Genomic DNA, 56393 nt, shown 5'->3' with positions numbered 1-56393 from the left:
CGGATGGTTCCGGTGTCCCGCTCGATGGCCACGTTGATGGCCAGGCCGGAGAACGCGGTGCTCATGACGCCCGCCGCGATGACCCCGGCCATGAAGACCTGCCGGAAGTCCGTGTCGGTGCCCTCGACCTTCCCCTCGAAGATCGAGCCGAAGACGACGAGCAGGATCACCGGGAAGAAGAGGGTGAACACCAGGGACTGCTTGTTGCGGAAGAACGCCCTCAGTTCGACGGACGAACGTGCCGCGCAGGCCCGCGCGTAGCCGCGCGCACCGCGCGCGGCAGGGCGTGCGGGCATGGAGGCAGCCGCGGATGCAGCTGCGGATGCAGCCGCGGAAGCGGGCCCGGAAGCCGCCGCGGATGCGGGCCCGGATGCGGCCGGGCGGGCCGCCGCGTCGCCGGGGGACTCCGGTAACGAGGTGCTGGTTTCGGGCACGGGCACGGTCGCGGTCATGCGGCGGTCTCCCTGCTCTCCCTGTCGATCAGATTCAGGTAGATCTCTTCGAGGGTGGGCCGGTGCACGCGCAGGTCCGCGAGTTCCAGCGAGCCCGCCTCGCGGGCCCAGGGCAGCAGCAGGGCCAGCGCGTGCGAGGGCGCGGCGGTGCGCAGCGTCACGGTCCCCGGACCGGACGGCATGACCTCCGTGCCCGGCGGCAGCGCGGGCAGTGCGACGCCGGCCAGGGCTTCGCCCCGGCGGAACGAGATGGTGGAGGGGGTCTGGTCGCGGCCGCCGAAGGAGGCCAGCGGCCCGTACTCGACGAGCCGGCCGCCCACCACGACGCCGGCCCGCTGGGCCAGTTCCTCCGCCTCGTCGAGGTAGTGCGTGGTCAGGACGGTCGTACGGCCGCGGTCGGCGAAGTACCGGACGAGTTCCCACGCCTCGCGGCGGGCCACCGGGTCCAGTCCGGTGGTCGGCTCGTCCAGGAAGATCAGTTCGGGATCGCCGACGACGCCGACCGCGACGTCCAGCCGGCGCTGCTGGCCGCCGGACAGCGCGGAGGCCTGGCGGGACTGGAGCGAGCCGAGCCCCACCATGCCCAGCACCTCGCCGACCGGCAGCGGGGCCGGGTACATGGCGGCGAAATGCGTGACGACTTCTTTTACGGTCAGATCGGAATAGGCGCCCGCCGTCTGCGGTACCACGCCTATTCTCGCCCGCCATTCCCGCGGGTCCTCGGCCGGATCACGGCCGAGGACCCGCACGTCTCCACCGGTGCGTCTCTGTACTCCCGTCAGAATGTCGACGGTCGTGGTCTTGCCGGCGCCATTGGGTCCGAGCAGTGCGAAGACTTCGCCGCGATGAATATCGAGGCTGAGGTCGCGAACGGCTTGGACGTCACCGTAGCGCTTGGAAAGTCCGCGTACGGAAACGGGATGTGCCGGCGGCGCAGAGGGCATGTGACGCTCCAGCGAAGGGGGAATGGATGCGAGCGCCCGTGCTGCTCAGGTGCAGCAGCAGCAGGGGCAGCAGCAGTAGTTGCAGGCGTCGAGCACACCGGCGGCGACGTCGGACAGGTCGCCCTCGCTGAGCTCGACAGCGTCGACCGTCGGGGTCGCGGGGATGTGGAACTCGTAGCGACCGGTCGCCAGACCCGTCTCCCACAGGTCGACCTGCACGTCCAGGTTGCCCTGCTCGTGGCCGTCGGGGGCCTGGGTGACGATGACGACCTCGGCATCGGCGGGGAGTTCGAGGCCGGCTTCGGCGAGCGCGGTCCGCGGCTCGTTGGCGAGCTTGGCGGAGAACGCCTCGTCGGACCAGGCGCTGATGAGAACCCGGGTGTAGGAGTTCACGAACTCAGCGCGCTGCTGCGGGTCGAGTGCCATGTGGACTCTCCATTCCATGCGATTGCTGCGGATTCGAAGCGGTCTTTGTGTCGGCGACAACACAAGATTCACACGGTGGAACCGCCCGGCCAAGACGCAATGCAACGTAATCCGAAGGCCCCCGGCCGATGAGTATCCGGCCGCTCTCAATAAGCATTGAGCCTATTCTTCCGGGGAGTTACTGTGACCCAACCACCCGCGCATGCAGGCCCGTTGCCCTACGTGCGTAGGCATGCTCTCACGCGGGACGCCGTACGGCGCCTGCCGGGAGCGGAACCGGGGTAATGACCACGGTGATTACGGAATTGCCGACAGTCGGTACGTAGCGCGGGACCGGATTGCGTAGAGGGCGTACGTACATCGGATCAAGCCATCCACGGAGGTTCACGTGACAGCCACCACCGCACCGGCGGGCACCGTCCCACCGGGGCCGGACACCCCTGTGGACATGGCACTCATGCGTGCCGACCCACTGGCCTTCGTGACCGGAATGAACCGTCGCTACGGCGACATCACCAGCCACGTCGGAGACGGCGAGCGGGTGGTCATGCTGCACCGGCCCGAGCTGGCCAGGCACGTACTGAAGGACAACACCGCCAACTACACCAAGGCCGGCACCCCCGACGACGCGATGCTCCGCCCCCTCCTCGGCAACGGGCTGCTGACCAGCAACGGAGCCGACTGGGCCCGCCAGCGCAAGCAGTGCGCCCCCGCCTTCCGGCGCACCGAGGTCGCCACCTTCGACCGCATCATCACCGAGGAGACCGAAGCCCTCCTGGCGCGCTGGGAGCCGGCCGTGCGCGACGGCAGCGCCCTCCCCGTCGAACACCACCTGACCTCGCTGACCCTGGCGATCCTCACCCGCGCCGTACTCGGCGTGGACCTGGGCGCGGCCGGCGAGGGCTTCGGGCGCGCCGTCGACGCCGCCAACCGCTTCATGGGGCACTACGTACCGACCCCCGACCCGGACCCCGCGGACACGGCGCTGCGCCGCAAGGGATACGTACAGGCCCGCATGTTCCTCCAGATGGTCTCCCGCACCGTCATCGCCTCCCGGCGGTCGCTCGCCGGCGCACAGCCCGCGGCCCACGGGTCCGCGTCCCTGCTCGACGCGATGATCGGCGAGCTGGACGACGAGGAACTGCGCGACCAGGTGCTCACCCTGGTCATGGCGGGCCACGAGACCACGGCCAAGGCCCTGACGTGGACCCTGTACCTGCTCGACCGGCATCCGCAGGAGGCGCGGAAGGTCCGGGCGGAGCTCGACGCGGTCCTCGGGGACCGCACGCCCACCGCGGCGGACCTGCCCGACCTGGTGCACTGCCGGCGCGCCATCGAGGAGGCCATGCGCCTCTACCCGCCGGTGTGGCTGATCTCCCGGCGCGCCAAGGGCCCCGACACCGTGGGCGGTTACGAGATCCCCGCCGGGACGCTGGTGTGCGTCAGCCAGTGGGTGCTGCACCGGCACCCCGACTACTGGGACCGGCCCGATGCGTACGTACCCGACCGCTTCGCGGACGCCGACCTGCCCAGCCACCTCTACCTGCCCTTCGGCGGGGGCGAGCGCATCTGCATCGGCCAGCACCTGGCCCTGATCGAGGCCACGCTGGTGCTGGCCGTCCTGATGCGCGCGACCCGCCTCGAACTGGAGCCGGGCTTCCCGGTGGAGCCGGAGGCCCTGGTGACCCTGCGCCCCAAGCACGGCATGCGGATGACGGCGAGGCCCCGATGACCACGACCCCTGTGACCGGCACGACCCCTGTGACCGGTACCCGCCCCGTCGGCGGCTCCTACGATCCCGCCGCCACCACGGCCGGCGGGCTCACCGGCGAACTGGCCCGGCTGGAGGCCCAGGCCGAGCTGTCGTTCGACGCCGAGCTGCGCATCCTGCGCGAGGCGGGCCTGGACGCGCACGCCGGCCCGTTCGTCGAGATCGGCGCCGGCTCCGGGGCGGTCACCCGCAGGCTGCGCGCCGCGCTGCCCGGGCTCGCCCACACCGCCGTGGACATCGACGGCGACCTGCTGGCCCATGCCGCCGGCTGCGGAGCCGAACTCCTCGTCGCCGACGGCGCGGCCCTGCCGCTCCCCGACGACTCGGCCGGCTTCGTGCTGCTGCGCTACGTACTCCAGCACCTGGCCGACCCGCAGGCCGTACTGGCCGAGGCGCTGCGCGTGCTGCGGCCCGGGGGGCGGATCGCCGTGACCGAGGTCGACGCCTCCTGCTGGGGCCTGGCCGAGCCCTCGTACCCCGAACTGGCCGGGATCCACGGCAAGCTGGCCCGGGCCCAGACGCTGGCGGGCGGCGACCGGACGCTGGGCCGCCGCCTGACCCGGCTGCTGCGCGGCGCGGGCTGCGAGGACGTGGCCCTGCGTCCGTTCGCCACCACCAACGACGACCACCCCGTCGAGGCCTTCGCCCCGCACCTGGGACCCGGCCGCCTTCAGCCCCTCGTGGCCTCCGGGGTGGTGAGCCTGGGCGAGTTCGCGCTGGCCGCCGACCGCTGGAACCGCTTCCGCACCGACCCGGACGCCTACGTGATGCTGCTCGGCTTCACCGCCACGGGAACCGCCCCCCACTGACCCGGCCCGCCCGCCCGGCCGGCCCGATCCGATCCGATTGGACCCACCCCCCATGAACCCGAGCCTCAAGATCTTCCTGACGATCTTCTGCTACATCAGCGGCGTGATGGGCGTCGTGACGGCCGTCATGCACGCCAGCGACCAGCCCGCCCAGACCACCGCGGCCGTCATCGCCGGCACCCTCGGCGTCGTCTTCCTGTTCGCCGGCATCGCCCTGGGCCGCCGCCCGCGGCACTGACCGACCTGGCCCAACGGCACAACTTGAGAACGGCACAACGGCAGAACGGAAGAACCGCATGTTTCCTCTCGACACCGTCGGCCACTTCTTCCTCGCCGCGGCCGCCGTCCTCGCCCTGGCCCGGGCCGCCGGCGGTCTGGCCGTCCGGGTGGGCCAGCCGCGCGTGATGGGCGAGGTGGCCGCCGGCATCGCGCTGGGACCCTCGCTCCTGGGCGCGCTCGCCCCCGAGGCGGCGGCATGGCTGTTCCCGGCGGCCGTGCTGCCCATGTTCTCCGGGCTCGCGCAGATCGGCCTGGCGGTGTTCATGTTCTTCGCCGGGCAGGAGCTCTGCTCGATGCGGGTGCGGGGCACGGCCCGGGAAGGCCTGCTGGTCAGCCAGGCCTCCCTGTTCGTCCCGTTCGCCCTCGGCGCCCTGGCCGCCCTGCCGCTGGCGGACCGCTACACGCCCGCGGGCATGCCGCAGTCCGTCTTCGTCCTGTTCATCGGATGCGCGATCAGCATCACGGCGTTCCCGGTGCTGGCCCGCATGCTGGAGGACCTGGACCTCTCCCGCACCCGACCCGGCCGGCTCAGCCTGTTCGCCGCCGCCGTCGGTGACGGCGGCAGCTGGCTGGCGCTTTCGGCGGTCCTCGCGCTGTCCCAGGGCTCGGACGACCGGGACGCGGCCGTACGCGCGCTGATCGTGGTGGCCGTCGTCGCCGTCTACCTGGGGCCGGTGCGCCGGGCGGCGGCCCGGTGGTTCGCGCGCAGGGGCGAGAGCACCGACCTCGCCACCCTCCGGGTCCTGCTCGTCATCGCGATCGCCGCCTCCGCGGCGCTGACCGCCGCCCTGGGCGTGCACCAGCTCATCGGCGCGTTCCTCGTGGGCCTGGTCTGGCCGGCCGGCAACCCGTTCGCCACCGCCGCCGCCGAGCCGCTGGCCACCACCTCCAAGACCGTCCTGCTGCCCTTCTTCTTCCTGGGCTTCGGCCTCGGTGTCGACCTGTCGGCCCTGGACCTCTCCTCGGGCGGCGGGCTGGTCCTGCCGGCCCTGCTGGCCGTGGCCGTCCTCGGAAAGATCGGCGGCGCGGGTCTGGCCGCGCGCTACGCGGGCCTGCCCTGGCGCGAGTCGTTCACCCTGGGCATCCTGCTCAACACCCGCGGACTGACCGAGCTGGTCGTCCTGCAGATCGGCCACGAGGCGGGCATCATCGACGGCCCGCTGCTCGCTGCCCTTACCGCGGTCGCCCTGATCACCACCCTGATGACGGCCCCCCTGCTCAAGCTCGCGGCCCCGTCGGCCCCGGCAGCGGACACCCCGCACCCCGCGACCGCCACCCGCTGAACCGCCACCGCCTCAGCGGTGCGGGTGGACGGCTCCACTGAGGCGGGGTTCCTGCTCGGGGTGTTGCGGTCGCGGGATCACCGTCGCGGACGATGCCTTCGCCTCAGGCCGAGTCCGTCGGTGTGGACGCTTCCGCGGCGCGGCGGTACTCGGCATGGATGCGCTGGGCTTCTTCGAGCTGGTCCTCGAGGATGACGATGCGGCAGGCCGACTCGATGGGTGTGCCCTGGTCGACGAGTTCGCGGGCTCGGGCGGCGATGCGCAGCTGGTAGCGGGAGTAGCGCCGGTGGCCGCCGGCGGAGCGGAGCGGGGTGATGAGGCGGGCTTCGCCGATGGCGCGGAGGAAGCCCTGCGTGGTGCCGAGCATTTCGGCGGCCCGGCCCATGGTGTAGGCGGGGTAGTCGTCGTCGTCGAGACGGCCGAACGAGTCGTCTGCTGTCATTGAACCTCTCTCGTGGAACGCGTGGAGGGGCCCTGGTGCCTATGGCACCAGGGCCCCGAAGGAACTACTACACCATCTGTCGGCCCTGTTACTGCGCCGACCCTGTGATTCCGCCGACCCGGCCCAGATGCTGCCGGGAGTGCGGGGATCGCGGTTGCTTGACCGGAGACCACCTCACTATCGATGTCCTGCGGTACCCGGACTCGGACTTCCGCCCGGGCGATCCTGATGGTGCTCTGCCCCTCCGTTCTTCCCTCGGCGATCACTTTCCTTCGGCAGCCAGCCCCGTTGCCCGTCGTGCGTCTGCTCTGGCTTGGAACCCCACTGCCGAACCTCCCGGTGCGCGCGTCCGCAGCCGACGCCTTCACCGAGGTGCTGCTCTCACTGACTTCACTGCTGGGGTACTGCGCACTGCATTCACGGGTACTGCTCCCGCGTCAACGCGGTACTGCTCCCGGCCGCCCCTGATCACTGCGGGCCGCCCGGTCCGGTCGTCAGTCCCGTCGCCGTCCTGCACCTGCTCTGGCTTCGACACTCCACGGCCGCACCGCCCTGCCGAACTGCAACTACTCGTACTGCATCTGCTCGTACTGCATCTATTCGTACTTGCACTGCTGCCCGGCAGTTCGTCTCTGCCAGGCCCTGCTGTCTCTCTGGGCTACGAGAGAAACCATAGCCACACCACCACCCAATGTCTACTCCGACCGCAATAGATTTTCGTGCGGTCGAGGAGCAGGTAATCGGCGCGCCACGCCCGACCCCAAGCCCCGGGGTGCCGTAACAACGGACAAACCAGGGCGAATCGTATGGTTGCGCGGTCGGGGGGCAATGGTGCTGCTGACCTGGGAGAGACATGACCGAGCCCGATACCGACCGCGCGCCGACGTCCCCGGGGCGGGTGACGGCAGGGCGGGTACTGCGCAATCCGCGGATCTGGACGTTCCCCACGATCCTGGTCTCGCTGGTGGTCGTGGGCCTCTCGCTGCTCTACATGGGAGGCGTGGCCAACCCCAACGGACACCTCCGCGACGTGCCCATCGGCCTCGTCAACGCCGACCGCGGAGCGGACGTGGCCGGCAAGCACCAGAACCTGGGCGCCTCGATCACCGAAGGCATCGCGGACCCCCGCGCCGCCGTACCGCAGGCGTCCTGGCGGCTGCTGGACGCGGCCGCCGCGCGCGAGCAGATGGCCTCGGGCAAGCTCTACGGCACCCTGGTCGTCCCCGAGGGATTCACGGCCGCCGTCCTCAGCCTCGGTACCGCCGCCGGAAGCGATCCGGTCCGGCCGACCCTGGAGGTGCTGACCAACCCGGGCGTGGGCAGCCTGGCCTCCGGGTTCGCCTCCACCCTCGCCCAGGGCGCCGCCCACCGGGCTTCCACCCAGGTGGGCAAGGACCTCACCGCGGCCGCCGCGGCCAAGCCGCAAGGCTCCGCCACCACGGCCGAGCAGCTGATGCTCTCCGACCCGCTGCACGTCGACGTGCGGCCGGGCCGCCCGCTCGGCGCCCACAGCGGACTGGGCCTGACGGCCTTCTACTACTCGCTCCTGCTGGTCATGGCCGGCTTCCTGGGCGGGAACATCATCGGCAACGGCGTGGACGTGGCCCTCGGCTACGCGGACGGCGAGATCGGCCCCTGGCACAGCCGCCGGCCCACCGTACCCATCGACCGCCGGCGCACCCTGCTGGTGAAATCCGCGATGTCGGTGGCGCTGGCCGCGCTCACCTCCACGCTGATCATGTTCACGTGCATCACGCTGATCGGCATGGACGCCTCGCACCTGTGGCTGCTGTGGGTGTTCTCCTTCGCCACCAGCGCCACGGTCGGCCTCGGAGTCCAGGCGATCAACGCCACCTTCGGCAGCCTCGGCCAGCTGGTCAGCATGTTCGTCTTCATCGTCATGGCCCTGCCCTCCTCCGGCGCCACCGTCCCCCTGGAGGCCCTGCCCGGCTTCTACCGCTGGCTCGCCGTCTTCGAACCCATGCGGCAACTCAGCGGCGGCGTCCGCTCGATCCTCTACTTCGACGCCCGCGCCGACGCCGGCCTCACCCGCGCCTGGCTCATGATCGCCCTGGGCATCGCGGTAGCCGTCCTCCTGGGCTGGGCCGCCACCACCTACTACGACCGCAAGGGACTGCGCCGCATGGTCCCCACCCCGGCCCCGGGCCCGACCCCGGCTCCCTGACCCTTCCGCCGGCTGCGCAGGCGGCCCTTCACGGTGTCCGCCGTGGCCGCAAGGAGTCCGTCATTGCGTGTACGGCAGCCAGGCGTTGCCGTTCTCGTTGTACCAGTAGCCGTGGCCGGGGTTCAGGGCGACCGTGCGGAACGGGCGGCCGTGGTCGTCGATGCGGGTGGTGCCCTTGCGGTCACCGCTGCTCCAGGCCAGCTCCAGGTACCAGCTGACGTCCTGACCGAGCGTGGCGGCGTCGACGTTCAGCACCTGGGGGTCGGTGGTGGAGACCTTGTACGGGAAGTCGGTCGAGGCCGTCGGACGCTCGCCCTCCTTGCCGGGTACGGGCCTGGCCCTCGGGGAGGCCTTGTCCAGGTCCACGGCGAAGGACGCCGGCACCAGCGCGCCGCCGCACCCGGAGCCCATGGTGTAGGCGTTCCAGCCGGGAGCCTTGCGGCCGCTCACGACATGGACGTACAGCGCGTGCAGGACCGCGGCCTTGGCCTCGGTGCCCTGGACGGTCAGCTGCATGCGCAAGTGCCCCGCCGGGACGGCGTTCAGGGCGCGGGCCCACCCTTCGGTCGCCTGCCCGGCCGGGGGCGGGGGGACCGTGCCGGGTGCCTTGTCCAGGGCGAACCACTGGTCGCAGGGGCTGTCCCAGTTGTCGGGCAGGACGTTGACCGTGAACGGGGCGGCGGCGGAGCCCCCCTCCTTGGCGGTGGCCGGCGAGGAGGACGCGGACGCCGCCGAGGGGGACGACGGTCCGGGGCCGGACGGCGGTACGGAACCGGCGCCGGGCGTGGGCGACGGCGACCCGCCGGACGGGAGGGCCGGGCCCGCCGCCACCGGCTCGCGCGAGGACTGCCGGGCGGCGGCGCGGTGCGTGTCCCCGTGACCGGTGTCTCCCATGGCGGAGACGGCGGCGGCGGTCCCCGCCACCGCGGCGGTGGCCACGGCGGCCGCGACGGCGAGCAGCAGCCGACGACGCCGGGCCCCCGGTACGGAGTCCCCGGCGCGGCCCGGCCCGACCAGCGCGGCGGGGGCATCGGCGGGTACCTCCGCCGCCGGCGCCGACGCGGAGGTGGGCACCGGGGCGGACCCGGCCTCCGGCTGCGGCTCCCCGTCCGCCACCCCCACCAACCCGGCCGGTGCAGCCGGTGCTGCCGGTGCAGGCGGCACCTCCGGCGCGGCATCACCGCTCCGCGGCGCCGCGGGGTCCGCCGCCCCCGTCCCCGGGGCCTGCCCCTCCGCCGCTCCCCGCCGCCGTTCCACCAGCGCCAGCAGCCACTGCCGGTGCAGCGCGACCAGTTCGTCGGCCGAGGCACCGCAGACCCGGGCGAACCGCTCCACCGGGGCGTACTCCGTCGGCACCGCCGCGCCGCTGCAATAGCGGTGCAGCGTCGAGTTGCTGGAGTGCAGACGCTTCGCGAGCGTGCCGTAGCTGCGCCCCGAGCGCTCCTTGAACCCGCGCATCAGCTCCGCGAACCGCTCGGTCTCCGTCTCCGTGGCCATTCCACCCTCCCCCTCATCCCGGAAGCACGTTCCAGGCTCGCCCGATCGCCCAGGTCAGAGGGGCCGGGAGCGTTACAGGGTTCCTACTATCCCGGCCCGGCCGCCACTGGAACGAAACCGCCCCCACAGTTGCGCCATCAGCCCGCCGAATCCGCCCACCGGACCGGCGGCCGCAACGGGAGGGTCCCCACCCACCCACACCCACAGGGAGAGTTCCATGCGCACCTACCGACTCCGCACCACCGCCCTGGCCACCGCCACCGTCACCGCCGGCCTCGCCCTGGCCCTGACCGCCTGCGGCGGCTCGGACAGCGCCGGCGGACCGACCGCGAACCCCGCCGCGGCCAAGAGCGCCGACCAGCAGGTCCCGCCCGGGACCGCGACGCCGTCCGGGGAGACCGCCGCCGCCCCGTCCGCCGGCAAGGCCACCGGAACCGGCACGGCCACGGCCGTCCCCGCGAAGGCCGGTTCGGGCACCAAGGGCACGGGGGACACCACCGGCGACTCCTACGCCTACACCCACCCCTGCTCGGCACGGAACCTGACCGTCAAGGCCACGTCCCCGACGGGCACCCCGGCCACCGTCCGCATCATCACCGTGACCAACAACGGCTCCACCTCCTGCGGCCTGGACTACTTCCCCACCGTCGGCTTCAGCGCCAAGGGCACCGCCCTCGGCGTCCAGGCCACTCCCCCCGGCGGTCTGGGCGGCGCCCCGGCCTACCCGGTGCGCCCCGGCGCCACCGCGTACGCGGCCGTCAACCTCGACCCGACGGGCGCCAACGGCCCCGTAGCCGACGAGATCAACATCCTGGCCGACCAGGAGCACATGCCGAACGCGGACGGCGTCAGCCTCAAGCTGGCCAAGCCGGGCAGCGTCACCCACCCGAAGGTCGGCCTGTACCGCACCAACACCCACGACGCCCTGACCGCCTTCTGAACCGCCCCCTCGGCGGTCCGGAGGCCGGCGGTCCACCGGGAATCCCCACCGTGCCGGTCACGGGACTCTCGCGGCGGTTCGGGCGACGGGGTGCAGGGCCGCGTACTCCAGCGGGGCCGACGGATCGATGGAGACGTCGAGCTGCGCCGGAGCCGAGCCCGCCCGGACCAGGAGGTCGCCGACGGCGGCGATCATCGCCCCGTTGTCGGTGCACAGGGTCAGTGGCGGCACCCGCAACTCCACGCCCGCGGCCGCGCACCGCTCTTCGGCCAGGGCCCGCACCCGGGAGTTGGCGGCCACTCCGCCCACCACGACGAGGGTGCGCACCTCGTACTCCTTGCAGGCGGCCAGGGCCTTGCGGGTCAGTACGTCGGCCACGGCCTCCTGGAGGGAGGCGGCGCCGTCGGCGAGGGGGATCTCCTCGCCGCGGATGCGGTGCTGCTCGGCCCAGCGGGCGGCGGCGGTCTTGAGGCCGGAGAAGGAGAAGGCGTACGGCGCATCACCGGGACGGGTGAGGGGGCGGGGGAACGCCACCGCACAGCCGTTGCCCGTGCGCGCGGCCCGGTCGATGGCGGGCCCGCCGGGATAGGGCAGGCCGAAGACGCGGGCCACCTTGTCGAAGCACTCCCCGGCGGCGTCGTCGACGGTGTCGCCGAGGTGCAGGATCGGGTCGCGCACGAGGTCCCGTACGAAGAGCAGCGAGGTGTGGCCGCCCGAGACGATCAGCACCATGCAGGGATCGGGCAGCGGCCCGTGCTCCAGGGTGTCGGCGGCGACGTGCCCGGCGAGGTGGTGCACCCCGTACAGCGGGACGCCGGCCGCGTAGGCCAGGGTCTTCGCCCCGGCCAGGCCCACCTGGAGCGCGCCCGACAGACCCGGTCCGGTGGTGACCGCGACGGCATCGAGGTCCGAGATCCGCAGCCCCGCCTGGTCCAGGGCCTCGCGCACGACCGGGTTGAAGGCCTGGAGGTGGGCGCGGGCGGCGATCTCCGGCACGACCCCGCCGAACCGCGCGTGCTCGTCCATGCTCGACGCCACCACGTGCGCGAGCAGCCGCCCACCGGACACGATCCCGGCACCGGTCTCGTCACACGACGACTCGATGCCCAGCACCACAGGAGAGCCCACAGGAGCCCCTTTCGCACACGCCCACTAGTTGCAACCTATGTGCAATAAGGTACGCCGCACCGAGCCCGCTACGGCCACCGGTCCCGATGAGCCGGGCGCGACCGTCGACACGGCGGCCCCGAACGCACGCAGCGTCGTGGAGCATCAACACCGTTCCTGCGACGCACTGCCCACCGAGCAGTACGACCTGCTCCGCGCCACCGCCGGCCACCCGAAGTGACGGGCATCCTTCCTTGCTGAGCATCAACGACCAAGGAGACAGCCCAACATGATCGAACGAGTCCGAGCCGTCCTCGTCACCGCGGACGACACGATGCTGGTCATCCGCCGCACCAAGCCCGGGATCCCCGAGTACTGGGTGCTGCCCGGCGGCGGGGTCGAGGAGGGCGACGCCTCCCGGGAGGCCGCCCTCCACCGGGAGATCCACGAGGAGATCGCGGGAAAGGCGGACATCGTCCGCCTCCTGCACACGATGGAGTCCGACGACGAACGCCAGCTCTTCTACCTCGCCCGCATCACGACGTGGTTCTTCGACGACCGCACCGGCCCCGAGTTCAGCGCCGAGGGCCGCGGCGAATACGCCCTGGAGGAGATCCCCCTGACAGCGCAGGCGCTCGACCGCATCAACCTCAGGCCCAAGGAGATCGCCCACGCCCTACGGCGATCCATCGCCTCCGGCACGCTCGGGTCCGGAGGCGCGGCCTCAATCTGACGCCCTGTGAGGGGACTCATGGCACGCGAACGGCACGCGAGCCCTGAGAGGCCAAGACAACGACGAAGCCCCAGGTCGCTGACCTGGTGCTTCGTGTCTGAGCGGATGACAGGAATCGAACCCGCGCCACAAGCTTGGGAATCTACTGCGCGGAACGCCTCCGCATGGGTCCTGACCTGCACAAACGCGCCCTGCCGTGCGCCCTCCGGGGTCGCCTCCCGAACCGGTCCTGACCGCTGTTGACCGTCCTTAAGGGCACGGTTGGGGCACGCCCTTCGCTTTGGCGCCCCACAGGGCCGCGAGTCGCCCGGAGCTCCTGCGAGTTGTCGTTGTGGGCAGACGTCCGAGTCGGGGCTTGCGCCCGCAACCGATCAGACAGACGGGGCGGGCGATCTCCGCGATGAAGCCCCCGACCACAGGCCGGTGGCGACGAGCTCATGCGTGCGGCTGTGGTCCGGAGCTCCCGCCGAGTCTGCCGGCGGTACGGGGGCCGCACCCCGGTCCCGGGTCCGGTCGGGGATGCGGCCGCGGTCGGCGTTGTTCAGGAGGGGATGTTGATGCCGACCCTGATGGCCCAGAGGTCCATCTCGGCGGAAGCTCGGGCGGTGCCGTCGCCTTGGCGCTGTCGGGCCCAGTAGCCGCCGTTCTTGCGGCCTCGGGAGAGGGTGACCTCGTAGTAGCCGGGTCCCAGATCCGGCCAGACGACGGTGGACTCGTGGAGGCCGTGGAGGTCGGTGGTGCCGACGGATTCGGAGCGGATGACTTCGGCGCTGCCGTTCTTGCGCAGGCGCAGTTCGCCGGTGAGCATGCCGTCGTCGTAGTACCAGAAGGCTCCCCAGTAGTACTGGACGTCGGCCGACCAGCGGGCGACGAGTCCCTTGGAGCCGTTGTCGAAGGTGGCCCTGGTCAGCTTGATCTGGTGGCCGGTCCAGGTCCAGCCGCCACCCGCGTAGTCCGAGCCCTTGCTGCTGTACGCGCTCTCGTGCAGTGCCTTGACCTTCGGTGGCACGTACGGGACCGGGACGGGGGCGACGTAGGTGTCGATGCCGCGGTGGACCAGGATCAGGCTCTCGCCGGCGCCGCCCGCCTCACGGTAGGTGAGGAGGGCGGGGGTGTTGTTGCTCTCGTGCCCGGCGATGGTCTGCCCGGTGCCCCACTTGCCGTCCTCGTAGACGGCGTGGCGCAGCAGGAGGTCGTCCGGTGAGGGGTAGACGGCGTGGAGCTTGCCGTCGTACACGGCGAGGGCCGCGCCGAAGCGGCTGGTGAGGCCCTCCAGAGCGGTGCCCTTCGACCACTTGGTGCCGTCGTAGGTGGAGTGCCACAGCCGCTGGTCGCTCTTGCTCTGGCGGTACAGCAGGTGCAGCAGGCCGCCGTACTCGGCCAGCGCGAGGTTCGCCGGGTACCCGTCCAGGCTCAGGAAGTTGTTCTCGTCAGCCTTCACCCGCTCGACGCCGGGTCCGAAGACAGGATGGCCCTCGGCATCCTTGACGGCTTCCCAGCGGACGTCGGTCTGGGCGTTCTCCAGGTGGTAGCCGTTCCAGTCCGCTTGGGTCCAGTCCTCCCTGTTCGCCGGCCGTGCGCCGCCGGCCTCCCGGGCCAGGTGCACGAGCATTCCGGAGTCCGCGAGGACGAACACGAGGTGCAGCTTGCCCTCGTAGACGGCGAACGCGGGCGCGCTCGCCGACTCCTGGCCGTACCGGAACACCCTGCTGAGGTCGAGTTCACGGGGCTCGGACCACGCCCCACCCGTCGCCAGCGAGGTCGAGTACAGGCGCGGCAGCCCCCGTTCCGGGAAGGTCCTGTACACGCAGTCCAGGGTGCCTCCGAGGTATCCGAGCGCGGGGGTCTCCCACGCCGTCTGCCCGCCGATGCCCGCGTCCGGCGTCCACTTGCGGGCCGCGTCGACCAGGCCCGTAGCGGCCTCGATCTCCTTCTCCAGCGCCTCCAGCTCCGCCCCGGCCAGCTCCTCGGTCCGGCGCGCCTTCAGATCGGTGACCTTGTCGAGCAGCGGCTGGATGTCCTTGGGCTTGTACGAGGTCCAGCGCAGCGGCAGGACTTCCTTGTCGCCCTTGCGCGCCCCGCGGTGCGCGCAGACCAGGGTGCCGTCCTCCAGCGCGGCCAGCGCCGGGGCGGCGGCGCTCTTGTGGGCGGCGAACTTGCCGTCCGCGCCCCAGCCGCCCGCGGTCGTGTACGCCGAGCGCCACAGGTTCTGGTCGTCGGAGCGGGGCACGCCGCTCACCGTGTCGATGGCACCCTGCCCGGTGGACGACTGCCAGCCGGCGATGTCGCCGGAGCCACCGCCCGGGAACGTCGCCGTGTACCCCCGCGCGAGCACGGCCAGGCGCTCATCGCGCTCGTCACCGGCGGGCGGCAAGGCTGGGCCGTCGCAGACGGCCTTGCCGTTCGGCCCCGTGTATCCGCGGGCGAGCTCCAGTCCGTCCGAGTCGGTGAAGACGACCAGTGCGAAGTTGACCGGCTTGCCGTCCCACTTCACCTCGGCGGTCAGACCACGCACCGACAGGGGGCTGCCCGAGACCTGTGCGCCGCCCGCGGTGAGCGTGGTCTCCTGCCAGCCGGCGACCTCGGCGTAGTCCCAGCGCGACCGCATGGGGTCCGGGCCGCTGTTCGCGACGTAGAGGAAGGGGATCCCGTCGGGGCCCAGGGGGATCGGGAAGCTGTAGGCGTGCTGCTGCGCGACGCAGGCGATGTAGTGCGTGTCGGAGTTGGGGTCGGGGTAGTTGCCGTCCTCCGACTCACTCGCGTCGAAGTGGCGTTCCACATTGGAGGGGTCGTACGCGGCCCTGGCCACGAGGATCCCCGTGTAGTCGATCTGATCTGCGCTCTCGGTCATGTAAAGGTCCCTGGGGGTGAGCCGAATCCGGGTCGCGTGACGCCGGCGTCCAAACGCCCCGGATGACGCACTGAACAGCGCGCATGACGGACGGTAGTGATCGAGTCGCTGCCCGCGATACACGGTTCCAGGACAGCCCGCAGCGGCGCGGCCTGAACACGACTCGAACAGCCGGCCCAGCGCGGCGCGAATTGCCGTGGTGAGTGGGGCACGCCACCCACCACGGCGTCGAAATCCCTACCTATCCGGCAAGGACGCTGACCGTGGCCCCGATGGGATGGAATTCGATGGCCGACCAGATGCCCGGCTGGTCCCGGTCGTCGCGGGTGCCGAACCAGTAGCCCCCCACCTTGCGGGTGCCGGCGCCGATCCAGACCTCGTACGTTCCCGGTTCCAAACCGGTCCACTGGAGGGTGACGTCGCAGCTTCCGCTGCTCAGATCGGCCTCGAAGCCCTGCTCGTGGATGTGGCCGTTGGCCTTGCGGATCTTCAGCCGACCGGTGAGGGTGCCGCTGGTCTCCCAGTAGTAGAAGCGGCCCCAGAAGTAGAAGAAGTCGGCGGACAGGCGCGCGGTGACACCCCGCGTGCCGTCCTCGAAGGTGACCGAGCTGACGGTGAGCTGGTGGTTCGCCTTGCTGGAGGCATTGGTCGCGTAGTCGGTCATCCGGCTGCAGCCGGTCTCGTGGGTGGACGTCACCTTCTGCGGCACGTACGGCTTCGGCACGGGCGGCACGTAGCGGTCGATGCCGCGGTGCACCATCAGCAGTGCCTCGGAGCCGTCGGGGCCGTCCCTGAAGGTGAGCAGCGCCGGGGTGTTCTTGCTGTCGTGGCCCTCGATCAACGTCGCCGTGCCCCAGCTGCCGTTCGCCAGGGTGGTGTGCGCGAGGTGGGTGCTGCTGCCGTCGGGGTAGACGGCGTGGAGCTTGCCGTCGTACGAGGCCAGGGCGGCTCCGCGGCGGCTGTCGTGCCCCGTACTGGTCGCTTTGGACCATGAAGTGCCGTCGTAGACGGAGTGCCAGAGCCGGCCGCTCGTGTCCGTTCCCGTGTCGCCGCGGTAGACGAGGTGCAGGGCGCCCTCGTGGACGGCGACAGCCAGGTTCGCCGGGTACTTCAGATCCGTCCACTGCTTGCTCGTGTCGGGCCTGAGCGCGGGCGTGGCCGAGGGCCTGCCGTCTTTCCCGAGCGGTACCTCCCAGCTGCTGCCGGAGCCCTTGCCGCGGACCAGGTGGATGATCTGCTTGTGCGTGGTGTCCGCCCACAGCAGGTGCAGCCTGTCCGCGTACTCGATGAGTGCGGGGCCGGCCAGGAACATGTACTGGGGCTGGAAGTCCTTCCCCAGGTGGGAGAAGTCGAGGGGATCCTCCTCGTCGAGGACGGGCTCGGGGCTCGACCACTGGCCCTTGACGCTGTCCAGCTCGATCTCCATCAGGTACCTCTTCAAGGAGATCAGGGGGTTGTCCGGGTCCGGAGCCAGGTAGACGGAGCGGAGCTTGCCGTCGAAGACGGCCAGCGCCGGCGTCTCCACGCTCACCTGGTCGGGGATCTTCGCGTCAGCAGTCCACTTGCGGGACTGCTCGTAGGCCGCAGCAGCCTTCTCCAGCTGAGCCGCCACCTCCCCGGACAACGCGGTCCCGTCCGCGTCCGCGCCATCGGCGGGCCGGGCGGCGGCGGTCAGCCGGGCCAGCTCCTGGGCGTACGGCTTGCTGCTCGCCGGATCGTGCGAGGTCCAGCGCAGCGGGGTCCGTGCCTGCCAGCCCGACGTCTCCTCGCGGGAGCCCCGGTGCGCGCACACGAAGACATCGCCGAACCGTGCGAGCGCGGGCGCCGCGATGCTCTTGTGGTCCGCGAACGGCTCGTCGGGACCCCAGCCGCCGTCGGTGGTGTAGACGGACCGCCACAGGTTCTGGTCGTCCTCAGGTGCGGGGGTTGTCGTATCAGCCATGGGCACTCCCTCTGAAACAGTCCACAACGAGGAGAGCCGCCATGACGTCGGCGTTCACAGGGCCCGAACTCGGCACGCCGATCAGCGCACATGACGGAAAGTAGTGATCAGCGCGCCCTGCGCGATACAGGGTTCCCGGCCAGGACGGAGCGTCGGACGGCGTGAAAGCGATTCGAACGCAATCCGGCCGGAGTAAACGTCAGAGGCGTACGGGGCGCGTCCCGCCTCTCGGCAGTGGTTCAGTCCGCGACGCGGGCTGCACGCTGGCGGAGCTTCTGGGCCTCCGGGACTCCGCTGCACCGGCGGAGGCGGACGCGCATGTCCTGGAGGGCGGCTTGGACGATGAAGTTCCGACGGTCCACCTCGTTCCTCCCTAGGTGCCTGATGGGGACGGGTACGGTGCCCCCATGGCTGACTTCTTGATCGTGATCACGACCGTGGACAATCAGGACGCCGCGCGGAAGCTGTCGCGCTCTGCAGTGGAGGCCCATCTGGCCGCTTCCGGGCAGGTGACCGGGCCCGTCGAGACGACGTACCGGCACCTCGGAAAGGTCTCCGAGGGGACCGAGTTCCAGGTGACCTTCCGTACGGCCGGTGATCGGCGCGAAGCGCTGGAGAAGCATCTGGTGGACAACCATCCCTACGACTCGCCTGAGGTCATCGCCTTCACCATCGACGCCGGCCGAGCCGAGTACCTGGACTGGATCACGAGGGCCACCCGCTAGCCCTTGGCCCGTTCCAGCAGCGCTCCGACCGGGGCGAGGGACCGGTGGGGCTCCAGTCGCTTGACCATCAGGCGGGCCCGCCCCATCGGTCTGATCGATGCGAGTCCCTCGGAGAGGTCGAACACCCGGGTCGTGATCGCGGTCGCGTGCTCGATCTCGCCGGCGTCCAGGTAGGCCGCCGCCAGCCACGACAGGTAGAGCGCCTTGTCGCGGGACCGGGAGTCGTCGTACCGGCCCAGGGCGTCCTCCAGGGCCGGGATCGCCCGCAGGGGCCGGTGCAGCTCCGACCAGCACCTGCCCGTCATGATCGCGATCTCGTCGCGGTCCACCCAGTACGCCCAGTCGGGGCCCGGCTCGTCGCGGGGCTCGTGGATCGCCTCCTCGGCGAGGCCCAGCGCGTAGTCCGCTTCCCGGGCGTTCCCCGAGGTCGCGTGCTGCCAGGCCAGTCGGTCGGCCAGCAGTGCCCGTACGACGGGTGCCGTTCCCGAACCGAGCGCCTCGTACGCGGCCGTGGCGAAGCGGATCCCGGAGTCGCCGCCCACGGTCCATTCCAGGTAGGCGAGGAAGGCCAGCGAGTTGCCTTCCAGGGAGTTGTCCTCGGCCGTGCGTGATGCGGCCAAGGCGGTCATGTAGTGCCCGCGGGCCTCCTCGTACTGGCCTGCGTCGTACGCCGCCCAGCCCGCGAGTTGGGCCTGTTCGGCGATGATTCCCCGCAGCCCCCTGCCGGTCGCCTCGCTGTAGACCCCCTCGTCGGCCAGACGGGTCGTGGTCGCCAGCTCGCGGACGTACATCTGGTAGGTGTCGCCACCGCCCACGAAGTCGTCGAGGCGCCGGAGCCGGGCAGTGCGCTGACTCAACTGCCTTGGAACGTCTGCTCCGATCCTCCGCCCTGACGAGAGCAGAGAAGACGGCTGTATGACGGCGATCCCGGCGCCGGCCGAAGCCGTCATGAATCCGCGGCGGTCGAACACTTCGTTCTCCTGGTCGGTCTGGTCCTTCTGTTCCTGTCGGCGAAGGCGCCGGGCGAGAGCGACGGCCCGGCGGAGCTCCTCCTCCGGTACGCCGAACTCCGCGGCCAGCAGCGCCCGTGAAGCCGGGTCCGGCAGCCGCTCGTGGGTCTCCCACCTGGAGACCGCGCCCTGCTCCAGCGGATACCCCCGCCGTGCGGAGAGATCGGCCGCCAGACCCTCCTGTGTGCGTCCGCCGGCCATGCGCAGGCGCCGCAGCAGCGGCCCGATCGGCTCCACGCCGTCGCCCTCGTTCGTGGTCATCATCGCCATCCCCCGACCGTCGGCAGAGCCCTGATCCCAGCCTGGCCATAAATCCTGGCCATGTCCCCGGAATGGCCATGCCTTCTGGCCCATCCATCCAAACGCGTACGGCAGTTGACTGGTCACAGCCGCCCGGGAAAGGCGGCCTCCCCCTCGCAGCGGGCCGCAAAGCCGTACCCCATGTCGCACCTGCGGCCCGCTGCGTCCCCCGGAGCGAAGAGCCAGCCCGAGCCCAAGGAGAGAGCCGTGGCCCCTCAGATCCGTCCGCGCCAGCGTCAGACCGTGCCCGGCTGGGTCAGCGAAGGAACGCCGGTCTTCGACCCGCTGGAGAACCGGCGGGGCATCGTCCAGTTCATCGGCGAGTACGAAGACCCGGCCACCCGTGTCTCGTACGCGAACGCGGTCTTCGCCCGGCCCGAGGGTGGAGGCTCGGAGTGGATCGTCAAGGACCCCTCCAGCCTGGAGCGAGGCTGAACCGCAGGGCCCTGCGGGGATGGCGCCAGCAGCTCGCGGTCCTGCTCTACATCGCAGCCACCTGCGTCCTGGTGGTCGCTCTCGCCCTCGCCGGCGATACCGGGCCCTGACCCCGCGGGTGCACGCGCAGCACCATCCCCCCAGATTTCCCGCAGGAACCCCTGCGGGCCACATCAAGGATCAGGAAGGAGTACGGGATGAACGAGAACGCTCCCACCGAGCAGGCCAGCGGTCTGCTGATCGGTGTCCGCCGGATCAACGCGGCGCGGTCGCGCGCCGAAGAGGCTTCGGACAACACCGGTGGCAAGTCGGACATGAACGACACCTGATCGACCGAGGAGACCCACGGTGATTGATTCCGCATCGTGGGCGCAGCGTCTGGGCGGGGACACGTTCCTCGCCCAGACGTGTTTCCGCGTCCACGCAGTGATCCGCTCAGCTGACACGGCCGTCCCCGCCCTGCTGACCTGGGACGACATCAACGAGATCGTTGCCACACACCGGTTGGAGCCGCCCCGCATGAGGCTCTCCCGCGCCGGGGAGACCGTACCCGCGACCGCGTACTCCGCCTTGCGCACGAACCGGCGCGGGGTGTCCTGGTACCAGCCCCAGCCCACCGAGTTCCACGCACGCCTCGCCGAGGGCGCCTCCCTCGTCATCGATGCGATCGACCAGATCCACCCGTCCGTCCGGGAAGCCGCCGCCGGCCTCGAACGGTTCCTTCGGACGCCTGTCCAGGCCAACGCGTACGCCTCCTGGACGGCCGAGGAAGGGTTCGGTACCCACTGGGACGACCACGACGTCGTGGTCCTCCAGCTCGAAGGCTCCAAGCGGTGGAAGATCTACGGCCCCACCCGGCAGGCCCCGGCCTGGCGGGACGTCGAAGCCCCCGAGGCCCCGACGGGCGAGCCGATCGAGGACGTCGTCCTGACGGCCGGCGATGCGCTCTATCTGCCGCGCGGCTGGTGGCACGCGGTGAGCGCCGACCAGGGCACCGCATCGCTCCACCTCACCTTCGGGCTGGCCACGCAGACCGGTGCCGAGTTCCTCGGGTGGCTGTGCGACGACCTCCGGGCCAGCGCAACCGTCCGCTCCGACGTCCCCCGCTTCAGCACCCCCGAGGAGCGTTCGGACTACCTGGGCGCCGTACGCAAGGAGGTGCTGGCCGCCCTGGAGGATCCGGCGGTTCTGGACAGGTGGGAGAGGTCGCTGGACTCCACGCACCCGGGCTGGCCGCGCCTTTCCCTGCCATACCTGACGACCGTTCCGCCCGAGCCCGGGATCACCGTGCAGAGCACTGTGCCCCGGTCCCGGGTGGACCAGGACGCCGAGGCGGTGACCTTCTCCGGCGCCGGCCGCGAGTGGACCTTCGCACTACCGGCCGCGCCTTTGCTGCGACGCCTGGCCGACGGGCAGCCGGTCAGGCTCGGGGACCTGGCCGCCGAATCCGGACTCACCGTCGGCCAGTGTGCCGAGGTCGTCACGGCCTTGGTCGGCGGGCAGGCCGCCGCCGTCATCGGGACGACCAGGTGACCGCCGCACTCGGGCTAGGGACGTACCGGGTGCGCGGTGTCGAGGAGTCGGCGCGCACCGCGTGCTCCGACGGATTGGTGTGGCTGGACACCGCACCCAACTACGCCACGGCTCACCAGGCACTCGGCCCGGTCATCACCGACCACCCCCGCGCGATGGTCGCGACGAAGACCGGGTTCTTCACCCGGCAGGAAGGCGAGGCCGCGGTGGCGGCCGGAGTCCTCACACCCGCCGAAGCCGCCGCCGGCCACAGCCTCCACCCCGGCTTCACCAGATGGCAGACCGACCGCTCCCTCGGGGTCCTGGGCCGCGCCGACATCGTGTTCGTCCACAACCCCGAGCAAGCTCACGACGACCGTGCGGTGCTGCACGCACGGTTGCGTGCCGTGTTCTCCGTACTGGAGGAGTACGCCACCGCGGGCCGCATCGCCGGATACGGAGTGGCCACCTGGTCCGGCTTCCAGCACGAGGCATTCACCGTCCCCGAACTCCTCGTCCTGGCCAGGGAGGCAGCCGAATCGAGTGAACACCACCTCGGTGCCATCCAACAGCCGGTCAGTCTCGTCATGGCCCGCCCGATCGCGCTCGCCCTCGACGGGCGGGGCCAGTTGGTCCAGGCCCGCGCTGCCGGCCTGCTCACCTTCGGCTCCTCGCCCCTGCACGGCGGCGAACTCCTGGACCTGGCCACACCCGAACTCGCCGACTTCATTCGCCCCGGCAGCAGCCCGGCCGCCGTGTGCCTGCTGGCTGCGGCGTCCTGCCCGAGCCTCGACGTGGTACTGCTGTCCGCCAGTACGCCGCAGCACTGGAAGGCCGCCAAGGAGGCCATCGCCTCCCCGCTCGAACCGGACCAGCTCAGGAGGGTCACCGATGTACTCGCCCAAGGATGAGACCACCAGGGCCCGCATGGAGGACGCCCTCGCCACCGCCTCCTCACACCTGGCCACCGCGCCGAGGGGGCCGCTGTCCTGGGGGTGGCTCGGACGGACCATCGGCTCCCGTACTGAGAGCGGCCACTGGCTACGGGTCCACTGCGGCGAGGCCGCCAAGACCCCCACCACCCGGAACGAGGGGATCGCGCTCGCCGAGGAACGGGTCTCGGACAAGGTGTCCCGCCCCCACCTCCACGAGCTGTACCGGTGGAAGGACGGGGACTACGTCTTCGAGGCCGAGCTGATCGACTACATCGACCAGCCCGTCATCTCCCCCGAAACCCCCGACCTGACACAGGACCCGGAGCTCCCGGACTCCTGGTGGAACACGCTGCGGGAGAGCCTGGACGCCCTCAGCAGCGCCGAGCCGCCCCGCGAGACCATCCGCCAGTCCTGGGCGGACCGTGTGTTCCCCGAATTCCTCGGCATTCCCGCGCCGGCCCTCACCGAGCGCGTCACCGGCCACGCCGACCTCCAGTGGGCCAACCTCACCCACCATCCGCTCGTCATCCTCGACTGGGAACGCTGGGGCGCCGTCCCCGTCGGCTACGACCCGGCGATGCTCTACGTCAACAGCCTCCGCGTCCCCGAAGTCGCCGAACGCATCCGCACCGAGTTTGCTGACGTCCTCGACACCCCCGCCGGCCGGATCGGCGAACAGGTCGCCCTCGCCGAAATGCTCCAGGCCGTCGGCCGTGGTTGGTACGTGGAGCTGGCTCCACTCCTGCGCCGACGCGCGGAGGAACTGACGGGGGTTCGTCCCCCGACCTCCGCGGCAGGCCCGACCGCCTCCTGATGCACCCCTGCACGCCGCAGGTGCAAGACAGCCAACGAGCAGGAAGGCAATGGGGAATGATCGAACGAGTCCGCGCCGTACTCGTCACCAAGGACGACACGATGCTGGTCATCCGCCGCACCAAGCCCGGAGTCCCCGTGTACTGGGTGCTCCCCGGCGGAGGTGTCGAGGCGAGCGACGAGTCCCGCGAGGCCGCTCTCCACCGTGAGATCCACGAGGAGATCGCGGGGAAGGCCGACATCGTCCGGCTCCTGCACACGATGGAGTCCGACGACGAGCGCCAACTCTTCTACCTTGCCCGGATCGAGACGTGGAACTTCGCCGACCGCACGGGACCCGAGTTCAGCGCCGAGGGGCGAGGTGAGTACGCGCTGGAGGAGATCCCGATCACCCTGGACGGGCTGGACGGCATCGACCTCAAGCCCGAAGAGATCACCGACGTCCTGCGGGGGGCTATCGGCGCCGGCACCCTCGGGGCCGGTGTCGGGGGCTAGCCGTATGGCATGCGGGCATGCCACCGGGGGCCAACGCTGAAATGCGTTGGCCCCCGGTGGAATTGGTCAGAAGGTGTACGGGGTGAACGGGCGGGGGTGCTCGATGATGAGGCCCAGCAGTCGATCGAGTTCGGTCCTTTCGTCCTCGCTCATGTACTCGACGGCATTTCCGAGGGTCTTCGTGGTGAGCTGCTCCATGAACGGGGCGAGGAACTGCTGGAGTGCTTCAGGGGCTTCCTCCAGGGTCCGCCGGTACTCCATGTAGCGAGTGTGCTGTGCCGCGAACTCCTCGAACTCGTAGCGGGTGGCGTCCAGGGCGGTGGACTGCTCCTCCTTGGTGAAGGGGCGCCCGTCTACGTGGGACCAGGTCTTGGTGTCGTGTCGGTATCGGAAGTCCGAGTCGCAGAGGAGAGCGATGACGTGGGGTCGGATGACGGTTTCGGGCATGCGAGTGATCCTCGGGAGAGTGTGGAAGGGCGATGTTTTAAGTGTCTGGAGAATCCCCGGTTTGGCTGACCGGGGATCGTCGGCTATGTTGCGCCGCGATCTCCCCGGTCAGCGGTGACAGGAGTGGCGCCGGACCGGGCAGCGATACGTCTAATTCTCCGGAGGAAACGGGACTTCGATAATCCGGGATCGTCGGATATAAGGGCGCCCTGGCTGGTCAGTTCAGAGGCGACGGACGTCGCCGTTGGCGGCCTTGGCGTCCGTATGAGTGGGGATGCGCGGGGCAGGGGCACCCTGGGCTCGTGCGGTTCGTCCCTGCACGGCCGTCGGGGCGGCGGGCAGCTGCGCGAGGCGGTGGAGCCGCCAGACGAGGACGTCGCTGACGGAGGCGGCACTGCCCAGTTCCCTGCGGCGGGTGGCCTCGGTCAGCAGGGCGGCGGGGCCGTGGCCGGCGGCCTTGGCGTCGGCGAGGGTGGCGGCCAGGGCCGGCCAGCCGGGCTCGGCCAGGATCCGGTCCGCGAGGTCGGGGACCGCGAGGCGTACGGCTGCCATGTGCTCGTGCTCCACGGCGCGGGGGATGAGGTGTCCGCGCTGCTGCAGGATCGCCATGGGCTGGGCGGCAGCGGCTTCGTAGGCGGCGCGCAGATGCTCTGCGGCTTGGAGCGCGGCCACCGCCTGCTGGGCGTGGCTCTTCTTGGCATGCCAGGTGGCGGCTGCCGTGGCTAGGAAGAACACCATGTCGATCAGCATCGCGGTGGTGGCGCCGTCTTCGCCCCGACCGAGGGCCGGACCGCTGTGGACCAGGTCGCGGGCGGCCTGGCGTAGGGCCTGGTCCTGTCCGCGTTCGGTGCGGACGTGGGAGCGGGCCACCCGCTCGAAGGCCGTTGCCGCATCTCGGAGCTGGCGGCGGGTGTGGGCGGCCGAGGTCTTCGCGAGGGCGTCGAGGACTTCGCCGGCGGCGGCGAGCTGGGCGGCCACGGTCCCGTCGTCGGCGTGGTCGACGAGGAGGACGGCTTGCCAGACGGCCGTGGTGGCACGACGGCGGGCCGACGCGGGACGGCTCGCTTGGACGGGTGTGGGCCGGGTTGGTGAGCCGGTCCAGCGTTCGCGGAGCCGGGGCAGGGAGAGGTCGGGCGCGAGCTTCGACCCGGAGTAGTGGACGGGAGCCCCGTCCTTGTTGCGGTCCTCGGGCAGGGCGACGGTGTAGCCGAGGGTGTCGCCGGAGGGGGCGGTGCGGAGCTTGATGAGGAGGCCGGCGGTGGCGAGGCGGTCGAAGAACTCCGTCTCCGAGGCGGTGCCGGCGGCGGCTCGCCGGACCGTCTCGCGCAGTTCCTCGCGGGCGGTACGGTCCCGGCCCCGGCGCTTGGCCTTGTGCTGTTCGGCGCTGGTGGGGCGCTTGGCGGCGGTGCCGTCGCCGGGAGCCACGCGGTAGAGGTCGTAGTCGACCTCGATGCGACGGCATTCCGCCTGGGCGCGCTTCCCGGAGCGGTGATGGTCAGGCTTGCGGCCGTCTTCGCGTACGAGAGTGGCGATGAGGTGGATGTGGTCGTCGGCATGGCGGACGGCCGCCCAGCGGCACCCCGCGCCGTCGCCCGGGTCGATGCCGGTGGCGACGATGACCCGGCGGGCAATGTCGGCCCACTCGGTGTCGGTGAGGGTGCGGTCGCCGGGGGCGGCGCGGACGGAGGCGTGCCAGACGTGCTTGTCCGGGCGGGTGCCGGCGGGGAGGAGGTGGAGGGGTTCGTCGAGGAGCTGCTGGAGATCAGCCTCGGTGGCGCCCGGATCGCGGCCGGGGTCGGGGGCGAGGCCGTCGAAGGAGGCGACCAGGTGCGGGTCGATGTGCTCTTCGCTCCGGCCGGCGCCGAAGAGGTAGGCGATCAGACCGGCGGTGTCGCCGCCCTGTTTGTGGATGGAGGGGATCAAGCGGCTTGGATTCCTTCGGGGTTGATCATGCGGGCGGTGACGTGGCGGATGTCCTCGACGGCGCGGAGGACGGCGGCGATGGTGTCGTCGAGTCCTTCGGGGGCGATGCCCAGGTGCAGGGCTTTGGCCGTCTGGTTGAGGTTGTTGTTCGCAATGCCGAGCTGGCGGCGCAGGGCGAACAGGGTGGTGAGGACCTCCTGCTCGGTGGCGATGACGGCAGCGGTGCGGTTCAGGTCGCGGGCGGCGGCGAGTGCGCTGTGCGCGAGGAAGCCGGCCAGGCTCATGCCGACGGCCTCCGCGCCCGCGGAGACGAGCGCGAGCTCCGGCTCACTGAGGCGGACGCTTCGTGCGATGCGCTGCTCGTCGGCTCGGCTTCGGGGCTTGCCCCGGCGCCTGGCAGGCTGAGGTCCGCCCTCGGCCGCAGCCTCCCCGTCCCGTGCCCCCTGGCGCGGGACGGGACCCGCCACCCCCGGGGCGGGCTCCGGTTCGGATGCGCCCCCGACGGGGGAGTGTCCGAACCTCCAACTTGCTGCGCTGTTTGCTGGGGTGGGGGTCGGCTGCTGGCCGATGAGTGGGGGCTTCTCGTAGTCGTGCATGTGCGGGTGCTGCTCCAGTGGTGGAGGTGGTCGGACCGGCTGGTTCGGGGCCAGTCGGGTATGCCTCAGGTGGTGCTGGTTGCCTCGTCGAGCTCGGCCTGTACCTGAAGGGTGAGTTCGTCTCGGCGGTCCCGGCCGATGGGCAGTCCGTGTGCGCGTACGGCTTTCTCGATGTGGCGGCTGGAGGCGCGGCCATTGCGTCCGGTCGGGGCGTTGCGCGCGATGACGAGGAGCTCGTCGAGCGGGACGGTGGCTTTGCGACCGGCGCGCTTCTTCGGCGGGGTCCGGGATTCCGCCACTTGCTCGACGCCTTGCGCCACTGTGTCGACGGGCGCTTGTTTCGCGGGTGCGTCCTCGCCGTGGCGGAGGCCGTCGGGAGTGACCGAGGGGTACTCCGGTAGGGGTGCGGTTCCGGAGTCCACCACGGGGTTGTCGCGGTTGACCACAGAGCTTGTGGCGTCGGGGAGGGAGACCTCGGGCGGGCTGCTGGCACCCGGATCCGGCATTGCGACGAGGCGGTGCACCTGACGCATCAGGACGCCGAAGGCGAGTAGCGCAGCAGTCGGTGGGACGGCGGCGACCACGTAGTCGAGGACGGGGACCGGGGTGTCCCCGCTGCCGCTGACCCCGGCCACGTTGAGCGCGATGGAGCCCACCGACCCGGCAGCGGTCAGCGCGATCGCCCAGCCGTCCGGCTCCCGGCGAAGGCCGGCATGGAGCATGAGCAGCTCGCCGATGACGATGAAGGTGTCCAGGGTCGCCGGCCAGGCCCACTGGCGTATGGGGGAGACCGCCAGGCCGTGGCGTCCGGCGACCTCGGCCAGGTGCGCGTACGAGAGCCAGAACGCGGCAGCGGTCAGCACGAGGATGAATGCTCCCGCTACGACGAGGACGTACTTCCCGGCAGCCTGGGTGCTGGAGCGGGGGTGGGAGACGGGTGTGGTGTTGGTGCTCAGAAGGGTGCTCCGTGTGGGTTTCTGCGGAGGCGATCACGGCGTTCACGGAGGGGGCGTACACGCGAGCCCCCTTCTAAAGGGGGGGCTCGCGCGTGAACGCTCTGGCACGTGTACGGCGTGTACGCGTGCGTGATCGTCTGACCTGCGGGTTTGTGTGAATCGTGTACGTCGGCGAAACCGTGTGGGCGGGGGCGTGCCCCGGGGGCGCGTGTACGCCCCCGTGCACGGTTCGCAGGCCCCGACCGCGGAGCTAGGAGACGGCGCCGATGTGCCTGACGGAGGCGCGGTAGCGGGCCTGCTGGCCGCCTCCGCTGCCGCCTGCGGCGCCTTCGGCCTTGACCGCGAGTCCGGTCTTTACGAGGCGGTCCAGGGTGCGACGGGCCTTCTCGGTGGCGGCGCGGTCGGGGTTGTTCTCGCCGCTCTGGATGAGGGCGAGTTCGCGGACGGTCAGTCCGTCGGGCCGCTTGCGGAGGATCTCGACGGGGTCCAGCGCGGGGTCGACCCTGGTGGTGCCGCGCTCGTGGTCGTGGATGACCTGGAGCGGGCCGATCTCTCCGGTGGGGGTCTTCAGATGGTGGAGCGTGACGGCGAGGTCGCCGGCCTCTCCGCCCACGTACAGGACGCTGCCCGCGCCGGAGACGATGTGCGTGGAGCCGTACACCCGGTCCAGGGTGGGTTTCTGGGCGCGCGGTGTGCCCTCGCCGGCCTTGCGCTGGTGGTGCAGTTCCAGGACCTCGACCCCTTCGCGCATGGCCCGTTGGCGGGCGTTGTTGTACGCGACTCCGAGGGCGTCGTCGACCAGGGTGCTCACCGCGTCCTTCAGGCTGTCGATCACGATCGTGTCGGCCCCGTGGGCATTGGCGAGGTCGGCCAAGAGGTCGGGCTCCTTGTCGAGCGTCGCGGGCAGCGGGCCCTGCCAGACGGCCAGCCCGTCGCGCAACCGCGTCTCGTGTTCGGGCTGGATGCGGCGGGCCAGGGCGCGGGCGATCTGCTTGTACCGGTCCAGCGCCAGGTACAGCACCCGCTTGCCCGGTGCGACCGGCATGTCCAGGACGCTGTCGGCCAGGCCCAGGCGGGCGAAGATCACCTGGTGCGCGAGGGTCGTTTTGCCGACGCCGGGAGCGCCGACGATCATCAGGCTCTCCCCGGAGGACCAGGCGGTCTGCTCGCGGGTGCCCCACAGCGGGTCGGTGTCGGCACCGGATTCGGTGACGAAGCTCCACCCGTCGGTTATGAACCGGGATAGCCGTCCCTGTCCGGACGCCAGGGCGCGCTCGCCCTCGGCGCGGACCTCGGCCGCGACCTCGCTGCGGATCGAGTCGGGGTCGGCGCCCGGCTCCATGGTCCGCTGCACGGTGCGCATGCCGGAGGCGCGCAGGCGCCGCAGGTCCGCCTTCCTCCGCACGATCCCGGCGTAGTGGATCGCGCCGCCGATCGAAGGTGTGGCCTGCGCGAGTTGGTGGAGGTAGGGCGCGCCTCCGATGCGATTCAGGTCGTCCTGCTCCCGCAGCCGGTCGGCGAGCACGATCGGGTCGGTCGGCTTGTCCTCGCTGCGCAAGGCCAGGATCGCCCGCCACACAGTCTCGTGCGCGGGGCGGTAGAAGTCCGGCCCCTCAAGGAGGTTGCGGACCGCGTCGATGCTGTCGGCGCTGAACATGCAGGCGCCCAAGACCGCGGCCTCCGCGTCCGAGTCGTACGGCGGCACGGCGGTCATGTCGGTCGCGGCGAGGTGTGGCGGGTTCGGCGCGGGGTCGTCCATACTGGACAAGAAGCTCCTCTACGTGCGGGCCACATGGGACGGCAATCCCGGCCTCGCAGGTCAGTCGTTCAGGGATGGGCGGCGTGAGGTTTGCGCTTTGGGCCCCTCGGTGTTGGACCACCGGGGGGCTTTTTGCATGTCTGGCTACGGGATGGCGGGCTCCAGGGGATCGCTGCGGTCTTCTGGGGATGATCGAATCGTACCACAGATTATGCGGTTCGCAGAGATCTATGCGAACCGCAGAAGATGATGTATGGTTTTGGCATGCCGCGAAACTGTGGCCGCCGCAGCAACAGGAAGGAGGGGTGATGCCGGACGACGAGAGCGACACCCCCGAGGGGGTGCTGCTCAGCGGCGAGGAGAACGCCGCCGTGCGGATCAAGCTGGAGCGGGAGAAGCGCGGTTGGAGCACTACCGCACTGTCCGATCTGCTGAACGAGGCGGGCTTCGACATGAACCCGTCCGCGGTCTGGCGCATCGAGAACCGCAAGCGCCGGATCAACCTCGACGAGGCCATCGGCTTCGCCGAGATCTTCGGCGTCCCGCTCAGCAACTTCGTCGGTCCACCGAGCCTGGCCGCGATGGGCTGGGCCATGGAGCTCATCGACAACGTGGTCGCCACCTACCGCGCCTCCGCGCGCGCCAGCTCCGAAGCCACCCAGGCGCGGGACGAACTCTCCGCCTACCTGAAGGACCATCCGGAGATCAGCACTGAGGCCGACGCGATGGTCTCCAACGCCATCGCCGCCGAGGTGATGAAGATCAACGCGGAGCGGTACGGGCCGCCCGCCGGCGGATAGCCGCCTTCTCCACCCCGCTGCCCTGGGCTCGCAAACCCCCAGGTCGCAGCTGTAGTACCGCCCATCCCATCCCTGAACGACACGCCGGCCCGGCTCTGGGGGTTGCCGCCCCCGCTCCAGCCCGCGGCCAGAATCCGGAGCACTGCTTGCGCCACCAGGCGATACCCCACACCTCCACCCAGCGCCCCGGCACCGCGAAGGAGGTGACCACCCCCGACATCTTCCTCACCGTGGAGCAGGCCGCCGAACGCCTCGGCACCGGCGTGCGCTTCATCCGGCGCCTCATCCAGGAACGCCGCATCGGCTACGCAAAGTTCGGCAAGCACGTCCGTATTGCCGAAAGCGTCCTCGCCGCGTACATCGACGCGAGTACCGTCCCCACCCTCCGCGATGCCCGCTCCCGCTTCGGGAAGGCGGCCTGATGGCCGCCCGCAGGCCGCAGCGGCGGCGCGAATTCGGCACCACCCGCCAGCTCCCGTCCGGCCGTTGGCAGGCCCGGTACTGGGCTCCCGACGGCAGCCGGCGCACGGCCCCGGAGACCTTCGCGACGAAGACCGACGCGCAGGACTGGCTTAATCTCACCAAGGCGGACATCCAGCGCAACCACTGGACCGACCCCGACGTGGGCAAGGTCAACTTCGAGGAGTACGCGCTCAAGTGGGTCGACGAGCGGGGCCTCGCCGCCACCACGGACGAGCTGTACCGCCGACTCCTGCGCCTGCACGTCCTCCCCGGCTTCGGCGACCTCGACCTGGACGAGATCACCCCGCCGACCGTGCGGACCTGGCGGGCCGAGCGCCTGACCGCAACCGGCGCCACGACGGTCGCCAAGTCCTACCGGCTGCTGAAGGCCATCATGGAGACGGCGGCCGACGACGAGCTGATCCGCCGCAACCCGTGCCGCATCAGGGGCGCGGGAAGCGAGCAGGCCAAGGAGCGCCCGACCGCGACCGTAGCCCAGGTCGACGCCCTCGCCGAAGCCATGGGCCCGCGCTGGCGGCTGATGGTCTACTTCTGCGCCTACGGCCCGATGCGCCCGGAGGAGCAGGCGGCCCTGCGCCGGACCTCGGTCACCCTGGACCCTCTGGCCGTACGTATCACGGAGGCAGCCCCGGAGCTGAACACCGGCCACCGCGTCGAGGGCGACACCAAGTCGGCGGCGGGCGTCCGCACCATCCACCTGCCGGCCTTCCTCTACATGGAGGTCAAGCGGCACCTGGACTGGTTCGCGGAGAAGGAGCCCGGCGGGCTGCTGTTCGTGGGGGAGAAGGGGGCGCCGTTCCGACGCACGTCCTTCGGCCGTAAGTGGGCCAAGGCCCGCGCGAAGGTCGGCCTGCCGAAGGACTTCCGCTTCTACGACCTGCGCCACACGGGCCATACTCTGTCGACGCAGTCGGGCGCGACGCTGAAGGACACGATGGTCCGCGCCGGCCAGTCCTCGGAGAAGGCCGCGATGATCTACCAGCACTCCGACGACGAACGTCAGCAGGAGGTCGCCGGGGGCATCGACGCGAGGGTCCGGGCTGCTCGGGGGAGGACGCCCACAGCACCGGCCCCGAAGTTGGTACGGGAAGGCTGACCCGAGCCTGCCGAACGCAATGCTGTGCCCCGGTCGTGAGAGGCGGCCGGGGCACAGTTCGTCGGCCACTGGGATCGGTCAGACGCCTGCTCCGGCCTCCGGGCTGTTCCGGGCGAGCCGGTTCACGGTGGCGATGACTTCCTCGGCGAGGGATTCCGTGTCGCCGATGGTGAGGTAGGTGACGTCGGCGACGGTGTGGAGGCCGCGGACGAGGAAGGCGTAGTCCACTCCCTCTTCGAGGAGGAGCACGATGGGCTTGCCGAGGGCGGAGGCCCAGCCGATCTCGATGTGGGTGCCGGGGGAGGCGGGGTGGCCGGGGAAGGCGACGAAGACGGTGCTCGCGGAGATCTCGTCGTAGTCGAGGCGGGTGCACTCGTCGGGGGTGAGGAACTTCGCGCCCCAGGACTCGCGGCGGTGGGCGTTGTAGACGTGGTAGTCCTCGGCCTCCAGGCGCTCGATGAGCGTTTCGAAGCGGGTGCGGGCCTCGGTGTTCATGGCGCCGTCCGCGTCGACGAGGGCCTTGAAGGGGCCGCCGAGGAAGACGCTGCGGGTCCGCTGGACGGTGGCGGTGGCGGTGGGGGCTGCGGTCGTGGTGGTCACTGCTTGACTCCCGTGACGATGTGGAACGGCGGGTGGGCGGTCTCGGCCGGGTTCGGTCCGGGCAGGGCCGAGGGGTCGGTGAGGAGGGGTTCCTCGACGGTGAGGTCGGTGAAGCCGGCCTCGGTCAGTACGTCGAGGTAGGTCTGGCGGGGCCAGTGGTGGTCGATGAGTTCCAGCGGTTCGCCGCCGCCGGGCTGGTCCAGGAGGACTTGCCGGCGCTCGCCGGGAGCGTAGGTACGGCCGGGTTCTCCGCTGCGGAAGGTGGAGAAGCGGACACCCGTGGTGGCGGGGTTGGTGTCGAGGACCGCGTAGCGCCCGCCGGGACGCAGGACGCGGTGAACCTCGGCGGCGATCTCGCGCAGGACCGGGACTTCGCCGACGTTGATGAAGACGTAGCAGGACATGGCCGCGTCGATCGAGTCGTCGGCGAGGAAGGTCAGTTTGCCGCTGTCGATCTGCCGGTAGTCGATCCGCGGGTGCGGACGCAGGGACCGGGCGATCTCCAGCATCCGGGGGGAGACGTCGGCGGCCACGACCCGGACCTCGTCGCAGGCCCCGGTGAGCCGGGCGGCCACCTTGCCGGGACCGCAGCCGTAGTCCAGGACCGTCCGTACGGTGGGGGCGCCGATACCGAGGGCGCGGAAGACGGCCGGGTAGCCGATGAGGCGCTCGGGGAGGTCGTCGTAGGCGTCGAAGCCGTCGGCGATCGACGGGGTGGACTGCCAGTGGGTGCTGGTCGTCATGGCGGGGCCTTTCAGCCGGCGACGGGGACGGGAGCGGGTGCGGGGCAGATGCGCGGCCAGCGCTCTTCGACCAGGCGGCGGTAGAGCGGCCACAGGAGCGTCAGCTGGTCCTCGCCGACGTGTTCCTTGCTGCGGATGCGGCGGTGGATCTCGAAGAGGACCAGGACCTGGGTCCAGTACTCGGGCAGCCCGTGGGTGCGCGGATCGGCGGCGAGCCGGTGGCGGCCGGTGCGCAGCTGCTCCTCCACGGCCAGGACCTCGCGCACGTAAGGCCAGTTGTCGCCCTCCGGCATGGAGGGGAAGTCTCGGGCCGGAGGTTCGTCGGCGGCCGGATCGGCGAGGACTTCCAGGGCCCGGGCGTGGTCGGGGTCGTAGAGGTGCAGGGAGCCGACTTGGTGGACGTAGGAGCCGAGGGGGACGCCGAGTTCTCGGGCGAGCATCTCCTGGAGGAAGGTGAAGGAGAAGACGTCGCTGGTCATGCCGCGGTAGACGTCGTTGGCCCGCATGAACCCGACGCCGTGCAGCGCGCCTTCGCGCAGCAGGAACTGCAGGCCGAGGGTGCAGGAGACGTCCGGGTTGCCGGGGACCTGGAGTTCCTCGCCGCGGAAGATCTGGATGACGGCCCGCTTGGAGTCCGGGTCGTCCCGGAGCGTCTGCACGACGGCTGGCCACTGGTCCGGCCTGCCCTCGGAAGCCCCGAACAGGGCTCGTCCGTAGGCGGTTCCCGTCAACCGGCTTCCGTCGGCGGAGTACTTGCGGATGCTGGGGGCGTAGTACGCGATGAAGTCCAGGTCGTCGCGGCCGGCCAAGTACCACAGGGCCTCGGCGAAGTTGAAGACGATGTTCAGCCGCCGGGCCGGGACGAGGGGCACCCGCTGGTCCGCCCGCGCGAGCCGGAACCGGACGCCGAGCTGCTCGCGGCTGGAGTAGCCGCGCGGAGCGTTGCGGTAGGCGGGCTCCTCGATCAGCGACCGCAGCATGTGCGGGTAGGCATGGTGAAAGGTTTCGAAGTCCACGGGGTCGCTCTCTGCCGACGACGATGATCCACTCCGTCGGAACGTAGCGGCCGCGGGCCCAGGCCCCTTCCGTCCGGCAGGATCCGAATCGCCACGGACGACTGGGCATAACTGCAGTTCAGAGGCAATCAGCTAACCCGGATGGCAGAACCGGTCCTCAACCCGGCGGTTCGGATGCCGTCCGTCCATCGGGTGAACTGCTGATCCAGACGCACGGCATCACCGCAGGTCACCGTCGAGAGAAACGTCAATTCAGCTACGCGGAGCCGCTATCCGGCATTGACGGCACTGTGGCTATGTGACGATCTTGCGCCGGATGCCGTCGAACCCTCGGCGGACGGTTCTGGAGGTCTCGATGGCCAGTGGTGAGATGTCGGCAGCGGTGCTCCGAGCCCTGGGCAAGCCCCTCGAAATCGAAGCCAGGCCCCGGCCGGTCCCCGGCCCGGGCCAGGTCCTGATCCGGGTCAGGGCGGCCGGCCTGTGCCACACCGATCTCCACCTGGCCGACGGCTCCGCCGTAACCCCGCCGCTGCCCATCGTCCTGGGGCACGAGATCGCGGGCGAGGTCGCCGAGATCGGACCAGGTGTCACGGCGGCTCGGGGCGACCGGGTCCTCGCCTACTACTACGAGGGCTGTGGCCACTGCACTTGGTGCGTGGAAGGCTCGGAGAACCTCTGCCCGGCCCCCGCCGCCAAGGTCGGCTTCGACTCCGACGGCGGACTCTGCGAGTACTACCTGGCGGGCGCCCGCTCCCTCGTCCCGATCGCGGACACGGTCTCCTTCGCCGAGGCCGCCGTCCTCGGCTGCTCGGGAACCACCGCCGTACGCGTCGTCCGCTCCGTCGCCCGCACCGCCCCCGGCGAGACCCTCGTGGTCATCGGCGCGGGCGGGGTCGGCCTCGCCGTCGTCCAGGTGGCCGTCGCCGACGGAGCCCGCGTCATCGCCGTCGACCCCCACGCCCCGAGCAGGGAACAGGCCCGCCGCTACGGGGCCCATACCGTGATCGACCCGCTGGCGGGCGACCCGGTCGCCGCGGTCCACGCGGTGACGGCGGGGGCGGGCTGCGACGTGGTGGTCGACACGGTCGGCAACACGCACACCCCCGGCCAGTCCGTCCGGATGACCGGAACCCGGGGCCGCGTCGTCCTCGTTGGCTACACCGGCAGGCCCGCGACCCTCGACGTCCTCGACGTGGTCGTACGGGAAACCGAGATCCGCGGCTCCGTCGGCGCCACCCTCGCCGACGCCCACACCGTGATGCGGATGGCCGAGGCAGGCCTCATCCGCGGCCACGTGGAAGCCGAGTACCCCCTGGGGCAGGTCAATGAGGCCCTGGCCCGACTCGCCGCCGGCGAGGTCACGGGACGCCTGGTCGTCACTCCCTGAGGGGCAGCCACCCTGGTTCGGCTTCCGATCGCCCGTGGGGCTGCCTGGGGACCCCGGGCAGCCGAGCCGTCGCGTGCGCGAATTCACCCCTCCACGGCGGAGTGTGGCCCAGTTCACACCGCATGGGGCCTCGTCATGTGAGATCACCCTGCGCCTACGTGGTGCAAAAGGCGCACGAAAGGGCCTCCGGCCAGGGCGTTCCTGCGAGTTGGGGCACGCGGAGGGCACGGCAAGGCCGGATAGGTCTAGACAACGAAGAAGGCCCAGGTCGCTGACCTGGGCCTTCTTGCAAGAGCGGATGACGAGAATCGAACTCGCGCTATAAGCTTGGGAAGCTCATGTTCTACCATTAAACTACATCCGCGTAGTGGTCCAGTTGCCTGGAGCGCTATCGTTTCTCACTCTACCCCATGATCGACCCCTGGTGAATTCGTCCCGGGAGTGGTGTCGCGTGCGGGGTGCACGGGCTGTCGTGGGGGCGGGAGTTGGGGCGTACCTTGTGTGTGCGGAGCGGCGGCTGGAGTGGGTCTTGTTCATCCCCTAATGTGGCGATTCATCGCAGTACGGCTGGTTGGGGAAAGGGACTCGATGGAGCACACCGTCGTCCGTTGTGCCGAAGGGCACGTGTTCAGCACCGCTTCGTTCCCGCTGCAGCACCTCGGTGCCGGCCGGATCGGGCCGGGGCGGCTGCTGCGGTGTCCGCGCTGTGCGCGGCTGCGGCATGCCGTGCCCGTGGGAGCGGCGCCGAAGCGGTAGGCGCGAGAGCGCAAGACGGAGACACCGGCGCGCGGGAATCCGCCTCGATTGGGGCGGCCCGCGCGCTCTGCGTATCCTCGGGACGTGCTTCTCTCTGATAAAGACATCCGGGCCGAGATCGACAGCGGACGGGTTCGCATCGACCCCTTCGACGAGTCGATGGTGCAGCCCTCCAGCATCGATGTACGTCTCGACCGGTTCTTCCGGGTCTTCGAGAATCACCGCTACGCCCACATCGACCCCGCCACCGAGCAGAGCGATCTGACCCGGATGGTCGAGCCGGAGGGTGACGAGGCGTTCATCCTCCACCCGGGCGAGTTCGTCCTCGCCTCGACCTACGAGGTCATCTCGCTGCCCGACGACATCGCCTCCAGACTGGAGGGGAAGTCCAGTCTTGGCCGTCTCGGGCTGGTGACGCACTCCACCGCCGGTTTCATCGACCCCGGGTTCTCGGGGCACGTGACGCTGGAGCTGTCGAACCTCGCCACGCTGCCGATCAAGCTCTGGCCGGGTATGAAGATCGGACAGCTGTGTCTGTTCCGGCTCAGCTCGCCCGCGGAGTTCCCGTACGGGAGCGAGCGGTACGGATCGCGGTACCAGGGCCAGCGCGGCCCGACGGCCTCGCGGTCCTTCCAGAACTTCCACCGGACCCAGGTGAGGCACGAGGCATGAGTGACGCAGTGAGTGGCGGAGTGCGCGAGAACCTTGATTACGAGGGGTTCGGGCGGGCCGTGCGTGAGCTGGCGCAGACCATCGCCGACGACGGCTACGAGCCCGACATCATCCTGAGCATCGCCCGCGGCGGGGTCTTCGTCGCCGGCGGTCTGGCGTACGCGCTGGACTGCAAGAACATCCACCTGGTGAACGTGGAGTTCTACACCGGGGTGGGCACCACCCTGGAGATGCCGGTCATGCTGGCGCCCGTGCCCGAGGCGATCGACTTCACCGCCAAGAAGGTGCTGATCGCCGACGACGTCGCGGACACGGGCAAGACGCTCAAGCTCGTGCACGACTTCTGCCTCGGGCACGTCGCCGAGGTGCGGTCCGCGGTGATCTACGAGAAGTCCCACTCGCTCGTGAAGTGCGAGTACGTGTGGAAGAAGACCGACGAGTGGGTCAACTTCCCCTGGTCGGTCGAGCCGCCCGTCGTGCGGCGCGAGGGACAGGTTCTCGACGCCTGACAGGCAGGTGTGAAGACGCGAGCGCGTGACGAAGGGCCCGCCGCACGGTTTCGTGTGGCGGGCCCTTCGTCACGCGTCGTGCGTGCGCGCGTGGGCTAGATCGTGCCCAGCTTGATGATCGACAGCAGGGCGATCAGCTGGATCGCCGAGGCGCCCAGGGCCTTCGGCCAGGGCAGGTCGTGCGATTTGCTGACCAGGGAGGTGAAGAGCGCGCCGGCCACCACCCAGGTGGCCCAGCCGAGGATCTGGACCAGCATGTTGTCGCCGCCCAGGAACATGGCGAACAGCAGGCGCGGTACGTCCGTCAGGCTCATGACCAGCATCGACAGGCCCACGGTGGGCTGCCAGGCCCCGTCGCCGCCCATCTGGCGGGCCAGGGTGTGGGTGACGGCGCCGAGGACCAGGCCGCAGATCACGAAGGCCACGCCCGCGGAGAGCACGATCGGGACGGCCTTGGAGAGGGTGGCGTTGATGACGTCCTTGCGGGCGTCGTCGAGGCCGAAGACCGCGAGCAGCCCGTAGAGGAAGGTCACGATCAGCGCCGGCCCCCAGACGGCGTAGTCGCGCATCTGCAGGAAGGTCGGGCCCGGGCGGGTCACGATGCCCCGGATCAGGTCCTTCCACGGCAGCCGCGGACCGGTCGGGGCGGCGGCCTGGGCCGCGCCCGCATGGTAGGTCGCGCCCTGGTTGTACGGGTACGGGTCCTCGCCGATGGCGAAGGCCTGCGTGTACCCCGGTGAGTCGCTCGGGCCGCCGGCTCCCTGGACCGGGGGCCGGCCGTAGCCGTATCCCTGACCTTGCCCCTGATCTTGCCCCTGGCCGGCGTGACCGCCGTGCGGGTCGAAGTATTCGGGCTCGCCGTGGCCCCCGGGAGCGGCCTGCTGCGGCCACTGCTGGGGTGCGTAGGGCTGCTGGCCGTACGGCGGCGGCGCCTGGGGCGCCTGCTGCTGACCGTACGGCTGCTGCCGCGGGGTGCGGTTGTTGTCCCGGCCGCGTCCGATCCTGAATCCAGCCACGTGATCGAAAGTACCCGCTCCCGGGCGGCCGGGTGGCCGGGCCGGGGCAAGAAACCCCCTTTGCGGCTGAGCTGTGACATCCCCTAGGGGGTGCCTGGAGGGCCTTCTCAGGGTGGGGCGGGGCGGGTTACGTGGCTGCGCGGCAGTCTGCCGATGCCTGTTACATCTCCGACGGAATACGGACATACCGGCTCCGTAGCTTCGTAGGCGTAGTCACCGCCACGCAGCCGAACGAGCACGAGAAGAGCCCCCGTCATGCGCAGCCCGCACCGTCGCACCACCCTCCGTACCGCCGCCGTCGTGGCCGGTGCGGCCGCCGTCCTCGCCCTCCCGGTGGGATCCGCCTTCGCGGACTCCCCGGCGGTCCCGGACGCGCAGGTCCTGCCGGGCACCGAGCAGCCGTCGGTCGACCCGCAGCAGCCGCAGGTGGACCCGAGCGTCCCGCCGACCACGCCCCCGACGACGCCTCCCACCACGCCCCCGACCACGCGGCCGACCACCCCGCCGGTGAAGCCCACGGTCCGGGCGTACGTCACGACCGTGAAGCTGGCCGACGGATCGATCGCCAGGGTCTACACCTTCGGCGGCGGCCACTTCGAGGCCGACATCTTCTCCGGCGGGGTCAAGCTGGACACCCTGGTCAGCAAGGACGGCAAGCCCGCCCACGGCCAGAACAACGGGCTGCACGTGGTCCTCCAGCCGAACGGCACCGTCACCTCGTGGGTCGAGGGCGCGACCAAGCCGGTCGAGAAGCCGAAGCCGATCGAGAAGCCGAAGCCGGTGGAGAAGCAGGAGAACGTCGTCCAGGTCGCCATGCCCGACGGGCGCAACGCGCGGCTGATCGACGGCCCGAACGGCAAGCGCGTCGAGATCTCGATGCCGAACGGGAACCTCCTCGGCACGATCGACCTGAAGCACCCGACCGCGACGAACGACGGCTGGACGTACAAGCTCGTCCAGGACGGGAAGCGCGTGAAGTTCGTCGTCATCGACGGCAAGAACGGCGGGAACAGCTGGGTCTACGAGTTCACCAGCGGCAAGCTGATCGAGAAGTACGAGGTGGGCAAGGGCGGCAAGGCGGTCGGCACGAAGGACGCCAAGCCCGTCGCCAAGCCGGTCGAGAAGCCGCTCGCCAAGCCGGTCGAGAAGGTCGAGAAGGTCGCGAACAAGGCCGTCGAGCGGGTCGTGCCGAAGGGCGGTGTGAAGGCCGGTGCGGAGGGTGTCGTGCCGGTGTCCGCCGAAGGCGACGGCACGCTGATGCTCGCCGCCGGCGGCGGCATGGCGGCGGTCGGCGCCGCGGGCCTCGGCTTCGCGATGCTGCGCCGCAGCCGGTCCGGCCGGTCCTGACCCCTGGACCCCGGCCCCCGGACCGGACCCTGAACAGCGGAACGGCCCGCCCCCACAGTGGGGGCGGGCCGTTCCGCTGTTCCGTGCCGCGCTGCGGGCTACTTCGCCTCGGCGCCGTCGGTGCCCGGCTCCGCCGGGGCCTGCGCCGCCTTCGGCTCGGCCGCTTCGGCCTTCGGGGCCTCCGCCACCGGGGCCTCGGCCTCCGGCTCCGAGACGGGCTCGGCGACGGGCTCCGCCGCGACCACGGGCTCGGCGACGGGCTCAGCCACAGGCTCGGCGACGACCTCCGGCTCCGGCTCGACCTCCGGCTCCGCCTCGACCACCGGCTCCGCCTCGACCACCGGCTCCGCCTCGACCACCGGCTCCGGCTCCGGCGTCTTCACCGAGTCCAGCAGCAGCTGCGCCACGTCGACCACCGTGACGTGTTCCTTCGCCTGGCCGTCGTTCTTCTTGCCGTTCACCGAGTCGGTGAGCATCACGAGGCAGAAGGGGCAGGCGGTGGAGACGATGTCCGGGTTCAGGGACAGGGCCTCGTCGACGCGCTCGTTGTTGATGCGCTTGCCGATCCGCTCCTCCATCCACATCCGCGCGCCACCCGCGCCACAGCAGAAGCCCCGCTCCTTGTGGCGGTGCATCTCCTGCTGGCGCAGGCCCGGTACGGCCGACATGATCTCGCGCGGCGGCGTGTAGACCTTGTTGTGCCGGCCCAGGTAGCAGGGGTCGTGGTACGTGATCAGCCCGTCGACCGGGGTCACCGGCGTGAGGCGGCCCTCGTCGATCAGGTGCTGGAGCAGCTGCGTGTGGTGGATGACCTCGTACTCGCCGCCCAGCTGCGGGTACTCGTTCGCGATGGTGTTGAAGCAGTGCGGGCAGGTGGAGACGATGCGCTTCGCCGACTTCGGCTTCTTGGTCTCCGGGTCCTCGTCGTCCTCGCCGAAGGCCATGTTCAGCATCGCGACGTTCTCCTGGGCGAGCTGCTGGAAGAGCGGCTCGTTGCCCAGGCGGCGCGGGGAGTCGCCCGTGCACTTCTCGTCGCCGCCCATGATCGCGAACTTGACGCCCGCGATGTTCAGCAGCTCGGCGAAGGCCTTCGTGGTCTTCTTCGCCCGGTCCTCCAGCGCGCCGGCGCAGCCGACCCAGTAGAGGTAGTCGAACTCGGAGAGGTCCTCCGCGTCCTTGCCGATGATCGGGACCTCGAAGTCCACCTCCTTGGTCCACTCGACGCGCTGCTTCTTCGCGAGGCCCCAGGGGTTGCCCTTCTTCTCCAGGTTCTTGAGCATCGTCCCGGCTTCGCTCGGGAAGGCGCTCTCGATCATCACCTGGTAGCGCCGCATGTCGACGATGTGGTCGATGTGCTCGATGTCCACCGGGCACTGCTCGACGCACGCGCCGCAGCTCGTGCAGGACCACAGGACGTCGGGGTCGATGACCCCGTTCTCCTCGGCCGTGCCGATCAGCGGGCGCTCGGCCTCGGCCAGGGCCGCGGCCGGCACGTTCGCCAGCTGCTCCGGCGTCGCCTTCTCGTTGCCCTCCATGTCCTTGCCGCCGCCGGCCAGCAGGTACGGGGCCTTGGCGTGCGCGTGGTCGCGCAGCGACATGATCAGGAGCTTGGGGGAGAGGGGCTTGCCCGTGTTCCAGGCGGGGCACTGCGACTGGCAGCGGCCGCACTCGGTGCACGTGGAGAAGTCGAGGATGCCCTTCCACGAGAACTGCTCGACCTGCGAGACGCCGAAGACGTCGTCCTCGCCCGGGTCTTCGAAGTCGATGACCTTGCCGCCGCTGGTCATGGGCTGGAGCGCGCCCAGCGCGACCGCGCCGTCGGCGTTCCGCTTGAACCAGATGTTCGGGAAGCCGAGGAAGCGGTGCCAGGCCACACCCATGTTGGTGTTCAGCGAGACCACGATCATCCAGATCAGCGAGGTGCCGATCTTGATCATCGCGGTGAAGTAGATGGCGTTCTGCAGGGCGCCGAGGGACATGCCCTTGAAGGCGAGCACCAGCGGGTACGAGACGAAGTACGCGGGCTCGTACGAGTCCACGTGGTGGATGGCGCCTTCGAGTCCGCGCAGGCACAGGATCGCGAGGCCGATGGTCAGGATGATGTACTCGACGAAGTACGCCTGCCAGGCCTTCGAGCCGGCGAAGCGCGACTTGCGGCCTGCCCGCGAGGGCAGCGAGGCGAGGCGGATCCCCATCAGGATGACGATGCCGAGCACGGTCATCAGACCGATGAACTCGATGTAGAGCTCGAACGGCAGGAAGCCGCCGATGACCGGCAGCGTCCAGTCGGCCTGGAAGAGCTGCCCGTACGCCTGCACCAGGGTGGGCGGCAGCGTCAGGAAGCCGATCGCGACGAACCAGTGAGCGAAGCCGACGAGGCCCCAGCGGTTCATCCGGCTGTGGCCGAGGAACTCCCGGACCAGGGTGATCGTTCGGGACTTCGGGTCGTCCGTACGGCTGCCTGCCGGTACGGGCTGTCCGAGCTTCACGAAACGGTAGATCTGCGCCACGGCTCGGGCGAGCAGCGCGACGCCGACCACGGTCAGGACCAGCGACACGATGATCGCGGCGAGTTGCATGGGAGGGCTCCTCGGGCGGCACTTACTAAGCGGTAACTTATCCAGTCAAGGCTTGAGGTTACCCAGTCCCGACGCCGCAATGTAGCCGAGCGCGCGGTGATCTGCGTCGCTCGCCCCCGGCTCAGAGCCGTCCGTGCCGCCAGGCCGCGCGCGGCGTCTGCGCGAGGATCGCCAGGTCCATGCCCAGCCAGTGGTTCTCCACGTAGTGCCGGTCCAGCAGGTCCATCTCCTCCCACGGCAGGTCCGAGCGCGCGCTCACCTGCCACAGCCCGGTCATCCCGGGCCGTACGAGGAGCCGCTCGGGCCGGTCCGACGGGCCGTTCCCGGGGCGCGGCCCGACCAGCGACATCTCGCCGCGCACCACGTTGAGCAGCTGCGGGAGTCCGTCCAGCGCGCACCGTTCCAGGGCCGCCCCGGCCCGGCCCTTGCCGACGCGGAACCGCCACGCCCGGTAGGGCCGCCCGGCCAGGCCCGCCGCGGGCTCGCGGACGAGGACGCCCGCGCCCTGGGTCGCGTAGAGCAGTCCGGCGGTCAGCAGCAGCGGTACGAGGAGCACCCCGAGCAGGAGCGCCGCTCCGGCGAGGTCGAGCACCCGCTTGGCCGGCGGCCCGGCCGGGAGCTGCGGCAGGGCCGGTGGCCGAGCGGGGAGCGAGAGCAGCTTCTGCATGTCAGCACGGTGCCGCACGCCCGTGGTGGTGCGCGGGTGCCGCGCGGCCGTGGTGCCCCGAATGGCGCTCCTGAGCGTAAGGGTGGCCTAAAGGTTGAGTCCCCTCGACTCACCTCTGTTGACACAGTCGGAGGGGGTGGTGCACTCTTGAGTCTGTTCCACTCAAGTCAGCTGGAGGAATCAAAATGGCACGTGCGGTCGGCATCGACCTGGGCACCACTAACTCCGTCGTCAGCGTTCTGGAAGGCGGAGAGCCCACCGTCATCACCAACGCCGAAGGCGCCAGGACCACGCCGTCCGTCGTCGCCTTCGCCAAGAACGGCGAGGTCCTCGTCGGCGAGGTGGCCAAGCGCCAGGCGGTCACGAACGTGGACCGGACCATCCGCTCCGTCAAGCGCCACATGGGCACTGACTGGAAGATCAACCTGGATGGCAAGGACTTCAACCCGCAGCAGATGAGCGCCTTCATCCTGCAGAAGCTGAAGCGCGACGCCGAGGCGTACCTGGGCGAGAAGGTCACGGACGCGGTCATCACCGTCCCGGCCTACTTCAACGACTCCGAGCGCCAGGCGACGAAGGAGGCCGGCGAGATCGCGGGCCTGAACGTCCTGCGTATTGTCAACGAGCCGACGGCCGCCGCCCTGGCCTACGGCCTCGACAAGGACGACCAGACCATTCTCGTCTTCGACCTCGGTGGCGGCACCTTCGACGTGTCCCTCCTGGAGATCGGCGACGGCGTCGTCGAGGTGAAGGCCACCAACGGTGACAACCACCTCGGTGGCGACGACTGGGACCAGCGCGTCGTCGACTACCTGGTGAAGCAGTTCCAGAACGGCCACGGCGTCGACCTGTCCAAGGACAAGATGGCGCTCCAGCGTCTGCGCGAGGCCGCCGAGAAGGCGAAGATCGAGCTGTCCTCCTCCACGGAGACCTCGATCAACCTGCCCTACATCACGGCTTCCGCCGAGGGCCCGCTGCACCTGGACGAGAAGCTCACGCGCTCGCAGTTCCAGCAGCTGACCGCGGACCTGCTCGACCGCTGCAAGACCCCGTTCCACAACGTCATCAAGGACGCGGGCATCAACCTGTCCGAGATCGACCACGTGGTCCTGGTCGGCGGCTCCACCCGCATGCCGGCCGTCGCCGAGCTCGTCAAGGAGCTCACCGGCGGTCAGGACGCCAACAAGGGCGTCAACCCGGACGAGGTCGTCGCCATCGGCGCGACCCTCCAGGCGGGCGTGCTCAAGGGTGAGGTCAAGGACGTCCTGCTCCTCGACGTGACCCCGCTGTCCCTGGGTATCGAAACCAAGGGCGGCATCATGACCAAGCTCATCGAGCGCAACACCACGATCCCGACCAAGCGGTCCGAGATCTTCACGACGGCCGAGGACAACCAGCCGTCCGTGCAGATCCAGGTCTACCAGGGCGAGCGCGAGATCGCGGCGTACAACAAGAAGCTCGGCATGTTCGAGCTGACCGGCCTGCCGCCGGCTCCGCGTGGCGTCCCGCAGATCGAGGTCTCCTTCGACATCGACGCGAACGGCATCATGCACGTCACGGCCAAGGACCTCGGCACGGGCAAGGAGCAGAAGATGACCGTCACCGGCGGCTCTTCGCTCGGCAAGGACGAGGTCGACCGCATGCGCCAGGAGGCGGAGCAGTACGCGGACGAGGACCTGCGCCGCAAGGAAGCGGCCGAGTCCCGCAACCAGGGCGAGAGCCTCGTCTACCAGACGGAGAAGTTCGTCAAGGACAACGAGGACAAGGTCCCGGCCGACGTCAAGGAAGAGGTCGAGGCCTCCATCGCCGAGCTGAAGGAAAAGCTCAAGGGCGAGGACGCGGCCGAGATCCGCACCGCGACTGAGAAGCTCGGTGCCGTCAGCCAGAAGCTCGGCCAGGCGATCTACGCCGACGCCGGTGCCCAGGCCGCCGGTGGCGCGCCGACCGGTGACGCCGGCCAGGCCGACGCCAACGACGACGTCGTCGACGCCGAGATCGTCGACGACGAGAAGCCGAAGGGTGGCGCTGCCTGATGTCGGAGGAGACCCCGGGCTTCGACGAGAAGCCCGAAGTCCCCGCCGACGGCACGCCTGACGACGCCGCCGAGCCGAAGGCCGCAGCTTCCTCCAAGGAGGAGGCCGCGGCCCCGGCCGGGGACTCCGCAGCAGCACCGAGCGGTCAGGAAACAGCCCTCCTGGCCCAGCTGGACCAGGCCCGTACCGCGCTCGGCGAGCGCACCGCGGACCTCCAGCGGCTCCAGGCGGAGTACCAGAACTACCGCCGCCGGGTGGAGCGGGACCGGATCGCCGTCAAGGAGATCGCGGTCGCGTCCCTCCTGACGGAACTGCTCCCGACCCTGGACGACATCGGCCGGGCGCGGGAACATGGCGAGCTGGTCGGCGGCTTCAAGTCGGTGGCCGAATCGCTGGAGACCGCCGCGGCCAAGATGGGCCTGCAGCAGTTCGGCAAGGAGGGCGAGCCCTTCGACCCGACGATCCACGAGGCCCTGATGCACTCGTACGCGCCGGACGTCACCGAGGACACCTGCGTGGCGATCCTGCAGCCGGGCTACCGCATCGGCGAGCGTACGATCCGTCCCGCGCGGGTCGCGGTGGCCGAGCCCCAGCCGGGCGCGGCACCGAAGTCCGAGGCGGCGGAGGCCGATTCCGGGTCGGACGCGGTGGACGCGTCGGGCGAGGACGCGGATGCCCCCGACAAGGGCTGAAGTTGAACACGTAGAAGCAGCGCGAGAGGAGGGACACCGGGGATGAGCACGAAGGACTTCGTCGAGAAGGACTACTACAAGGTCCTCGGTGTCCCGAAGGACGCCACCGAGGCCGAGATCAAGAAGGCGTACCGGAAGCTCGCCCGCGAGTTCCACCCGGACGCCAACAAGGGCGACGCCTCGGCCGAGGAGCGCTTCAAGGAGATCTCCGAGGCGAACGACATCCTCGGCGACGCCAAGAAGCGCAAGGAGTACGACGAGGCCCGCGCCCTGTTCGGGAACGGCGGCTTCCGCCCCGGTCCCGGCGGGGGCGGCGGCGGTTCGTTCAACTTCGACCTCGGTGACCTCTTCGGAGGCCAGCAGCAGGGCGGCCCGGCCGGCGGCTTCGGCGGCGGCGGCCTGGGCGACGTCTTCGGCGGCCTGTTCAACCGCGGCGGCGCCGGCGCGGGTGCGGGCACCCGTACCCAGCCGCGCCGCGGCCAGGACATCGAGTCGGAGGTCACCCTCTCCTTCACGGAGGCGGTGGACGGGGCCACGGTCCCGCTCCGGATGTCCTCGCAGTCGCCCTGCAAGGCCTGTTCGGGCACCGGCGACAAGAACGGCACGCCCCGCGTGTGCCCGACCTGCGTCGGCACCGGCCAGGTCTCCCGCGGCAGCGGCGGCGGCTTCTCGCTGACCGACCCCTGCGCGGACTGCAAGGGCCGCGGCCTCATCGCCGAGACCCCCTGCGACATCTGCAAGGGCAGCGGGCGGGCCCGCAGCTCCCGGACCATGCAGGTCCGGATCCCGGCGGGGGTCTCCGACTCCCAGCGGATCCGGCTGCGCGGCAAGGGAGCCCCGGGCGAGCGCGGCGGCCCGGCCGGTGACCTGTACGTCGTCGTGCACGTGGACGCGCACCCGGTCTTCGGCCGCAAGGACGACAACCTCACGGTGACCGTTCCGGTGACCTTCGCGGAGGCGGCGCTGGGAGCCGACATCAAGGTCCCGACCTTGAACGGCCCCTCGGTGACGCTGAAGCTGCCCCCGGGCACCCCCGGCGGCCGCACGATGCGGGCCCGCGGCAAGGGGGCGGTCCGCAAGGACGGCACCCGCGGCGACCTGCTCGTGACGGTGGAGGTCGCCGTCCCGACCGAGCTGAACGACAAGGCCCGCGAGGCCTTGGAGCTGTACCGCGAGGCGACGGAGTCCGAGGACCCGCGCTCCGCGCTGTTCGAGTCCGCGAAGGGAGCATGACATGGACGGCCGCCGTAGGAGCCACTACCAGCTCACCGATGAGACCCCGGTCTACGTGATCTCGGTGGCCGCCCAGCTCTCGGGCCTGCATCCGCAGACCCTGCGCCAGTACGACCGCCTCGGCCTGGTCTCCCCGGGCCGTACGGCCGGGCGCGGCCGGCGCTACTCGGCCCGTGACATCGAACTGCTCCGCACCGTCCAGGCGCTGTCCCAGGAAGAGGGCATCAACCTGGCGGGCATCAAGCGGATCATCGAGCTGGAGAACCAGGTCGCCGCGCTCCAGCAGCGCGTGGCCGAGCTCTCCTCGGCCGTCGACGGCGCCGCCGCCGTGCTCCAGCAGCGCGAGGCCCAGGTGCACGCCTCGTACCGGCGCGACCTGGTCCCGTACCAGGCACCGAAGCCGGGCAGCGCCCTGGTCGTCTGGCGACCGGCACCGAAACGGCCGCTGGACTGACGTCCAGCCGCAGGCAGGCAGACATGGGGAAGGCCCCGCCCGGATGATCCGGGCGGGGCCTTCCTCCGTACTCAGCCGCCGAGAATGTCGAGTTCCTTACCGCGGGAGTTCCAGATGCGCGCGGAGCCGCCCGGAGGTTCGCTGAGGGTCAGCCGGTCCGGCTCGTGGGTGAATCCGCCGAGCAGCTTCCCGGGCCCTTCAGTCGGCCATTCGACAGTGAGGTAGTCACCGGGTGAGAGCTCGAACTCGGTGCTCTGCGGCTCGAGCTGGACGGTGAGCGGCGTGCTCGGTCCAGCCTGAACCACGAACTTCATGGTTCCCATTTTCGTCACCAGTTTTCCAGGTAGTAGTCCATCAAGTCTGCCCTGTGCTTGGCGCTCGGGTTCTTGCCCTTGCTTTCGAACTCGACCCTTCGGTAGCCGTCTCGCGCGGCTTCGACATCCCTCTTGAGGAAGGTCTTCTTCACCTTCTTCAGCTGATCGGGGTTCTGGAGCTCGATGTTCTCCAACTTGTTGGCCCAGAGCTTGCCCTTGCCGAAGATCGCATCGACCTGGGCGCCCTTGCCGCCGTAGCGTTCGGCGATCACCTTGAGCTTCGCGAACTCCTCGGCGGCGGCTGCTGCAACGCGCCCCGCCTTCGTCCCGGCTCTGGCGGCCTCGACCGCCTTTTCCATCCGCTTGGCTTCGCCGACGAGCTTGATCGCCTTGGCCCACTTGAGCCAGGGCAGGTCGAGCGCGGCAACCGCGCAGTTCTTCATGATCAAGCCGGAGCAGCCCGCCCAGGCGGCGGCGTCCGGGACGATGACGTGGAGCAGGAAGTCGCCGATGATCGCGTTGGCCGGCGTCCTCTCGTACGAGAACATGCCGAGGGCCGCGGCTCCCGAGCAGAAGGAGTCCTGCGAGTCGATGTTGAAGCACCGCTCGTAGCTGAGCCAGTCCTTGAGCCGCTCTTCGTACGTCTTCTTGAGCGGAGCGCGGGCCTCCAGCTCCTTGGCGGATTTGACGCGTCCACCGTTGATCCAGATGTCACCTTCCTTGTCGACGGTGACGGTGACGGTGGGGGCGGGGTCCTCGTCGAGCCAGTCGCTGACCTCCTCTTCTGCCTGAACCTCCTCGATGGACTTGCCGTTGGTCCCGCCGCCGCCACCGCAGTACCCGTACCCGTAGCAGCTCTCGAGGCCCGTCGGGTCCATCTGGGCGACGGGGTTGTTGTTCGCGTAGTTGTACCCGTTCATCTGCACCGGGTCGGTGATGTCGATGACCGGGTCGACGGAGATGAAACGGCCGGTGGTCGGCTCGTATTCGCGGGCGCCTATGTGGGTGAGGCCCGTGGTGTGGTCCTCGTTGCCGGTGCCCAGGAAGGTACGGCTGCCGGGCCAGTTGGTGGCCATCGTGCCGCGCTGGTTGCCGTACGGGTCGGACTTGCGCCGGGTGACCGCCTGCCCGGCCTTCTGCTCGACCGCGATGGTGCCGGTGTTGTGGTGGTCGGCCAGCAGGACCGTCAGCCGGTGGCCCGTGGCGCTGCCCGTGGTCTGGCGCACGGTGGTCGGCGCACCGGATCCGCCGTAGTAGCGGACCGCGTCGACGGCCTGGCCGGTCTTGTTGACCGTTACCTCGGTTTCGCCGAGGTAGAGGGTGCGGGCGCTTCCGGTCTCCTCCATGAGGCGGTTGCCGTCGGCGTCATAGACGTACGTGGTGGTGTTGTCGGCGAAGGTCCACTGCTGGGCTGCGGCATTCGCGGCGCAGGCGAAGATGTGGAGGTCGTTGCCGTCGACGGGGTTGTCGTTGGGGACGGTGAGGCAGGCGTTGGCCGCCGCGTTGTAGAGCGTCTTGTCGGCGGTGCGGTAGGTGAACTTCTGCTTGGCGCTCCCGTCACACGTCGACAGACGGGCGTACAGGCCGTCCGCCGTGAGGCACTTGTCCAGGGCACGCACGGTGTCGCCTGACAGGCGCCACTGCTGCGCACGGGTCTCGTTGCAGGGGTACAGCTGGACGGCAGTGCCGTCCGCGGCCGAGCCCGATTCCACGTCCAGGCACTTGCCGGCCAGGCCGGTGACTGCGACGGCGCCGATGCCGGCGCTGCTCGCCGAGGTCAGCTTGTTCTTGCGGTCCCAGGTCAGGGCCTGGGTGTCCGCGCCGACCTTGCGGGTCTTGGTGTTGCCCGTGGCGTCGTACTCGTAGGTGGACTGGGAGAGCAGGGTCGTGCCCTGCTTCTTCTCCACCTTGGTGAGCGTGTGGGGCTGGCTCCTGAGCAGGAGCTGGCTGCCTCCGGGGGGATCGATGCCGTACGTGTAGGTCGACGTCTGGTCCAGCGCCGCGTTGGTGAGGTTGTGATTCACCGACTTGGTGCGGTTGCCGATGGCGTCGAACTCGAAGTCCTGCCAGTAGCCGTCACCGTCCGGGCCCGCGGTGACGTCGTTCAGCGAAGGCCCGCTACACGCTTCGGTCTTGCCGGTCCAGGCCTTGGTGAGCTGGCCCATCGGGCTGTAGGTGAAGCACTGCCGGTCGATCTTGCCGCCCGGCTGGGTGTCCGTGATCGAGGTCGGGTTGCCCGCCACGTCGTAGGTGTACGACAGCGCCGAGAGCCGGTTGTAGTTGGCCGTCTCCCGGTCGGAGATCGACTGGGTGATCCGACCGGTGTTGGGGTCGTGCAGGTTGGTCGTCCACACCCGGTAGGGAGCGGTACCCGAAGTGGTGCGCAGCACCTCGCCGAAGGGGCTGTAGGTGGTATCCGCCGTGTACCAGGACAGGCCGGACAACGTGACGGGCTGGCCGTCGGCGTTGTATCGGGTGATCAGCTTCTCGGCCGCCAGGCCACCGGGAGTGGCAGGGAGCGTCCTCGACTGGACGGCACCTGTGGGCGTGTAGGTGGTGGAGTAGGCGTACGTGCCGGCCAGGCCCTGGGTAGCCGGGGTGTCCGGAATGGTGATCTTGCTGCCCGTGGGGCGGTACTCGGTGTCGTAGCCGGTGATCTCGTTCTTGAACGCCGTCCCATTGGCGTACGAGGTGGATGTCGCCGGCTTGCCCTTTCCGCCGGCGAGCGTGTCGAAGGTCCAGGAGGCCATCAGGGGGCCGGTTGCGGAGTCCTCGCGGGTCTCGGTCTTGCGGCCGAGCTTGTCGTAGGTGGTGTACGTCTTCTTGCCGGCAGCGTTCTCGGCCCAGACCTGCTGGTCGAGGTTGTTGTAGCCGTAGAGCGACGGTCCCATGTCCGGGTCGGTGGAGCCGGTTGTGCGACCTCGGGCGTCGTAGGAATACGTCCAGTTGTTGTTGTTGGCATCCGTGACCTTGGCCAGCTTGCCGCGCACGTCGTACGCGTAGCTGGTGTTGTTCCAGGTGGTCAGGTCGGTGGCCGTGTAGTTCTGGATGAGCGTCGTGCGGTTCAGCGCGTCGGTCCAGGACTTGACGGCCTGGCTGCCCGGCAGTGGCGCCGAGCCGTCGGCGGACATCCCGCTGCGCTCGACGGTCCAGTCACCGCCGTAGAGCTTGACGTCGGAGTGGTGCGCGGTGCCTTCGTAGAGGGTGGTTTCGCGCACCGGACGCCCGAGGCCGTCGTAGGCCGTTTCCGTGGCATTGGGGACGTGGAAGACCGTTTCGGGAACGAAGACGTCCCGGTTCGGCTCCCCCTCGGCGTAGTACCGGTTGTTGGTGTGGCGGACCGTGCCGTTCGCGCTGTAGAGCTTGTCGTCGACCAGACGACCACCACCGATCGCCTCCGACTGGGTCTGACGCGGGCGCAGCAGACCGTCGTAGATCTCGATGGTGCTCTCGTAGGTGCCGTTGTCCCGCAGCATGCGCGAGGTCACGGCCGGGGGCTCGTGCTCGGTGATCTGGTAGTCGAAGGTCTGCCGGGCCTTGTCGATCGCAGGGTTCTGCGAAGGAGTCCAGACGGCGGTCGTACGCCCCATGGGGTCGTACTGCGAGGTGATCTTCCGGTTGTTCTGGTCGGTGACCTCCAGGACCAGACCGCGCGCCGGGTCGAACTTGGTGGTCGACTTGTGCGTCAGCGCGTTGGTCGCCGTCTGGCTGAAGGCGGGTCCGGTCGCGGGGGTGAACGTCGTGGTGACGGCGTTGCCGGCGGGGTCGTACGACTTCACCACGCGGCCGAGGGCGTCGTACTCGAAGCGCCCCGTGGTGATCCAGCCCGTGCCCGGTCCGTCCTGGGTGTCCGTCTGGAAGGGCAGGCCCTTCACCGGGGCCGTACCGAATGCGTTCAGGGCGTCGTACGAGGTACGGGTGTTGGACAGCAGCGCGCCGGTGGCTGACTGTGCGCAGGTGCCGGCCGTGGCACGGACGGCCTGCGGCAGGCCGATCAGGTACTTGGAGGTGTTGTGGACGTAGTTGGTGGCGGTGCAGGTCTGCTCCTCGACCGTCCAGCCGCCGGAGCCGTTCGAGGTCATCGCCTCGGTCTGGGAGGTGGTCTTCAGACCGTAGGTGGGCTCGAAGGTGTCCGTCGCACGCGTCAGGCGCATGCGGCCGGCGCTGATCGCCTCGTACCGGTCCATCCGTGAGGTGTCGACGCGGAAGGCCTGGAGGTCGATGGTGCCGTCCCGCGGCCGGGAGCCCGTCTTCTTGAACTCGTACCAGTTCAGGTCGCGGGCGGCGACCGTGCCGCCGGCTCCGGCCTTGGTGTAGGTGATCGCCTCCGCTTCCTTGCCCTGGTACTGGGGCAGGTCTTCACCGAGGGTCTCGGTGTTGGTGGAGTCCTTGACAGTGATCACCGCGCGGCCCGCGTCGCCGGACATGCCGCGGAAGTAGCGGGTCCGGGTCTGGGACTGCTCGGTGGCGTCGGGCCGGCCCGCGTTGGCGGTCACGCCCTTGGTGGTGACGACCGAGGCGTAGCCGCGCCACTGGTTGAAGGTGCGCAGTTCGGGCTTGGTGAACTCGTCGTCGTCCTTGGCCCAGGCTGCGTCGCCCTCGTAGATATAGCTGGTGGTGACATCGGGCTGACGTGCTACGCGGTCCTTCTCGACGACGTTCTCGACGACGTACTTGTTGAACCACTCCAGCGGCGGAGTCTCCAGCTCACCGTCCGGGGACCAGTGGTTGGGGAAGCAGCGAGTGGTGTTCTCCTCGGGCTTCGGGTGGGTGGTGCCCACCGCGCACGGGGCGGAGTAGTCGACGTAGACCTCGCCACCGGTCTCGTTGCGGATGGTCTCCACGCGAAGTCGGTCGTAGTCCGGGGTGGCGTCCTGCGCGCTCTTCGCGACGCGGTTGGGCATGTCCTGGACGTTGGCGAGGAAGGAGACCGGGGGCAGCGAGGCGCTGAGCTGGTTCCCGTCCTCGTCCTTCTTCGTGCCGTAGCCGGTGCGCGTGATCGACTCCAGCCACAGTGGCGGGTGGGTGTCGGTGCGCTGCTTGGGGAACGACTGGTCCAGCGTCCAGGTGTCGACCTTGGACAGGTCGGTGGTGCCCTCGGTGCGCTGGCCCCAGGTGGTGATGCCGGTCAGGCGCTTGCGGGTCCAGAAGCTGGGGACGGAGACGTAGCAGGTCTCATCCGTGAACGTGCAGTTCAGCGTGGACGGAGTGTCCCACCAGGGCTGCTTGAGCTCGTAGTTCTTCGATGTGAACTCGGAGTCCTCGCACTTCGTGGTGCCCTCGACCTTGCAGCGCTCGGCCACGGTGAACTCGACCTTGGCGGCCGGCGGGCCGGAGAGGTTGTTCGAGCGCAGGCCGTAGGAGATCTGGGAGGGGTAGCCGCCGCGGATGTAGCCGACCTCGTCGCGGTTCTTCTCCTTGGTCTTGCCGTTCTTGGAGTAGCGGTTCTCCTCGCGCTTCCAGTCGATGATCATCGCGTTGCCGTTGATGTCCTCGACGTAGTCGAGGTTCCAGCGCCAGGCCTGCTTGCAGGAGGACGCGGCGAAAGACGACGCGTGGCAGGGCTCGCCGGTGTGGTTGCCGAACACGGGGACGCTGAAGACCGAGTCGGTCACGGGCCGGGTACCTGCGCCGTCCACGTCGTGGCGGCCGAAGTAGTACTTGGTGCCGTCGCGGGTGGTGACGAGCCAGTACTCGCCGTCCTTCGCACCGTTGGCCACGTTCGCGTCGGTCAGGCGCTCGACCTTGGAGCCGTCGTCGTTGGCGGGGATCCAGTTTCCGGTGGCGGTGTCGTGGACCAGCTCGGTGGTGTTTCCGCCGAGCGACATCACCATGTTGTCGCCGGCCCAGCACAGGTCGTTCTTCTTCTTGTCCGTGCTGTTGTCGTTGTTCGGCGCGTTCTTGAGGTCGGCCGAGCAGGAGCGGTAGCGCCGCTCGACGAAGCCCGGGTGGTAGTCCCAGCCGTCGCCGATCCAGGACGCCTGGCCGTTGGCGGCGGAGGTCTTGCCGTCGACCGCCTGCGAGCCGTAGGACAGGGAGATCTTCGGCTCCGGGCCGGCCGGGGCCGCCGGGACGCCCAGGGGGTAGCTCCAGGAGAAGCCGCCGCCGCTGCCGCCCGCAGTCCAGGTGCCCGACGGGGAGAGCGAGGTGGCCTTGTACGTGCCCCCCGCGCCGGAGGCTGAGTCCGTCGCGGCCAGGACGGTGGGACCGCCGCCGCCGACGGCCATCGTCCGCATGGTCTGGCCGGGGGCGGTCGCCGGGTCCACGGTCGCGCGGACGGTGCCCGTCGCCGGGTCGTTGGTGCTGGGGATGTGCTTTGCGTCGCTGCACTCGGGAACGAGAGGCGTCGTCAGGAAGCAGGCGGGGAGCTGCTTGAGCTCCAGGCGCGTGGACCACTCGGTGCCGTAGAGGTCCTCGAACTGCTTGTAGTCCAGCTGCACGTCCACCGGGGTCGAGCCCTCGTCGGGCGGCGTGACCTTGATGATCGCGCCGTCCAGGCCGGCCGCTTCGGTGGCCGTACGGGCCTCGACGGACACCCCCCAGGTACCGGAGGGCGCGGGCGGAGCCGGGTCGCTCTCGGTGGGCGAGGCCTTGCCGATGCTGACGGGCAGCGTGCCCGCCTTCACCAGAGCGGTCCCGGTACCGGCGCTCAGCGCGACGTCGGCCGTACCGGCCGCCGGGGGCGTGACCTTGGAGGGCTCGTAGCCGGCTGGGGGCTGGGCGGGCGCGCCGGCCCAGCCCTCCAGCTTGGCCGCTTCGACCTTGTCGAGCTTGGCCTTGATATCGGACTGCAGACCGGGCAGCTGGACGCCCGAGCGCGGGCCGGGCTGTGCGGCCCATGCCTGGGCAGGCAGGAGCGTGGCCAGGAGCACGACGGAGAGCGTGGCTCCGGTGCGGGCCATATATCGGCGCGCCGTCCCGTTTCCGGGAAGGCGCAAATTACTCGCCGCAAACGGCGACATGTATTCCCCCCATACCGCTGCCATCCGGATTGTGGAATTCCGGACGGCAAAGGATTGACAAATTGCCCGCAGATCTTGGAGGGAGAGGTGGCCGGAAGTCCACTGCAATCAGGGGTGGAGTGGCGTTAATCACTCGACTGCATCCATATGTTGTGTCAAATCGGTCCAAGATCCCCCAACGCTTATAGGTATAGGCCAAGTTGGGGGGTGATTCAGCCTCGGAGATGGTTCATGATCGGGGCGCACTTTTGCCATCAAACGGCAAAGTGGAATACGTGCGTCCGAGGGGGAGACCGAAAAGTGCTTGTCAGCGATTCAGATTCTGAGACGGAGTCGGCGGTCGTACCCGACGCCCCGCCAAGACCCCGGTGGTTCCGGCGTCGCAGGAATCTGGGGGGTGTGGCCGCGCTGCTCGCACTCGCGGTGGCCGTTCCGGTCGGCGTGCAGCTGCGCGACGGTACCGGGCAGGAGGAGAAGCCTGCTGCCGAGGCGGCCGGGGCTCCGGTAGCAGCTCCCGAAGCCCGCAAGCAGGCGGAGGAGAGCGGCAAGGAAGTCGAGGTCACGGCGGAGCGGAGTCCGAACTCCACGACCTGGGCGCAGCCTGGCGGGTCGTTCAGGAAGCAGGTCTTCAGCTCGGCGGTACGGGCGAAGGTCGGCGAGGCGTGGAAGCCGATCGACACCAACCTGGCGAAGACGGAGGCCGGTTACGCGGCGAAGGCCGTCAACGGGGCCGTCGTCTTCAGTGCGGGTACGGCGGCCGCGGACGCGCGGGCTTCGCGTGGTGTGGTGCGGTCCGCGCTGACGGTGGATGAGCCGGGGCAGGTGTGGACCGAGCTGGTCCGGTTGAACGTCGACGGTCATGACATGGCCGTGAGCTGGCCGGGCGTGCTGCCCGCGCCGGTCATCGACGGCCCGCGGGCCCTGTACGAGAACGTGCGCCCCGGCATCGACCTCGTGATGACCGCGCAGGACGCCGGCTACTCGCACCTCCTGGTCGTGAAGGACAAGCAGGCCGCGGCCGATCCGCTGTTGGCGCAGATCAACTACCGCCTGGCCTCGCCCGATCTGAAGTTCCAGCTGGATGGCGAGTCCGGTGCGCTGTCGGCGCGGGATGCCAAGGACGAGGAAGTCGCCGGTTCGCCGTCGCCCTTGATGTGGGATTCGTCCGGCAAGGTCGCCACCACGGATGACGTTCCCGCCTGGCAGGCCCCGAAAGCGGCCAAGGACCACCCGACCCTGGGGTTGAAGGGTCTGGCGGGTGCGGAAGGCGCGCACCTTTCCGTGGCGGCGGCCTCCCTCGCCGAGGGCACCCTCTCGCTGAAGCCGGACGCGGCGCTGCTGAATGCGGCGGACACCGTGTATCCGGTGTTTGTCGACCCGTCGTTCAAGGGTCGCAAGTACGCGTGGTCGCTGCTTTACAAGACGGCCGGCGGGTCGAGCTTCTACAACGGCCAGAACTACAACGCC

Annotated in this window: 49 protein-coding genes, 1 tRNA gene and 1 pseudogene (1 of these 51 running past the window's edge); 27 read left to right on the top strand and 24 right to left on the bottom strand. The window is 70.1% G+C overall.

The window, feature by feature from the left end; translation table 11 throughout:
* The 3 genes from ACIA8F_RS29695 to ACIA8F_RS29685 form a co-directional block, all read right to left on the bottom strand.
* Positions 1-296, bottom strand: the beginning of a protein-coding gene (locus ACIA8F_RS29695) for an ABC transporter permease (protein WP_399383351.1). The gene continues 529 nt to the left of window position 1, outside the view; only the first 296 of its 825 coding nucleotides appear in the window; its start codon is at positions 294-296; its stop codon lies off the left edge, out of view.
* Positions 297-448: 152 nt separating this feature from the next.
* Positions 449-1396, bottom strand: a complete 948-nt coding sequence (locus tag ACIA8F_RS29690) for an ABC transporter ATP-binding protein (protein WP_399383350.1) — start codon at positions 1394-1396, stop codon at positions 449-451.
* 45 nt (positions 1397-1441) lie between these two features.
* Entirely contained in the window at positions 1442-1822 is a 381-nt protein-coding gene (locus tag ACIA8F_RS29685) for a hypothetical protein (RefSeq protein ID WP_399383348.1), read from the bottom strand.
* Between the two features lie 448 nt (positions 1823-2270).
* Between ACIA8F_RS29685 and ACIA8F_RS29680 the strand changes: the two genes are divergently transcribed.
* The 4 genes from ACIA8F_RS29680 to ACIA8F_RS29665 are packed head-to-tail and all read left to right on the top strand — an operon-like array spanning position 2271 to position 5964.
* A complete protein-coding gene (locus tag ACIA8F_RS29680) occupies positions 2271-3554 on the top strand; it encodes a cytochrome P450 (RefSeq protein WP_399383347.1) in 1284 nt (427 codons plus the stop codon).
* Positions 3551-4402 (top strand): class I SAM-dependent methyltransferase, encoded by an 852-nt coding sequence (locus tag ACIA8F_RS29675; RefSeq protein WP_399383345.1) that lies wholly within the window; start codon positions 3551-3553, stop codon positions 4400-4402. The genes ACIA8F_RS29680 and ACIA8F_RS29675 overlap by 4 nt, the downstream gene beginning before the upstream one ends.
* A 52-nt stretch (positions 4403-4454) precedes the next feature.
* Positions 4455-4640, top strand: coding sequence for a hypothetical protein (locus tag ACIA8F_RS29670; RefSeq protein ID WP_399383343.1), 186 nt, complete (start codon positions 4455-4457; stop codon positions 4638-4640).
* A 58-nt stretch (positions 4641-4698) separates the two neighbouring features.
* The gene (locus ACIA8F_RS29665) at positions 4699-5964 is read left to right on the top strand and encodes a cation:proton antiporter (protein ID WP_399383341.1); all 1266 of its coding nucleotides are present in this window, start codon (positions 4699-4701) and stop codon (positions 5962-5964) included.
* Positions 5965-6067: 103 nt separating this feature from the next.
* Here ACIA8F_RS29665 and ACIA8F_RS29660 read toward each other — a convergent pair whose 3' ends face one another.
* Positions 6068-6406, bottom strand: coding sequence for a MerR family transcriptional regulator (locus ACIA8F_RS29660; RefSeq protein ID WP_399383339.1), 339 nt, complete (start codon positions 6404-6406; stop codon positions 6068-6070).
* Positions 6407-7259: 853 nt separating this feature from the next.
* Here ACIA8F_RS29660 and ACIA8F_RS29655 point away from each other — a divergent pair.
* A complete protein-coding gene (locus ACIA8F_RS29655; RefSeq protein ID WP_399383337.1) occupies positions 7260-8591 on the top strand; it encodes a YhgE/Pip domain-containing protein in 1332 nt (443 codons plus the stop codon).
* Between the two features lie 60 nt (positions 8592-8651).
* Here ACIA8F_RS29655 and ACIA8F_RS29650 read toward each other — a convergent pair whose 3' ends face one another.
* Positions 8652-10088 carry a helix-turn-helix domain-containing protein gene (locus tag ACIA8F_RS29650; protein ID WP_399383335.1) on the bottom strand — a complete coding sequence of 479 codons (1437 nt, stop codon included), beginning with the start codon at positions 10086-10088 and terminating at the stop codon, positions 8652-8654.
* A 217-nt stretch (positions 10089-10305) separates the two neighbouring features.
* Between ACIA8F_RS29650 and ACIA8F_RS29645 the strand changes: the two genes are divergently transcribed.
* Positions 10306-11028, top strand: a complete 723-nt coding sequence (locus ACIA8F_RS29645) for a DUF4232 domain-containing protein (RefSeq protein ID WP_399383333.1) — start codon at positions 10306-10308, stop codon at positions 11026-11028.
* Between the two features lie 57 nt (positions 11029-11085).
* On the opposite strand, the gene tsaD is transcribed toward ACIA8F_RS29645, so the two are convergent.
* On the bottom strand, positions 11086-12144 hold the full coding sequence (tsaD, locus tag ACIA8F_RS29640; RefSeq protein WP_399383450.1) for a tRNA (adenosine(37)-N6)-threonylcarbamoyltransferase complex transferase subunit TsaD: 1059 nt from the start codon (positions 12142-12144) through the stop codon (positions 11086-11088).
* Positions 12145-12193: 49 nt separating this feature from the next.
* On the opposite strand from tsaD, the gene ACIA8F_RS29635 reads away from it, so the two are divergent.
* The gene (locus ACIA8F_RS29635) at positions 12194-12376 is read left to right on the top strand and encodes a hypothetical protein (RefSeq protein WP_399383331.1); all 183 of its coding nucleotides are present in this window, start codon (positions 12194-12196) and stop codon (positions 12374-12376) included.
* Positions 12377-12424: 48 nt separating this feature from the next.
* Complete coding sequence (locus ACIA8F_RS29630; protein ID WP_399383329.1) at positions 12425-12868, top strand: NUDIX domain-containing protein; 444 nt, start codon at positions 12425-12427, stop codon at positions 12866-12868.
* 541 nt (positions 12869-13409) lie between these two features.
* On the opposite strand, the gene ACIA8F_RS29625 is transcribed toward ACIA8F_RS29630, so the two are convergent.
* From ACIA8F_RS29625 to ACIA8F_RS29615, 3 genes are all read right to left on the bottom strand, one after another.
* Entirely contained in the window at positions 13410-15719 is a 2310-nt protein-coding gene (locus ACIA8F_RS29625; protein WP_399383327.1) for a hypothetical protein, read from the bottom strand.
* 241 nt (positions 15720-15960) lie between these two features.
* On the bottom strand, positions 15961-17661 hold the full coding sequence (locus ACIA8F_RS29620) for a hypothetical protein (protein ID WP_399383325.1): 1701 nt from the start codon (positions 17659-17661) through the stop codon (positions 15961-15963).
* Between the two features lie 239 nt (positions 17662-17900).
* Positions 17901-18023, bottom strand: a complete 123-nt coding sequence (locus ACIA8F_RS29615; RefSeq protein WP_399383323.1) for a hypothetical protein — start codon at positions 18021-18023, stop codon at positions 17901-17903.
* A 45-nt stretch (positions 18024-18068) separates the two neighbouring features.
* Here ACIA8F_RS29615 and cutA point away from each other — a divergent pair, with 45 nt between their 5' ends.
* Complete coding sequence (cutA, locus tag ACIA8F_RS29610) at positions 18069-18386, top strand: divalent-cation tolerance protein CutA (RefSeq protein WP_399383321.1); 318 nt, start codon at positions 18069-18071, stop codon at positions 18384-18386.
* On the opposite strand, the gene ACIA8F_RS29605 is transcribed toward cutA, so the two are convergent.
* Complete coding sequence (locus tag ACIA8F_RS29605; RefSeq protein WP_399383319.1) at positions 18383-19657, bottom strand: helix-turn-helix domain-containing protein; 1275 nt, start codon at positions 19655-19657, stop codon at positions 18383-18385. The genes cutA and ACIA8F_RS29605 overlap by 4 nt on opposite strands.
* A gap of 246 nt (positions 19658-19903) precedes the next feature.
* Between ACIA8F_RS29605 and ACIA8F_RS29600 the strand changes: the two genes are divergently transcribed.
* From ACIA8F_RS29600 to ACIA8F_RS29575, 6 genes are all read left to right on the top strand, one after another.
* Positions 19904-20131 carry a hypothetical protein gene (locus ACIA8F_RS29600; protein ID WP_037929703.1) on the top strand — a complete coding sequence of 76 codons (228 nt, stop codon included), beginning with the start codon at positions 19904-19906 and terminating at the stop codon, positions 20129-20131.
* Positions 20132-20328: 197 nt separating this feature from the next.
* Positions 20329-20460 (top strand): hypothetical protein, encoded by a 132-nt coding sequence (locus ACIA8F_RS29595; protein WP_258054030.1) that lies wholly within the window; start codon positions 20329-20331, stop codon positions 20458-20460.
* 19 nt (positions 20461-20479) lie between these two features.
* Positions 20480-21664: a JmjC domain-containing protein gene (locus ACIA8F_RS29590; protein WP_399383317.1), complete on the top strand. Its 1185-nt coding sequence runs from the start codon at positions 20480-20482 to the stop codon at positions 21662-21664.
* Positions 21661-22554 carry an aldo/keto reductase gene (locus ACIA8F_RS29585; protein ID WP_399383316.1) on the top strand — a complete coding sequence of 298 codons (894 nt, stop codon included), beginning with the start codon at positions 21661-21663 and terminating at the stop codon, positions 22552-22554. The genes ACIA8F_RS29590 and ACIA8F_RS29585 overlap by 4 nt, the downstream gene beginning before the upstream one ends.
* Entirely contained in the window at positions 22535-23392 is an 858-nt protein-coding gene (locus tag ACIA8F_RS29580; protein ID WP_399383314.1) for a hypothetical protein, read from the top strand. Before ACIA8F_RS29585 ends, ACIA8F_RS29580 begins: the two co-directional genes overlap by 20 nt.
* Before the next feature lie 56 nt (positions 23393-23448).
* The gene (locus ACIA8F_RS29575) at positions 23449-23886 is read left to right on the top strand and encodes an NUDIX domain-containing protein (protein ID WP_399383312.1); all 438 of its coding nucleotides are present in this window, start codon (positions 23449-23451) and stop codon (positions 23884-23886) included.
* A 66-nt stretch (positions 23887-23952) separates the two neighbouring features.
* Here ACIA8F_RS29575 and ACIA8F_RS29570 read toward each other — a convergent pair whose 3' ends face one another.
* From ACIA8F_RS29570 to ACIA8F_RS29550, 5 genes are all read right to left on the bottom strand, one after another.
* Positions 23953-24333 carry a hypothetical protein gene (locus ACIA8F_RS29570; protein ID WP_399383310.1) on the bottom strand — a complete coding sequence of 127 codons (381 nt, stop codon included), beginning with the start codon at positions 24331-24333 and terminating at the stop codon, positions 23953-23955.
* Positions 24334-24555: 222 nt separating this feature from the next.
* Entirely contained in the window at positions 24556-26256 is a 1701-nt protein-coding gene (locus ACIA8F_RS29565) for a relaxase/mobilization nuclease domain-containing protein (RefSeq protein ID WP_399383308.1), read from the bottom strand.
* Positions 26253-26540: a mobilization protein gene (locus ACIA8F_RS29560; RefSeq protein WP_399383306.1), complete on the bottom strand. Its 288-nt coding sequence runs from the start codon at positions 26538-26540 to the stop codon at positions 26253-26255. The genes ACIA8F_RS29565 and ACIA8F_RS29560 overlap by 4 nt, the downstream gene beginning before the upstream one ends.
* Before the next feature lie 377 nt (positions 26541-26917).
* Positions 26918-27715, bottom strand: coding sequence for a DUF2637 domain-containing protein (locus tag ACIA8F_RS29555; RefSeq protein WP_399383305.1), 798 nt, complete (start codon positions 27713-27715; stop codon positions 26918-26920).
* A 343-nt stretch (positions 27716-28058) separates the two neighbouring features.
* Positions 28059-29567, bottom strand: coding sequence for a DnaB-like helicase N-terminal domain-containing protein (locus ACIA8F_RS29550; RefSeq protein ID WP_399383448.1), 1509 nt, complete (start codon positions 29565-29567; stop codon positions 28059-28061).
* Between the two features lie 308 nt (positions 29568-29875).
* Here ACIA8F_RS29550 and ACIA8F_RS29545 point away from each other — a divergent pair, with 308 nt between their 5' ends.
* The 3 genes from ACIA8F_RS29545 to ACIA8F_RS29535 all read left to right on the top strand — a co-directional run bounded on the left by ACIA8F_RS29545 (position 29876) and on the right by ACIA8F_RS29535 (position 31946).
* The gene (locus ACIA8F_RS29545; protein WP_399383304.1) at positions 29876-30367 is read left to right on the top strand and encodes a helix-turn-helix domain-containing protein; all 492 of its coding nucleotides are present in this window, start codon (positions 29876-29878) and stop codon (positions 30365-30367) included.
* 146 nt (positions 30368-30513) lie between these two features.
* A complete protein-coding gene (locus ACIA8F_RS29540; protein ID WP_399383302.1) occupies positions 30514-30789 on the top strand; it encodes a helix-turn-helix domain-containing protein in 276 nt (91 codons plus the stop codon).
* Entirely contained in the window at positions 30789-31946 is a 1158-nt protein-coding gene (locus ACIA8F_RS29535) for a tyrosine-type recombinase/integrase (RefSeq protein ID WP_399383301.1), read from the top strand. The genes ACIA8F_RS29540 and ACIA8F_RS29535 overlap by 1 nt, the downstream gene beginning before the upstream one ends.
* A gap of 78 nt (positions 31947-32024) precedes the next feature.
* On the opposite strand, the gene ACIA8F_RS29530 is transcribed toward ACIA8F_RS29535, so the two are convergent.
* The 3 genes from ACIA8F_RS29530 to ACIA8F_RS29520 are packed head-to-tail and all read right to left on the bottom strand — an operon-like array spanning position 32025 to position 34305.
* Positions 32025-32546 (bottom strand): nucleoside 2-deoxyribosyltransferase, encoded by a 522-nt coding sequence (locus ACIA8F_RS29530; RefSeq protein ID WP_399383300.1) that lies wholly within the window; start codon positions 32544-32546, stop codon positions 32025-32027.
* Positions 32543-33289 (bottom strand): class I SAM-dependent methyltransferase, encoded by a 747-nt coding sequence (locus tag ACIA8F_RS29525; RefSeq protein WP_399383299.1) that lies wholly within the window; start codon positions 33287-33289, stop codon positions 32543-32545. The genes ACIA8F_RS29530 and ACIA8F_RS29525 overlap by 4 nt, the downstream gene beginning before the upstream one ends.
* An 11-nt stretch (positions 33290-33300) precedes the next feature.
* Positions 33301-34305 carry a thymidylate synthase gene (locus ACIA8F_RS29520; RefSeq protein WP_399383297.1) on the bottom strand — a complete coding sequence of 335 codons (1005 nt, stop codon included), beginning with the start codon at positions 34303-34305 and terminating at the stop codon, positions 33301-33303.
* A 316-nt stretch (positions 34306-34621) separates the two neighbouring features.
* Here ACIA8F_RS29520 and ACIA8F_RS29515 point away from each other — a divergent pair, with 316 nt between their 5' ends.
* Entirely contained in the window at positions 34622-35692 is a 1071-nt protein-coding gene (locus tag ACIA8F_RS29515) for an alcohol dehydrogenase catalytic domain-containing protein (protein ID WP_399383295.1), read from the top strand.
* 293 nt (positions 35693-35985) lie between these two features.
* On the opposite strand, the gene ACIA8F_RS29510 is transcribed toward ACIA8F_RS29515, so the two are convergent.
* Positions 35986-36056, bottom strand: a tRNA-Gly gene (locus ACIA8F_RS29510).
* A gap of 476 nt (positions 36057-36532) precedes the next feature.
* Between ACIA8F_RS29510 and dcd the strand changes: the two genes are divergently transcribed.
* Positions 36533-37120: a dCTP deaminase gene (gene dcd, locus ACIA8F_RS29505; protein ID WP_254382356.1), complete on the top strand. Its 588-nt coding sequence runs from the start codon at positions 36533-36535 to the stop codon at positions 37118-37120.
* On the top strand, positions 37117-37629 hold the full coding sequence (locus ACIA8F_RS29500; protein WP_399383293.1) for a phosphoribosyltransferase: 513 nt from the start codon (positions 37117-37119) through the stop codon (positions 37627-37629). The genes dcd and ACIA8F_RS29500 overlap by 4 nt, the downstream gene beginning before the upstream one ends.
* A 95-nt stretch (positions 37630-37724) precedes the next feature.
* Here ACIA8F_RS29500 and ACIA8F_RS29495 read toward each other — a convergent pair whose 3' ends face one another.
* Positions 37725-38645, bottom strand: coding sequence for a Yip1 family protein (locus ACIA8F_RS29495; RefSeq protein WP_399383292.1), 921 nt, complete (start codon positions 38643-38645; stop codon positions 37725-37727).
* Positions 38646-38900: 255 nt separating this feature from the next.
* Between ACIA8F_RS29495 and ACIA8F_RS29490 the strand changes: the two genes are divergently transcribed.
* Positions 38901-39992: a hypothetical protein gene (locus ACIA8F_RS29490; protein ID WP_399383291.1), complete on the top strand. Its 1092-nt coding sequence runs from the start codon at positions 38901-38903 to the stop codon at positions 39990-39992.
* A gap of 98 nt (positions 39993-40090) precedes the next feature.
* Here the strand turns inward: ACIA8F_RS29490 and ACIA8F_RS29485 are convergent, their stop codons facing one another.
* Positions 40091-42571 (bottom strand): (Fe-S)-binding protein, encoded by a 2481-nt coding sequence (locus ACIA8F_RS29485; RefSeq protein ID WP_399383289.1) that lies wholly within the window; start codon positions 42569-42571, stop codon positions 40091-40093.
* Positions 42572-42692: 121 nt separating this feature from the next.
* On the bottom strand, positions 42693-43238 hold the full coding sequence (locus ACIA8F_RS29480) for a sugar transferase (RefSeq protein WP_399383287.1): 546 nt from the start codon (positions 43236-43238) through the stop codon (positions 42693-42695).
* Between the two features lie 185 nt (positions 43239-43423).
* Between ACIA8F_RS29480 and dnaK the strand changes: the two genes are divergently transcribed.
* The 4 genes from dnaK to ACIA8F_RS29460 are packed head-to-tail and all read left to right on the top strand — an operon-like array spanning position 43424 to position 47650.
* Positions 43424-45271: a molecular chaperone DnaK gene (dnaK, locus tag ACIA8F_RS29475; protein WP_399383286.1), complete on the top strand. Its 1848-nt coding sequence runs from the start codon at positions 43424-43426 to the stop codon at positions 45269-45271.
* On the top strand, positions 45271-45963 hold the full coding sequence (gene grpE, locus ACIA8F_RS29470; protein WP_399383284.1) for a nucleotide exchange factor GrpE: 693 nt from the start codon (positions 45271-45273) through the stop codon (positions 45961-45963). The genes dnaK and grpE overlap by 1 nt, the downstream gene beginning before the upstream one ends.
* Positions 45964-46005: 42 nt before the next feature.
* Positions 46006-47196: a molecular chaperone DnaJ gene (gene dnaJ, locus ACIA8F_RS29465; protein ID WP_399383283.1), complete on the top strand. Its 1191-nt coding sequence runs from the start codon at positions 46006-46008 to the stop codon at positions 47194-47196.
* Position 47197: 1 nt separating this feature from the next.
* Positions 47198-47650 (top strand): heat shock protein transcriptional repressor HspR, encoded by a 453-nt coding sequence (locus ACIA8F_RS29460; RefSeq protein ID WP_399383282.1) that lies wholly within the window; start codon positions 47198-47200, stop codon positions 47648-47650.
* 71 nt (positions 47651-47721) lie between these two features.
* On the opposite strand, the gene ACIA8F_RS29455 is transcribed toward ACIA8F_RS29460, so the two are convergent.
* Both ACIA8F_RS29455 and ACIA8F_RS29450 read right to left on the bottom strand, forming a co-directional pair.
* Positions 47722-47964 carry a hypothetical protein gene (locus ACIA8F_RS29455; RefSeq protein WP_399383280.1) on the bottom strand — a complete coding sequence of 81 codons (243 nt, stop codon included), beginning with the start codon at positions 47962-47964 and terminating at the stop codon, positions 47722-47724.
* 14 nt (positions 47965-47978) lie between these two features.
* Positions 47979-54866, bottom strand: coding sequence for a ricin-type beta-trefoil lectin domain protein (locus tag ACIA8F_RS29450; protein ID WP_399383278.1), 6888 nt, complete (start codon positions 54864-54866; stop codon positions 47979-47981).
* 459 nt (positions 54867-55325) lie between these two features.
* Between ACIA8F_RS29450 and ACIA8F_RS29445 the strand changes: the two are divergent.
* Positions 55326-56393: pseudogene (locus tag ACIA8F_RS29445) on the top strand (VCBS repeat-containing protein); the annotation flags it as partial.

The organism is Streptomyces sp. NPDC051563, assembly GCF_044454225.1.
Lineage (GTDB): Bacteria > Actinomycetota > Actinomycetes > Streptomycetales > Streptomycetaceae > Streptomyces.
Note: the sequence above shows the minus strand (reverse complement) of the source record. Positions and strands in the feature narration are given on the sequence as shown.

Bases quoted from the DNA above. Each gene is read 5' to 3' on its own strand.
- ACIA8F_RS29690 (WP_399383350.1), bottom strand. From the start codon at position 1,396: ATGCCCTCTGCGCCGCCGGCACATCCCGTTTCCGTACGCGGACTTTCC.
- ACIA8F_RS29685 (WP_399383348.1), bottom strand. From the start codon at position 1,822: ATGGCACTCGACCCGCAGCAGCGCGCTGAGTTCGTGAACTCCTACACC.
- ACIA8F_RS29680 (WP_399383347.1), top strand. From the start codon at position 2,271: ATGGCACTCATGCGTGCCGACCCACTGGCCTTCGTGACCGGAATGAAC.
- ACIA8F_RS29675 (WP_399383345.1), top strand. From the start codon at position 3,551: ATGACCACGACCCCTGTGACCGGCACGACCCCTGTGACCGGTACCCGC.
- ACIA8F_RS29670 (WP_399383343.1), top strand. From the start codon at position 4,455: ATGAACCCGAGCCTCAAGATCTTCCTGACGATCTTCTGCTACATCAGC.
- ACIA8F_RS29665 (WP_399383341.1), top strand. From the start codon at position 4,699: ATGTTTCCTCTCGACACCGTCGGCCACTTCTTCCTCGCCGCGGCCGCC.
- ACIA8F_RS29660 (WP_399383339.1), bottom strand. From the start codon at position 6,406: ATGACAGCAGACGACTCGTTCGGCCGTCTCGACGACGACGACTACCCC.
- ACIA8F_RS29655 (WP_399383337.1), top strand. From the start codon at position 7,260: ATGACCGAGCCCGATACCGACCGCGCGCCGACGTCCCCGGGGCGGGTG.
- ACIA8F_RS29650 (WP_399383335.1), bottom strand. From the start codon at position 10,088: ATGGCCACGGAGACGGAGACCGAGCGGTTCGCGGAGCTGATGCGCGGG.
- ACIA8F_RS29645 (WP_399383333.1), top strand. From the start codon at position 10,306: ATGCGCACCTACCGACTCCGCACCACCGCCCTGGCCACCGCCACCGTC.
- ACIA8F_RS29635 (WP_399383331.1), top strand. From the start codon at position 12,194: ATGTGCAATAAGGTACGCCGCACCGAGCCCGCTACGGCCACCGGTCCC.
- ACIA8F_RS29630 (WP_399383329.1), top strand. From the start codon at position 12,425: ATGATCGAACGAGTCCGAGCCGTCCTCGTCACCGCGGACGACACGATG.
- ACIA8F_RS29625 (WP_399383327.1), bottom strand. From the start codon at position 15,719: ATGACCGAGAGCGCAGATCAGATCGACTACACGGGGATCCTCGTGGCC.
- ACIA8F_RS29620 (WP_399383325.1), bottom strand. From the start codon at position 17,661: ATGGCTGATACGACAACCCCCGCACCTGAGGACGACCAGAACCTGTGG.
- cutA (WP_399383321.1), top strand. From the start codon at position 18,069: ATGGCTGACTTCTTGATCGTGATCACGACCGTGGACAATCAGGACGCC.
- ACIA8F_RS29605 (WP_399383319.1), bottom strand. From the start codon at position 19,657: ATGACCACGAACGAGGGCGACGGCGTGGAGCCGATCGGGCCGCTGCTG.
- ACIA8F_RS29595 (WP_258054030.1), top strand. From the start codon at position 20,329: ATGAACGAGAACGCTCCCACCGAGCAGGCCAGCGGTCTGCTGATCGGT.
- ACIA8F_RS29580 (WP_399383314.1), top strand. From the start codon at position 22,535: ATGTACTCGCCCAAGGATGAGACCACCAGGGCCCGCATGGAGGACGCC.
- ACIA8F_RS29575 (WP_399383312.1), top strand. From the start codon at position 23,449: ATGATCGAACGAGTCCGCGCCGTACTCGTCACCAAGGACGACACGATG.
- ACIA8F_RS29570 (WP_399383310.1), bottom strand. From the start codon at position 24,333: ATGCCCGAAACCGTCATCCGACCCCACGTCATCGCTCTCCTCTGCGAC.
- ACIA8F_RS29560 (WP_399383306.1), bottom strand. From the start codon at position 26,540: ATGAGCCTGGCCGGCTTCCTCGCGCACAGCGCACTCGCCGCCGCCCGC.
- ACIA8F_RS29550 (WP_399383448.1), bottom strand. From the start codon at position 29,567: ATGGACGACCCCGCGCCGAACCCGCCACACCTCGCCGCGACCGACATG.
- ACIA8F_RS29545 (WP_399383304.1), top strand. From the start codon at position 29,876: ATGCCGGACGACGAGAGCGACACCCCCGAGGGGGTGCTGCTCAGCGGC.
- ACIA8F_RS29535 (WP_399383301.1), top strand. From the start codon at position 30,789: ATGGCCGCCCGCAGGCCGCAGCGGCGGCGCGAATTCGGCACCACCCGC.
- ACIA8F_RS29525 (WP_399383299.1), bottom strand. From the start codon at position 33,289: ATGACGACCAGCACCCACTGGCAGTCCACCCCGTCGATCGCCGACGGC.
- ACIA8F_RS29515 (WP_399383295.1), top strand. From the start codon at position 34,622: ATGCCGTCGAACCCTCGGCGGACGGTTCTGGAGGTCTCGATGGCCAGT.
- ACIA8F_RS29500 (WP_399383293.1), top strand. From the start codon at position 37,117: ATGAGTGACGCAGTGAGTGGCGGAGTGCGCGAGAACCTTGATTACGAG.
- ACIA8F_RS29490 (WP_399383291.1), top strand. From the start codon at position 38,901: ATGCGCAGCCCGCACCGTCGCACCACCCTCCGTACCGCCGCCGTCGTG.
- ACIA8F_RS29485 (WP_399383289.1), bottom strand. From the start codon at position 42,571: ATGCAACTCGCCGCGATCATCGTGTCGCTGGTCCTGACCGTGGTCGGC.
- ACIA8F_RS29480 (WP_399383287.1), bottom strand. From the start codon at position 43,238: ATGCAGAAGCTGCTCTCGCTCCCCGCTCGGCCACCGGCCCTGCCGCAG.
- dnaK (WP_399383286.1), top strand. From the start codon at position 43,424: ATGGCACGTGCGGTCGGCATCGACCTGGGCACCACTAACTCCGTCGTC.
- grpE (WP_399383284.1), top strand. From the start codon at position 45,271: ATGTCGGAGGAGACCCCGGGCTTCGACGAGAAGCCCGAAGTCCCCGCC.
- dnaJ (WP_399383283.1), top strand. From the start codon at position 46,006: ATGAGCACGAAGGACTTCGTCGAGAAGGACTACTACAAGGTCCTCGGT.
- ACIA8F_RS29460 (WP_399383282.1), top strand. From the start codon at position 47,198: ATGGACGGCCGCCGTAGGAGCCACTACCAGCTCACCGATGAGACCCCG.
- ACIA8F_RS29455 (WP_399383280.1), bottom strand. From the start codon at position 47,964: ATGAAGTTCGTGGTTCAGGCTGGACCGAGCACGCCGCTCACCGTCCAG.
- ACIA8F_RS29450 (WP_399383278.1), bottom strand. From the start codon at position 54,866: ATGGCCCGCACCGGAGCCACGCTCTCCGTCGTGCTCCTGGCCACGCTC.